Source organism: Neogemmobacter tilapiae (assembly GCF_014652215.1).
GTDB lineage: Bacteria > Pseudomonadota > Alphaproteobacteria > Rhodobacterales > Rhodobacteraceae > Neogemmobacter > Neogemmobacter tilapiae.
On sequence record NZ_BMYJ01000015.1, the window covers coordinates 1 to 56,032 of the forward strand.

At 61.9% G+C, this 56,032-nt stretch carries 56 protein-coding genes and 1 other RNA gene (1 of these 57 cut by a window edge); 12 read left to right on the top strand and 45 right to left on the bottom strand.

Going from position 1 to position 56,032, the window contains the following annotated elements; all coding sequences use genetic code 11:
• Positions 1 to 309 precede the first annotated feature (309 nt).
• Positions 310 to 1,245 carry an alpha/beta fold hydrolase gene (locus IE095_RS17470; protein ID WP_189413444.1) on the bottom strand — a complete coding sequence of 312 codons (936 nt, stop codon included), beginning with the start codon at positions 1,243 to 1,245 and terminating at the stop codon, positions 310 to 312.
• Positions 1,242 to 1,529: an SCP2 sterol-binding domain-containing protein gene (locus IE095_RS17475; protein WP_189413446.1), complete on the bottom strand. Its 288-nt coding sequence runs from the start codon at positions 1,527 to 1,529 to the stop codon at positions 1,242 to 1,244. Before IE095_RS17475 ends, IE095_RS17470 begins: the two co-directional genes overlap by 4 nt.
• 64 nt (positions 1,530 to 1,593) lie before the next feature.
• Here IE095_RS17475 and IE095_RS17480 point away from each other — a divergent pair, with 64 nt between their 5' ends.
• The 5 genes from IE095_RS17480 (at position 1,594) to IE095_RS17500 (ending at position 6,524) form a co-directional block, all read left to right on the top strand.
• Entirely contained in the window at positions 1,594 to 2,151 is a 558-nt protein-coding gene (locus IE095_RS17480; RefSeq protein ID WP_189413448.1) for a tetratricopeptide repeat protein, read from the top strand.
• Between the two features lie 12 nt (positions 2,152 to 2,163).
• A complete protein-coding gene (locus IE095_RS17485; RefSeq protein WP_229804923.1) occupies positions 2,164 to 5,019 on the top strand; it encodes a helicase-related protein in 2,856 nt (951 codons plus the stop codon).
• A gap of 48 nt (positions 5,020 to 5,067) precedes the next feature.
• On the top strand, positions 5,068 to 5,334 hold the full coding sequence (locus IE095_RS17490; RefSeq protein WP_229804908.1) for an RNA-binding S4 domain-containing protein: 267 nt from the start codon (positions 5,068 to 5,070) through the stop codon (positions 5,332 to 5,334).
• A gap of 55 nt (positions 5,335 to 5,389) precedes the next feature.
• Positions 5,390 to 5,728, top strand: a complete 339-nt coding sequence (gene fdxA, locus IE095_RS17495; protein ID WP_189413452.1) for a ferredoxin FdxA — start codon at positions 5,390 to 5,392, stop codon at positions 5,726 to 5,728.
• Positions 5,729 to 6,014: 286 nt separating this feature from the next.
• Positions 6,015 to 6,524, top strand: coding sequence for a CarD family transcriptional regulator (locus IE095_RS17500; protein ID WP_189413453.1), 510 nt, complete (start codon positions 6,015 to 6,017; stop codon positions 6,522 to 6,524).
• A 52-nt stretch (positions 6,525 to 6,576) separates the two neighbouring features.
• Here the strand turns inward: IE095_RS17500 and cobS are convergent, their stop codons facing one another.
• A complete protein-coding gene (gene cobS, locus IE095_RS17505) occupies positions 6,577 to 7,302 on the bottom strand; it encodes an adenosylcobinamide-GDP ribazoletransferase (protein ID WP_189413456.1) in 726 nt (241 codons plus the stop codon).
• A gap of 81 nt (positions 7,303 to 7,383) precedes the next feature.
• Here cobS and cobT point away from each other — a divergent pair, with 81 nt between their 5' ends.
• Complete coding sequence (cobT, locus tag IE095_RS17510) at positions 7,384 to 8,394, top strand: nicotinate-nucleotide--dimethylbenzimidazole phosphoribosyltransferase (RefSeq protein ID WP_189413459.1); 1,011 nt, start codon at positions 7,384 to 7,386, stop codon at positions 8,392 to 8,394.
• Positions 8,395 to 8,557: 163 nt separating this feature from the next.
• Positions 8,558 to 9,301, top strand: coding sequence for a hypothetical protein (locus tag IE095_RS17515; RefSeq protein WP_189413461.1), 744 nt, complete (start codon positions 8,558 to 8,560; stop codon positions 9,299 to 9,301).
• 134 nt (positions 9,302 to 9,435) lie between these two features.
• Here the strand turns inward: IE095_RS17515 and IE095_RS17520 are convergent, their stop codons facing one another.
• The 3 genes from IE095_RS17520 to IE095_RS17530 all read right to left on the bottom strand — a co-directional run bounded on the left by IE095_RS17520 (position 9,436) and on the right by IE095_RS17530 (position 15,061).
• Positions 9,436 to 9,594: a hypothetical protein gene (locus tag IE095_RS17520; protein ID WP_189413464.1), complete on the bottom strand. Its 159-nt coding sequence runs from the start codon at positions 9,592 to 9,594 to the stop codon at positions 9,436 to 9,438.
• 252 nt (positions 9,595 to 9,846) lie between these two features.
• Positions 9,847 to 11,715 carry a cation:proton antiporter domain-containing protein gene (locus tag IE095_RS17525; RefSeq protein ID WP_189413554.1) on the bottom strand — a complete coding sequence of 623 codons (1,869 nt, stop codon included), beginning with the start codon at positions 11,713 to 11,715 and terminating at the stop codon, positions 9,847 to 9,849.
• Between the two features lie 61 nt (positions 11,716 to 11,776).
• Positions 11,777 to 15,061: a hypothetical protein gene (locus tag IE095_RS17530; protein WP_189413466.1), complete on the bottom strand. Its 3,285-nt coding sequence runs from the start codon at positions 15,059 to 15,061 to the stop codon at positions 11,777 to 11,779.
• 176 nt (positions 15,062 to 15,237) lie between these two features.
• Between IE095_RS17530 and IE095_RS17535 the strand changes: the two genes are divergently transcribed.
• Entirely contained in the window at positions 15,238 to 15,927 is a 690-nt protein-coding gene (locus IE095_RS17535; protein WP_189413468.1) for an SIMPL domain-containing protein, read from the top strand.
• Positions 15,928 to 16,030: 103 nt separating this feature from the next.
• Here IE095_RS17535 and IE095_RS17540 read toward each other — a convergent pair whose 3' ends face one another.
• From IE095_RS17540 to IE095_RS17550, 3 genes are all read right to left on the bottom strand, one after another.
• Entirely contained in the window at positions 16,031 to 17,308 is a 1,278-nt protein-coding gene (locus IE095_RS17540; RefSeq protein ID WP_189413470.1) for an O-acetylhomoserine aminocarboxypropyltransferase/cysteine synthase family protein, read from the bottom strand.
• A 74-nt stretch (positions 17,309 to 17,382) separates the two neighbouring features.
• On the bottom strand, positions 17,383 to 18,660 hold the full coding sequence (locus IE095_RS17545; protein WP_189413472.1) for a calcium-binding protein: 1,278 nt from the start codon (positions 18,658 to 18,660) through the stop codon (positions 17,383 to 17,385).
• Positions 18,661 to 18,734: 74 nt separating this feature from the next.
• Positions 18,735 to 19,187 (bottom strand): Lrp/AsnC family transcriptional regulator, encoded by a 453-nt coding sequence (locus IE095_RS17550; RefSeq protein WP_189413473.1) that lies wholly within the window; start codon positions 19,185 to 19,187, stop codon positions 18,735 to 18,737.
• A 73-nt stretch (positions 19,188 to 19,260) separates the two neighbouring features.
• Here IE095_RS17550 and IE095_RS17555 point away from each other — a divergent pair, with 73 nt between their 5' ends.
• Positions 19,261 to 19,854 (top strand): LysE family translocator, encoded by a 594-nt coding sequence (locus IE095_RS17555; RefSeq protein WP_189413475.1) that lies wholly within the window; start codon positions 19,261 to 19,263, stop codon positions 19,852 to 19,854.
• Here the strand turns inward: IE095_RS17555 and IE095_RS17560 are convergent.
• The gene (locus IE095_RS17560) at positions 19,851 to 20,858 is read right to left on the bottom strand and encodes a GT-B fold glycosyltransferase domain-containing protein (protein WP_229804910.1); all 1,008 of its coding nucleotides are present in this window, start codon (positions 20,856 to 20,858) and stop codon (positions 19,851 to 19,853) included. The two genes, IE095_RS17555 and IE095_RS17560, sit on opposite strands and share 4 nt — an antisense overlap.
• A gap of 33 nt (positions 20,859 to 20,891) precedes the next feature.
• Complete coding sequence (locus tag IE095_RS17565) at positions 20,892 to 21,932, bottom strand: hydroxyacid dehydrogenase (protein ID WP_189413479.1); 1,041 nt, start codon at positions 21,930 to 21,932, stop codon at positions 20,892 to 20,894.
• A 108-nt stretch (positions 21,933 to 22,040) separates the two neighbouring features.
• On the opposite strand from IE095_RS17565, the gene IE095_RS17570 reads away from it, so the two are divergent.
• On the top strand, positions 22,041 to 22,703 hold the full coding sequence (locus IE095_RS17570) for a GntR family transcriptional regulator (protein ID WP_189413481.1): 663 nt from the start codon (positions 22,041 to 22,043) through the stop codon (positions 22,701 to 22,703).
• Positions 22,704 to 22,923: 220 nt separating this feature from the next.
• Here IE095_RS17570 and mog read toward each other — a convergent pair whose 3' ends face one another.
• From mog to IE095_RS17655, 17 genes are all read right to left on the bottom strand, one after another.
• Positions 22,924 to 23,448: a molybdopterin adenylyltransferase gene (mog, locus tag IE095_RS17575; RefSeq protein WP_189413484.1), complete on the bottom strand. Its 525-nt coding sequence runs from the start codon at positions 23,446 to 23,448 to the stop codon at positions 22,924 to 22,926.
• Entirely contained in the window at positions 23,445 to 23,948 is a 504-nt protein-coding gene (locus IE095_RS17580; RefSeq protein ID WP_189413486.1) for a DUF2478 domain-containing protein, read from the bottom strand. The genes mog and IE095_RS17580 overlap by 4 nt, the downstream gene beginning before the upstream one ends.
• Positions 23,949 to 23,980: 32 nt before the next feature.
• Complete coding sequence (locus IE095_RS17585) at positions 23,981 to 25,027, bottom strand: ABC transporter ATP-binding protein (RefSeq protein ID WP_189413489.1); 1,047 nt, start codon at positions 25,025 to 25,027, stop codon at positions 23,981 to 23,983.
• Entirely contained in the window at positions 25,027 to 25,818 is a 792-nt protein-coding gene (locus IE095_RS17590; protein WP_229804912.1) for an ABC transporter permease, read from the bottom strand. The genes IE095_RS17585 and IE095_RS17590 overlap by 1 nt, the downstream gene beginning before the upstream one ends.
• On the bottom strand, positions 25,815 to 26,687 hold the full coding sequence (locus tag IE095_RS17595) for an ABC transporter permease (RefSeq protein ID WP_189413491.1): 873 nt from the start codon (positions 26,685 to 26,687) through the stop codon (positions 25,815 to 25,817). Before IE095_RS17595 ends, IE095_RS17590 begins: the two co-directional genes overlap by 4 nt.
• 77 nt (positions 26,688 to 26,764) lie before the next feature.
• On the bottom strand, positions 26,765 to 27,859 hold the full coding sequence (locus IE095_RS17600) for an ABC transporter substrate-binding protein (protein ID WP_189413493.1): 1,095 nt from the start codon (positions 27,857 to 27,859) through the stop codon (positions 26,765 to 26,767).
• Between the two features lie 256 nt (positions 27,860 to 28,115).
• Positions 28,116 to 28,427, bottom strand: a complete 312-nt coding sequence (locus IE095_RS17605) for a type II toxin-antitoxin system RelE/ParE family toxin (RefSeq protein ID WP_189413495.1) — start codon at positions 28,425 to 28,427, stop codon at positions 28,116 to 28,118.
• Positions 28,428 to 28,430: 3 nt separating this feature from the next.
• Positions 28,431 to 28,667, bottom strand: coding sequence for a ribbon-helix-helix domain-containing protein (locus IE095_RS17610; protein WP_189413497.1), 237 nt, complete (start codon positions 28,665 to 28,667; stop codon positions 28,431 to 28,433).
• Between the two features lie 68 nt (positions 28,668 to 28,735).
• Positions 28,736 to 30,130, bottom strand: a complete 1,395-nt coding sequence (locus IE095_RS17615) for an aspartate aminotransferase family protein (RefSeq protein WP_189413499.1) — start codon at positions 30,128 to 30,130, stop codon at positions 28,736 to 28,738.
• A 142-nt stretch (positions 30,131 to 30,272) separates the two neighbouring features.
• Positions 30,273 to 31,346, bottom strand: coding sequence for a molybdenum ABC transporter ATP-binding protein (gene modC, locus IE095_RS17620; protein WP_189413501.1), 1,074 nt, complete (start codon positions 31,344 to 31,346; stop codon positions 30,273 to 30,275).
• Complete coding sequence (gene modB / locus IE095_RS17625; RefSeq protein WP_189413503.1) at positions 31,343 to 32,041, bottom strand: molybdate ABC transporter permease subunit; 699 nt, start codon at positions 32,039 to 32,041, stop codon at positions 31,343 to 31,345. The genes modC and modB overlap by 4 nt, the downstream gene beginning before the upstream one ends.
• A gap of 9 nt (positions 32,042 to 32,050) precedes the next feature.
• Positions 32,051 to 32,779 carry a molybdate ABC transporter substrate-binding protein gene (gene modA / locus IE095_RS17630; protein ID WP_189413505.1) on the bottom strand — a complete coding sequence of 243 codons (729 nt, stop codon included), beginning with the start codon at positions 32,777 to 32,779 and terminating at the stop codon, positions 32,051 to 32,053.
• Positions 32,780 to 32,837: 58 nt separating this feature from the next.
• Positions 32,838 to 33,197, bottom strand: a complete 360-nt coding sequence (locus tag IE095_RS17635) for a winged helix-turn-helix domain-containing protein (RefSeq protein WP_229804914.1) — start codon at positions 33,195 to 33,197, stop codon at positions 32,838 to 32,840.
• A complete protein-coding gene (locus tag IE095_RS17640; protein WP_189413507.1) occupies positions 33,194 to 33,883 on the bottom strand; it encodes a sirohydrochlorin chelatase in 690 nt (229 codons plus the stop codon). The genes IE095_RS17635 and IE095_RS17640 overlap by 4 nt, the downstream gene beginning before the upstream one ends.
• 38 nt (positions 33,884 to 33,921) lie before the next feature.
• Positions 33,922 to 35,949: a capsule polysaccharide biogenesis protein gene (locus IE095_RS17645; RefSeq protein WP_229804916.1), complete on the bottom strand. Its 2,028-nt coding sequence runs from the start codon at positions 35,947 to 35,949 to the stop codon at positions 33,922 to 33,924.
• The gene (locus IE095_RS17650) at positions 35,946 to 37,121 is read right to left on the bottom strand and encodes a polysaccharide biosynthesis/export family protein (RefSeq protein WP_189413509.1); all 1,176 of its coding nucleotides are present in this window, start codon (positions 37,119 to 37,121) and stop codon (positions 35,946 to 35,948) included. Before IE095_RS17650 ends, IE095_RS17645 begins: the two co-directional genes overlap by 4 nt.
• An 11-nt stretch (positions 37,122 to 37,132) precedes the next feature.
• On the bottom strand, positions 37,133 to 38,464 hold the full coding sequence (locus IE095_RS17655) for a capsule polysaccharide biogenesis protein (RefSeq protein WP_189413511.1): 1,332 nt from the start codon (positions 38,462 to 38,464) through the stop codon (positions 37,133 to 37,135).
• 96 nt (positions 38,465 to 38,560) lie between these two features.
• On the opposite strand from IE095_RS17655, the gene IE095_RS17660 reads away from it, so the two are divergent.
• Both IE095_RS17660 and IE095_RS17665 read left to right on the top strand, forming a co-directional pair.
• Complete coding sequence (locus tag IE095_RS17660; protein WP_189413513.1) at positions 38,561 to 39,169, top strand: riboflavin synthase; 609 nt, start codon at positions 38,561 to 38,563, stop codon at positions 39,167 to 39,169.
• Complete coding sequence (locus IE095_RS17665) at positions 39,160 to 39,714, top strand: hypothetical protein (protein ID WP_189413515.1); 555 nt, start codon at positions 39,160 to 39,162, stop codon at positions 39,712 to 39,714. Before IE095_RS17660 ends, IE095_RS17665 begins: the two co-directional genes overlap by 10 nt.
• Here the strand turns inward: IE095_RS17665 and IE095_RS17670 are convergent, their stop codons facing one another.
• The 17 genes from IE095_RS17670 to IE095_RS17750 form a co-directional block, all read right to left on the bottom strand.
• Positions 39,715 to 39,927, bottom strand: a complete 213-nt coding sequence (locus IE095_RS17670) for a ribbon-helix-helix domain-containing protein (RefSeq protein ID WP_189413517.1) — start codon at positions 39,925 to 39,927, stop codon at positions 39,715 to 39,717.
• Positions 39,927 to 42,335, bottom strand: coding sequence for a calcium-binding protein (locus IE095_RS17675; protein ID WP_189413519.1), 2,409 nt, complete (start codon positions 42,333 to 42,335; stop codon positions 39,927 to 39,929). The genes IE095_RS17670 and IE095_RS17675 overlap by 1 nt, the downstream gene beginning before the upstream one ends.
• A gap of 70 nt (positions 42,336 to 42,405) precedes the next feature.
• Entirely contained in the window at positions 42,406 to 44,058 is a 1,653-nt protein-coding gene (locus IE095_RS17680; protein ID WP_189413521.1) for a calcium-binding protein, read from the bottom strand.
• A 78-nt stretch (positions 44,059 to 44,136) separates the two neighbouring features.
• Positions 44,137 to 44,304 (bottom strand): DUF4169 family protein, encoded by a 168-nt coding sequence (locus tag IE095_RS17685; protein WP_189413523.1) that lies wholly within the window; start codon positions 44,302 to 44,304, stop codon positions 44,137 to 44,139.
• Positions 44,305 to 44,313: 9 nt separating this feature from the next.
• Entirely contained in the window at positions 44,314 to 45,708 is a 1,395-nt protein-coding gene (gene fumC, locus IE095_RS17690; protein ID WP_189413525.1) for a class II fumarate hydratase, read from the bottom strand.
• Between the two features lie 79 nt (positions 45,709 to 45,787).
• Positions 45,788 to 46,339 carry a class I SAM-dependent methyltransferase gene (locus IE095_RS17695; protein ID WP_189413527.1) on the bottom strand — a complete coding sequence of 184 codons (552 nt, stop codon included), beginning with the start codon at positions 46,337 to 46,339 and terminating at the stop codon, positions 45,788 to 45,790.
• Positions 46,340 to 46,403: 64 nt separating this feature from the next.
• Positions 46,404 to 46,859, bottom strand: a complete 456-nt coding sequence (locus IE095_RS17700) for an SspB family protein (RefSeq protein WP_189413529.1) — start codon at positions 46,857 to 46,859, stop codon at positions 46,404 to 46,406.
• A 57-nt stretch (positions 46,860 to 46,916) separates the two neighbouring features.
• Positions 46,917 to 48,170: a chromate efflux transporter gene (gene chrA / locus IE095_RS17705; RefSeq protein WP_189413530.1), complete on the bottom strand. Its 1,254-nt coding sequence runs from the start codon at positions 48,168 to 48,170 to the stop codon at positions 46,917 to 46,919.
• Entirely contained in the window at positions 48,167 to 48,970 is an 804-nt protein-coding gene (locus IE095_RS17710; RefSeq protein ID WP_189413531.1) for a chromate resistance protein ChrB domain-containing protein, read from the bottom strand. The genes chrA and IE095_RS17710 overlap by 4 nt, the downstream gene beginning before the upstream one ends.
• Positions 48,971 to 49,087: 117 nt before the next feature.
• The gene (locus tag IE095_RS17715) at positions 49,088 to 49,810 is read right to left on the bottom strand and encodes a phytochelatin synthase family protein (RefSeq protein ID WP_189413532.1); all 723 of its coding nucleotides are present in this window, start codon (positions 49,808 to 49,810) and stop codon (positions 49,088 to 49,090) included.
• Positions 49,811 to 49,896: 86 nt separating this feature from the next.
• A complete protein-coding gene (locus tag IE095_RS17720; protein ID WP_189413533.1) occupies positions 49,897 to 50,547 on the bottom strand; it encodes a DUF1194 domain-containing protein in 651 nt (216 codons plus the stop codon).
• 79 nt (positions 50,548 to 50,626) lie between these two features.
• A complete protein-coding gene (locus IE095_RS17725) occupies positions 50,627 to 51,892 on the bottom strand; it encodes a calcium-binding protein (protein ID WP_189413534.1) in 1,266 nt (421 codons plus the stop codon).
• Between the two features lie 119 nt (positions 51,893 to 52,011).
• Positions 52,012 to 52,368: a transfer-messenger RNA gene (ssrA, locus tag IE095_RS17730) on the bottom strand.
• Between the two features lie 26 nt (positions 52,369 to 52,394).
• Entirely contained in the window at positions 52,395 to 53,693 is a 1,299-nt protein-coding gene (locus IE095_RS17735; protein WP_189413535.1) for a calcium-binding protein, read from the bottom strand.
• A 71-nt stretch (positions 53,694 to 53,764) separates the two neighbouring features.
• Positions 53,765 to 54,550, bottom strand: coding sequence for a hypothetical protein (locus IE095_RS17740; protein WP_189413536.1), 786 nt, complete (start codon positions 54,548 to 54,550; stop codon positions 53,765 to 53,767).
• A 55-nt stretch (positions 54,551 to 54,605) separates the two neighbouring features.
• On the bottom strand, positions 54,606 to 55,304 hold the full coding sequence (locus IE095_RS17745) for a hypothetical protein (RefSeq protein WP_189413538.1): 699 nt from the start codon (positions 55,302 to 55,304) through the stop codon (positions 54,606 to 54,608).
• A gap of 182 nt (positions 55,305 to 55,486) precedes the next feature.
• Positions 55,487 to 56,032, bottom strand: the 3' portion of a protein-coding gene (locus IE095_RS17750; RefSeq protein ID WP_189413539.1) for a hypothetical protein. The gene runs 261 nt beyond the window's last position; only the last 546 of its 807 coding nucleotides appear in the window; the start codon falls outside the window, past its right edge — the gene reads right to left on this strand; its stop codon occupies positions 55,487 to 55,489.

Consider the following 56,032-nt stretch of genomic DNA (forward strand, 5'->3'; position numbering starts at 1 on the left):
ACGGCAGTTCGTCTGCCGTGGGCAGTCCCGTTACCCCCTGAAACGCCGGTTTCCCCACCATTCCGTCCTCCTGAACACGGTCCGCCGACTTGGCCCGGACCGTTCACAATATTTCAAGAATGGCAGACCAAGGGCGGGGGGCGAAACCTTGTTGTGAAAGTGTCAATTTTGGGAATTCACCCAAGATTGGAGCAATATCAGGGAAAATGCACAACCATTGGGCGAGTTGTCGGTAACGATTGTGGGGTTCTGCGCGGTTGTTGGGCAAAAGCTCGGATAGCCGCAGCCGTCCAGCCGGACAGTGCCGAATCAGGAATGGCTGCGCAGAAAATTTATCGCCGAATCGTGAAACAATCCGCACAACACCGCCCTTTCCATCGGCAGTTCATGCCGGGCACCGGCGACCAGCTGCAACTTGCCGCCGGGCCAACGAGCCATAATGCGGTGAATGGGCGCGGTGGCGACAATGGCTTCGTCGGACCCCAACAGAGTCAGCGCGAGCAAGTCCGGCGGCGTAACACGTTGACACCACGCACATTCCAGCAGCGCGGCGCGGAGCCAACCCAAAGTCGGGCCGCCCAAAGCAAGTTCGGGCACGGCGACAAGTTGGTCGCGCAGCCACGTGAACACGCTCTGGTCGCTGGTCAGCAGATTGCCGTTGGGCTGTGCCGTCAGAACATAACTTTCTGCGGCGGTCATCGGGGTCAGCCGATGCGCCTGCCGCCCGATATGTGCCAAGCGCGAAACAATATGGGCGACAGGCCGCAGATGCGGCGGGATGCGCAGCCCCCACATCGGGGCGGAAAACACGGCGGCAGCAAAGCTCCGATTTTCGATCAGCGTGCGCAAGGCGATGGTACCGCCCATCGAATGCGACAGGATATACCAGGGTCGGGGCAGGGCCATTGTCTCGGCCATGGCAATCATCTCGGCCACGTCGCGCTGGTAATGCCGGAAATCCGCGACATGCCCCAGCCGCCGGTCCCGCGCCAGCCGGTCGGAAAGCCCCTGTCCCCGCCAGTCGATGGTCAGTGTGTTCAGCCCCGCCGTCGCCATCGCCGCTGCCGTCGGCCCGTATTTTTCAACATATTCGCCACGGCCCGGAAACAGGAACACTGTGCCGGCCCCCCCCCCGCGCCACAGCCCCAGCCGCAGCCGCACCCCATCGGTCGCCTGCCGCCAAAAGGCCACCCCGCCGTCCGGCCCCCGTGCCATGTCGGCATGAAAGGGTGCTGCGCCACTCATGCCAAGGCCTGCGCCAGTTTCATCGCCAGCCCCATGCTGCCCTCGATCTGCAACTTGCCCGACAGATAGGCCGGCATCGGTTTCAGTGTGCCCTCGAAAAGGGCGCGGAAAACCTCGGCTTCAGCGGTCAGGGTAATGTCTGCCGGATCGTCACCCGCCCGCACCCCCTGCGGATCCAGAACAAAGGCCCCATGCCCCGGCAGCACGAATTTGGCGACGCCATCGGGAAAGACCGTTCCCCTTTCGGTGAGCATGGCCACGGCGGCCTGAATCATATCCGACATCTTGCTATCCTGATCGTGACAGCCTGCCTCTGGCGTTTTCGCCGGGGCTTGCTAGTCTGCGCTTATGAAAGCACGCGCAAGGTTTCACAATCATCTATTCGCAGGCGTCTTGGCCCTGATCCTGTCGGGCCCGGTCTTGGCCGATCCGGTGCGGCTGGACGACTTGTTCGACCAGCTAAAGACTGCGGATGCCGAACAAGCGGAAAAGCTGGAGCGGGATATCCTGCTGGAATGGTCGAAAACCGGATCGCCCGCCTTTGATCTGCTGCTGGAACGTGGCGGCGAGGCGATGGCAGCGGGCGACTTTCCGACCGCCATCGAACATCTGACGGCGCTGATCGACCATGATCCGGAATTCGCCGAAGGCTATAATGCGCGGGCGACGGCCTATTATATGGCGGGGGAGATCGGGCCTTCGATTGCGGATATTCGCAAAACCCTATCGCTGAACCCGCGGCATTTCGGGGCGATGATGGGCTTTGCGATGATTCTGGAAGAGTTGGAGAAACCGGATGAGGCGCTTGAGGTCTATAAGGCGGCGCTTGCTATACATCCCCACCTGTCTGGCGTAAGTGAAGCCATCGAGCGGCTGGAAACGGCCAAAAGCGGGCAGGGTATTTAAGGGCCTTCGGTGATACAGGAACGGGGCAGGGTGACGGCGGTCCTTGGGCCGACGAACACCGGCAAGACGCATTATGCCATCGAAAGAATGCTGGGCCACCGCACCGGGGTCATCGGCCTGCCCTTGCGTCTTTTGGCGCGCGAAGTTTACGACCGTATCGTCAAGGCGCGGGGCCCGTCTGTCGTGGCGCTGGTGACGGGCGAAGAACGGATCGTTCCCGAACGGACGCAATACTGGGTCTGCACGGTTGAGGCGATGCCCTTGGAAATCGGGGCGGATTTCGTGGCGGTGGACGAGATCCAGCTTTGTGGCGATCCTGAGCGGGGCCATGTCTTTACCGACCGGCTTTTGCGGGCAAGGGGCTTGCTGGAAACGATGTTTCTGGGGTCGGATGTGATGCGGGGGGCGATTGCGGCGCTGATCCCCGGCACGACCTTCATCCGGCGCGAGCGTTTTTCGACGCTGACTTGGGCCGGTTCGAAAAAGATAAGCCGGATGCCGCCGCGCAGTGCCATCGTGGGGTTTTCGGTTGAAGAAGTCTATGCCATCGCCGAACTGATCCGCCGGATGAAGGGGGGCTGTGCCGTGGTGATGGGGGCGCTTTCGCCTAGAACCCGCAATGCACAGGTGGCTTTGTATCAGAACGGCGATGTGGATTATCTGGTGGCAACCGATGCCATCGGCATGGGGCTGAACCTCGATATCCAGCATGTCGCCTTTTCCGGCACGCACAAATTTGACGGGCGGCGGATGCGGGAACTTTTCCCGCATGAGATGGGCCAGATCGCCGGGCGGGCGGGGCGGTATAAGGTTGCGGGTACGTTTGGTGTGACGGGCGATGCCAGGCCGCCAGAGGAAGGTGTGATCGAGGCAATTGAAAACCATCGCTTTGCGCCGATCCAACGGCTGAACTGGCGCAATGCCGCGCTGGAGTTTGGCACGATTGACAGGCTGATCGGGGCCTTGGAGGCCCCGACCGAAAACGAATGGCTGACCCGCGCGCGGGAAAGCGATGATTTGCAATCGCTGAAATCCCTCGCCGCGATGCCCGAGGTGCGCGACCGCGTGCGCGATCCCCGCACGGTGCAACTGCTGTGGGATGTGGCCCGCGTGCCCGACTTCCGGGGGCGGACGGGCGGGGATCATGTTGGTCTGCTGGCCCGGATTTTCGATTTCATCCAAGGCGGCAAGATCAGCAGCGACTGGCTGGCCAAATCCATTCAGCGGATCGACCGGACGGATGGCGACATTGATGCTTTGTCCAAAAGACTGGCGTATATCCGCACCTGGACTTATGTTTCGCAACGTTCCGGCTGGGTTGAAGATGAATCCCATTGGCGGGACGAAACCCGCGCGGTAGAAGACCGCCTGTCAGATGCGCTGCACGCGGCTCTGACCCAACGATTTGTCGACCGGCGCACCAGCGTTTTGCTGCGGCGGTTGAAACAGAAGGAGAGCCTGGTGGCTGACGTAAACGATAAAGGCGAAGTGACGGTCGAGGGTGAATTCATCGGTCGTCTGGAAGGCTTCCGCTTCCGCCAGGACAAGACAGGCTCGCCGGACGAGGCGAAAACGCTGCGGCAAGCGGCAGTGCAGGCTTTGCGGCCGGAATTCCATCTGCGGGCCGACAAATTCTACAATGCGCCCGATACGGAAATGGATTTCACCGAACAGGGCGGCCTGATGTGGGGCGGCAGCGCCGTGGGCAAGCTGGTCAAAGGCCCCGAGGCTCTGCGCCCGCAGGTCGAGGCTTTCGTGGATGAGGATGCAGGCGACGAGGTGGCCGACAAGGTCCGCCGCCGGATGCAGCATTTCATCGACCGGAAAGTGGCGGCTTTGTATGAACCCCTGCTGGCCATGGGCCGGGACGAGGCTTTGCAAGGGCTGGCCAAGGGCTTTGCCTTCCGGATGCTGGAAAATCTGGGGGTCGTCGCGCGGGATCAGGTGGCCGAGGATGTGAAGGCGCTGGATCAGGAATCGCGCGGCGCTTTGCGCAAGCATGGCGTGCGGTTCGGGCAATATACCGTATTCTTGCCGGCGTTGCTGAAACCCGCCCCGACCCGTCTGCGTCTGGTGCTTTGGTCGCTGTTCCAAGGGCTGGAGGAATTTCCCGAAAGCCCGCCGCCGGGTCTGGTGACGATCCCGAATATCGCCGAAGTGCCGAAAGCGCATTACACGCTGGCAGGCTATCACCCGGCAGGGGCGCGGGCGATCCGCATCGACATGCTGGAACGTCTGGCCGACATCCTGCGGCAAAAAGACAGCCGTGCGGGATTTGAGGCTGTGCCGGAAATGCTGTCGATCACTGGCATGACGCTGGACCAGTTTGCCGATCTGATGGGCGGTCTGGGCTATAAGGCGGAAAAGGGTGAAAGGGTCAAGGTCAAGGCGGCACCGGCCCCCGCGCCGGTGGCGGATGAAGCGGCCCCCGTGGCCCCGATCACCGAAGAAGAGACAGCCCCCGCGATGGCCGAAGCCTTGGCTGCCGAACAGGCTCCGCCGGAAATGGAAGGGTTCTATACCTTTACCTGGGCGCCGAAGCCGCGCTTTGCCCCCCGTCCGCCGCGTGAAGGTGGTGGCGGTCGTCGGGACAACGCGCCCAAGGTCGAAGGGGCCGAAGGCGGCGACCGTCCGAAGGGCGACTTCAAAGGCAGGCCACGCGGTGAGGGTGGGAAACCCCGCCATGACGGCAAACCGGGTGGCAAACCGCAGGGCGACCGCCCGCGCGGCGACCGCAACGACAAACCGCGCGGCGACAAACGGGACGACCGCCCGAAACAGTTCGAATCGCGTCCGCCACGGGCCGAAAAACCCATCGACCCCGACAACCCCTTCGCCGCGCTGATGGCGCTGAAGGGCAAGGTCTGATCCTTGGCGCGGGGGGCTGGCACGTCTGGTCCACCCCCCAGCGCATCCTTGCGTGCCGACAAATGGCTGGTCTTTGCCCGTTTCGTCAAAACCCGCGCCATTGCCGCTGAAATCATCGAATCCGGTCATCTTCGGGTCAATGGGGCCAAGGTGAAAAAGCCGGGCTATGGGCTTTCGGTGGGCGATGTGCTGACCTTGGCCTATGCCGACAGGGTCCGCCTCATCCGCATTCTGGATCTGGCCGAACGCCGTGGTCCGGCGACCGAGGCGCAGCAGCTTTATCAGGATCTGGATGCGTCACCCCCGCTTGAATGATCCCATGCGATGGTCTAGCTAGACCCCCTGTAGCGAAAGAAGCCCGAGACGCCCGATGACCTATGTCGTGACCGACAACTGCATCGCCTGCAAATACACCGACTGCGTGGAAGTCTGCCCGGTAGACTGTTTCTACGAAGGTGAGAACATGCTGGTGATCCATCCGGATGAATGCATCGATTGCGGCGTCTGCGAACCGGAATGCCCCGCTGATGCGATCCGGCCGGATACCGAGCCGAACTTGGACGACTGGGTCGCCTTCAACCGCAAATATGCGGAAATGTGGCCGGTGATCACGACCAAGAAAGACAAACTGCCCGAGGCCGAAGAGCGGGATGGCGAGACCGGCAAGCGTGAGAAGTACTTCTCGGAAGCGGCGGGCGAGGGCGGTTGACCGATTCGATTCGGCCTGTGCCAAAGCCTTCACAAAGTCCTAAATTGCATCAAATCCGGGCGATTTCGCCCGGAATCAGGCTTTGCTGAAACCTGCCGCCGTTGGAATCAGGCGAAAAATGTGTTATGCATTCGTTACGAAATAATCATGGCCCCCTGACCGACGCCTCAGGAATGCATCCCTGAGACGGGCAATTATGTGACAAAAAGACCTTCGGTGCGGGGCATCTGGCCCGCGTCAAAGGTTTTTTGGTGCCGGGGGCCGGGCTTGCGAGGAAGCGAACCACATGACCAAAGCGAAGAAACCCGAATTCCGTCCGAACGAATTCGTGGTCTATCCGGCGCATGGCGTCGGCAAGATCGTGTCGATCGAAGAACAGGAAATCGCCGGGCTGCGGCTGGAACTGTTTGTCGTGTCCTTTGAAAAGGACAAGATGACGCTGCGGGTGCCGACGCATCGGGCAACGGAAATTGGGATGCGTCCTTTGTCGGCGCCGGATGTGGTCAGCAAGGCCTTGGACACGCTCAAGGGCAAGGCCAAGGTGAAACGGGCGATGTGGTCGCGCCGGGCGCAGGAATATGAGCAAAAGATCAACTCGGGCGATCTGTTGTCGATTGCCGAAGTGGTGCGCGACCTGCACCGCAGCGACGATCAGCGGGAACAAAGCTATTCCGAACGCCAGCTTTATGAGGCGGCGTTGGAACGGCTGACGCGTGAAGTGGCGGCTGTTTCGGGCGTGGACGAGGCCGGGGCGGCGAAACAGGTTGGTTCCGTTTTGACCTCACGCGCGGCCTAAGTCTTTGCTTGCTTGCTAAGATGAAAGGGCGATCCGCAAGGGTCGCCTTTTGTCATGCAGCCAGAAAGATCAGCAGGGCGGCCTCGGCCAATTGTTGGGATGCACCCAAGACATCCCCAGTCTGGCCGCCGATCTTGGTCTGGGCGGTGAAGGCAAGTGCAAGCGTGACGGCGACGGTGATGATCAGGGCCGGAATCAGCCAAAAGCCGAAGGCGGGCAGGGCAAGGATCGAGGCGAGGGCGAGGCCCGCAAGCGCAGTGGAAACAGCAGGCCGCCCGACAGCGCGCGACAGGCCGCCGGGGCGGGCGTTGGGCATCAGGGCCATGAGCAAGGCCATGGGCGCGCGCGACAGGGCGGCCACAGCGATCAGCGCCCAGAAGGCACCGCCCATGGCGATAACACTGGTCAGGGCCGTCCAGCGCAGCAGGGTGACGATCAGCAGGGCCAGCACGCCATAGCTGCCGATGCGGCTGTCCTTCATGATCTCCAGCCGCCTTTCGCGGGAATGCCCGCCCCAGAAACCATCGGCGCAATCGGCAAGGCCATCTTCGTGCAGACCGCCCGTCAGCATGGCTTGCAGGCCAAGGATCAGGGCGGCGGTGATGGTGGGGGGAAGATGGAGGGTAAGGGGCAGGCTGGCGATCAGGGCGACGGCAAGCCCGGCGAGGGGCCAAGCCCAGGCCGAGGCGGCGGCGGTGGGCTGATGCGGGGGCAGGGGCAGGCGGGTCAGCAGGGCAAGGGCAGAAAGAAGATCGTTCCGCAGGTCGGAATTGGCCATGAACATGCCCTTTCGGTGCTGGCAGAAGTGTTGGGGATGGCATAGCCAATGGCCAGCAGACAATCCAGCGAGGAGCGCGCGATGACCCTTTCCTTTGCCAATCTGGCCGAATTCCGTGCGGTCCTTGCAGGGGCCAAGGGGCCGGATCAGGCCGCCGTCGAAGGGGCGCGGGCGCGGAACGGGCAGCTGACGAAGCCGCCGGGGGCCCTGGGGCGGCTGGAGGAACTGGCGATCTGGTATGCGGGCTGGCAGGGGAAGGCGCGGCCCGAATGGAAAGCACCGCAGGTCATCATCTTTGCAGGCAATCACGGGGTCGCGGCGCGGGGGGTTTCGGCTTTTCCGGCGGAAGTGACGGTGCAGATGGTCGCGAACTTCAGGCACGGCGGGGCGGCGATCAATCAGTTGTCGCGGTGTTTTGGCGCGGAAATGCAGGTTCATGCGCTGGAATTGGATCGGCCCACGGCGGATTTCACGCAAGCGGCGGCGATGAGCGAGGATGAGGTTGTCGCGGCCCTAGGCGCGGGCTGGCAGGCGGTGAACCCGGCGGCGGGGGTGCTGGTGCTGGGGGAGATGGGGATCGGGAACACGACGGCGGCGGCGGCCATGGCGCAGGCTTTGGTCGGCGGCGGCGGTTGGGCCGGGCGGGGGACCGGGGTGGATGATGCGGGGCTATCCCGCAAGGAACAGGTGGTGGCCGAGGGGCTGGCCCTGCATGCGGCCGCGCTGGCCGACCCTTTGGAGGTGCTGCGGCGGCTGGGGGGGCGCGAGATTGCGGCGATGACGGGGGCGTTGGCGCGGGCGCGGATGCTGGGTTTGCCGGTCCTTCTGGACGGGTTCATCGCCTGCGCTGCGGCGGCGGTTCTGCATGCGGTGGCCCCCAGCCTGCTGGATCATGCCGTCGCGGGTCATGCCAGCGCCGAGGGGGCGCATCGTCGGTTGCTGGCCCATCTGGGCAAGGAACCCCTGCTGGATCTGGGGCTGCGGCTGGGCGAGGGCTCGGGGGCGGCGCTGGCCTTGGGCATCCTGCAAGCGGCGGTGGCCTGCCATTCGGGCATGTCCACCTTTGCCGAGGCCGGGGTGGCGGGAGGGTGATTTCACGTGTGAAAATCTGTGTAAGGGGTTGATTATAAATGTGAATTATAAAGTTTGAATATGTTTTAGTTGTCATTGGAGTGATTGCACTGTGGCAAAATAGAGCTTGCCAGACTAAACGGTATACGGCACCTCTGCTTCCGACGGATTGAGGAAGCAAATCATGACTACTAAGTTAAAAAAGAAATTTTTAACCAAAAAATATTTTCTAGCAAACGGCTTTACCCGGCTGAAAATGAAAGGTTATGCACTTTTCTGCTCAATTTTCCTCGCGCTTCCTTCTTTTGCACAATCTGTGCAGTTATCTGACGAAGATAAATGCCAATTGAGCCGCAACGTTATCGATGCGATAGGGCCAGATGGGACAGTCTCTGAAATTGATGTTGCTATCTCATCTGCGGAAATTGTAGCGTCTTGCAATAAAATTTTGATTGATAGTGCAAGTGAACAGCGACCTCTTTTCGAACTTGCGCTCGCTTACATTTTGGATCAGCAGTACGACCAAGCAAGGGCAACACTTTCTGAATTGCTGATCCTTGATCCCTTTGATCATACTTCATATTTTCTTAGGGCAGCTATTGCGTATAGTGGAGATGGCGATCCAGTATCCGCATTGTCAGATGTTGAACTTGCGATCAGAGTTGCAAAAGATTTAAATATGAGAAATCCAAATGTGTATCCTAAGCCCATTGGAAATTATTATTTGCTAAAAGCGGCTTTAGAAATGAAAATTATTTTAAATTCTGGACTGAGAAATGCGAGCAAGAAGTGGCAATTGGATCGATTGTCAAATTTCCTTCAGGAATTAAAGAGAAACTCCAAAGAACAAAGTTCTGTGGAGTTCATCGAAGGAATTTCTACTTTGGAAGCAAAGGTTGATTCTGCCATCGCTGCGCTTGATCCATAGAACGTGCTATCCTACTCCCCCCTTTCTACCTCTAGAGTCCCAATCAGCGCGGTTTCTATTGCGGCGTTTAACTGTTTGGCACGGCGACACTTGCGCAAGGCATCGTTGTTCTAAAAACCTCTCTAACCGTATTCCTACAGCCGTTCCCCTCCCGGCCCCGGTGCGCGCCGAAGGCGCAGGGGCCAGCGCCTGCCCGTCCCGGCGGGCTGGCGCTTGGGTGATGTCAGCGCATCGATCTGATCGAGGATGAGTTTGGCACCATAAAGTGCGCCGACGGGCCGTTGCTGCGCCATCCCACGGGCAGGCGCTGGCCCCCGCTTGGGTGGTGTAGAGGGGGGGGCGGGTGGTGGGTTTCATCCATCCTACGGGTGCCCCCCACCCCTGACCCCTCCCCACGGGGGGAGGGGGAGCGCGTCGATCTGATCATGGAGGCTTTGGGCACTATAAAGTGCGCTGACGGGCCGTTGTTGCGCCATCTCACGGGCAGGTGCTGGCCGCGGCTTGTGTGGGGTGGAGAGGGGGGCGGGTGGTGGGTTTCACCCACCCTACGCCTGAGGATTTTTGCCCGCCCGTTCCGCCTCGAGCGTGCCGATCAGCGCGGTTTCCATGTCGGCGTTCAGTTCCTTGGCGCGGGCGACATAGGCGGCGTTGGTCTCAACCGGTTGGCCGGGCACCCAGAGGGCGGCCAGTTCGCGCAGGCCGGCCCTGTCCATCTGGAAATAGGTGCGGGAAAGCTGGGCGGCCTCATAGTCGCTGAAACCGCTGTTTTCCAAAACATAGCGACCGGCGCGGATGGCGGAGTCGAAGGTTTCGCGCACGATGTCATTGGCGCCCGCCTGAAACAGTTCATAGGTGTGAATCCGGTCATGGGCGCGGGCGACGATGTGCAGGTCGGGCCGCGCCTGCCGGGCAAACCGGGTGATGGCGGTGGCCTTGTCCGGTTGATCGACGGCGACCACCAGAATTTGCGCCTGCATCAGCCCGGCCGATTCCAGCAGTTCGGGGCGGGAGGGGTCGCCGAAATAACCCTTGACGCCAAAGCGGCGCATGGTTTCGACCATGGAAAGATCGCTGTCCAGCACGACGGTCGGCACGCCCGACGAGCGCACGAGCCGGTTGACCACCTGTCCAAACCGCCCGATGCCCGCGATCAGCACGGGGGCGCGTTCGTCGATCTGGTCGGGTTCGCGCTGGCTGTCGGCCTCCCGCAAGCGGCGGGAAAGTGCGTCGTGGATCAGGAACAGGGCGGGGGTCAGCAGCATGGAGAGGCTGATGATCAAGAGGACCGTTTGCCCGACATCGGCGGGCAGGATCGACTGGGCCAAGGCGATGCTGACGATCAGAAAGCCAAACTCGCCCGCTTGGGCCAGACCAAAGGTGAAAAGCCAGCGGTCGCGCGGGGGCAGGTGGAAGATGCGGGCGAGAAGCCAAAGGACGCCGGCCTTGAGGGCGATCAGGCCAAGGGTCAGCAGGATCAGGCGCAGGGGTTCGCTGGCGACCAGCCCCATGTCGATGCCGATGCCGACGGTCATGAAGAACAGGCCCAGCAGCAGGCCTTTAAAGGGTTTGATGTCGGCCTCTAGCTGGTGGCGGAATTCCGAGTTGGCGAGGACGACGCCGGCCAGAAAGGTGCCCAAGGCGGGGGAGAGGCCGACCATGATCATGAGGAAGGCGATGCCCAGCACAAGGAAGAGCGAAAAGAAGGTGGACATTTCGGCCAGCCGTGCGCCGTGGATAAAGCGGAAGGCGGGGCGGGAGAGGAAGTGACCGGCCAGAACGATGGCGGCGACGATGGCGAGGGTCAGGAGGCCGCCCGCCCAGCCGGGCAGTTGTTCGACAAGCGTGAGGATGGGTTCGGCGGCACCTTCGTCAGCATGGGCCTCCGCCGCGTGGCGGGCGGAGGGGCTGGCGAGCAGGGGGATGATGGCGAGCATGGGGATGACGGCCAGATCCTGCGCCAAGAGGACGGCAAAGGACGCGCGGCCCCCGGCGCTGCGCATCAGCTTTTTCTCCTCCAGCGTTTGGAGGACGATGGCGGTGGAGGAGAGGGAGAGGATGAAGCCGAGGACGAGGGCCGCCTGCCAGGTCTGGCCCAGGGCGAGGGCGACGGCCAGCACGGCGAGGGCGGTGAGGCCGACCTGTGCGCCGCCGAGCCCGATGAGGCGCTGGCGCATGGCCCAAAGGGCGCGGGGGTCGAGTTCAAGGCCGATGAGGAAGAGCATCATGACGACGCCATATTCGGCGACATGTTGCAGGTCGGTGGTTTCAGCCCCGGCGAGGCCCAGGGCGGGGCCGATGAGCATTCCGGCGGCGAGGTAACCGAGAACTGAGCCAAGGCCCAGACGGACGGAAATGGGGACGATCAGGACGGCGGCGCCGAGATAGAGGCTGGCCAGAAGCAGGAAACTTTCCATCATCACCCGAATGTTGTTCGGGCTATGCTTGGCGCAAGGCGGATGGATTGTCTATGGGCGGTCAGCCCTTGGGCATTTTCAGCGCATACATGCGCCCGCCCTTTTGATAGCGGAGTTCGTCGGCGGTGATGGAGGCGACAGTGCCGCCTTCGACGCGGTCGCCGACCTTGACCTTTTTGAAGCGGCCGTTCGACTGGCGGACCAGCGCGTGGCGGTCAGAAGCGGTGCCATAGACGCCGATGAGGCCGGTTTTCGACAGGTTGTAGGCGTTGGAGAAGGTGGCCTTCTTTTCCACCGTGCCGGTGAGGCGGGCGGTGCGGCGTTCGGGGGCGGCTTCGGGCTCGTCATCGGCCTCGGGCTCCACCCGCTCGGGGCCTTCCTCGGCCTTGGGCTTGCGGACGCGGAGGCCGGATGCGGCGGCTTGTTCCTGAGGCGGGGGTTCGGCGGCGGCGACCTGAATGGGTTGTTCCTGCACGGCGGCGGCGACGGCGGCCTCGACCGCTTTGCTGAAATTGTCGGGCTTCTGGGCGGGACGGGGGGAAAGGGCGACGGCCAAGGGGCTGATCGGGCCATCGGCGACCAAGGCGAGAGAGGCAGCTTGGGAGGCTTCGCGGGCGGCGGCGGCAATTTCGAAGGCCTCTTGCGGGCGGGCGCGGGGGCGGGATCCGGCCAAGCGGGTGTCGCCCGGCGGCTGATCCAGTGCGGCGTCGTCATCGGCGGGTGTTGCGCCTTCGACCGGGGTTTCCGGCGGGGTTGCGGCGGCTGGCGCGGGGGCGAGACCTTCGGGCCGCGCACGGGGCTTGGTCCCGGCCAGCGTCGGATCGGCCTGAAACACGTCAGAGGCGGCAATTTCGGTGGTGGGCAGTGTTACTAGACCAGCGGCGGCGGCGGCATCGGTGGGTTCGGCGGCAACGGTCGAACCGCCGATGGCGGCGGGGCGAGGGGGGGGCAGTTTGACGGGTTTGCCCGCGATAAGGGTGACGCCATCAGGGGTGACGACGCCCTCGGGCGTGGGCTGGATGCGGCCATCGGCCCCAAGTTGGAAGACGGTGCCAAAGGGCGGCGGGGCGACCTGCGCCATGGGCGCGCCATCGGTGGCGGTATCGACCCCTGGCAGACCAAGGGCCGGGGCCGCGGCGGGCGGCGCATCGGCGGTGGCCAGGAAAATCTCGTCCTGGCCATCGGCGAGGCGCACCGGTGCGGCACGTTCCGAGGCGGTGGTTTGATCGCCCGCCGGGGCGGGTTCGGTGGTGACGGGTTCGGTGACGGCAGATTCTGCGGCAGCGGTTTCGACAGGGGCCTCTGCCGTCGCAGTCGGTTCGACCGTGGTGGCGGTTTCGGGCGTTTCGGCAGGTTCGACAGGGGTTGCCGTTTCTGAAGTCGGTTCAAGGGTGGCGGTTTCGACCGGAGTTTCGGTTGCTACCGGTTCGGCAGGGGTTTCTGACGCTGCGGTTTCCGCAGGGGCAGGGGTTGCCGTCATTTCTGCCTCGGGCTGGCCATCGGCCAGCGCTTCGGGGTCCACTTCTGCCTCTGGCGCATCGGCAGGGGCGTCGGCGGTCGAGGCGGTCAGGCTGCCCTCTTCCGATGTGGCGTCGGGCGCAGGTGTTTCCGTCGTGGGCTCGGCCGCCGCCAAGGCCTCGGGCCGGGGTTCGGGTTCAATGGTGGTTTCCGCCGGAACATCGGCCAGGGCCGTCGGATCGTCTGCCGGAGGGGTGGGTTCCTCGATGATCGCCGCAGGCTCGTCCAGCGCTGCCGTTTCCACCGCATCGGCCTCGGTTTCGACCGCTTCGGGTGTCGTCACCGTTTCCTCGGCGCTGACCACGGCGGTATCGGACGGGGTTTCATCGTTCGAGGCAAGGTAGAAGGACGACAGCGCCGCGACCACGGCCAGCAACAACAGCAGCCCGCCGGTCAGCATCAGTCCCAGATAGCGCGGCTTGCCCCGCTGCGCGGCAGGGCGACCGGCCAAGCCCCCCTCGAACCCGCCGGTGCGCTTGACCGCTGCCGCCCCTTTCGGCGTGGCGCGGGGGTCGGCGATAGGGCCGCTGGTGGTGACCTTGGCACGCCGTTCGGGCGAAAGGCCGGGAATGCCGGGCGCGGTCACCCTGGCGTTGCCGCCCAAAGCGGCATTGGCGGCGGCGGCCGGCGAAGATCTCTGGCCGCCCAAGGCCGGAGGTTTGCCAGCCAAGGGCGGCGGTGTCTTGCCAAGGGGCGCCGCCTGCGGGGCGGCGCCGCTTTCTGCAACGGTCCGTCGGCTGCTGAAGGCCGGGACGACGAGGGGCGGCTCTTCGGCCTTGGGCGGCTGCGGAACAGGCTCCGGCTGCGGTTCGGGTTCCAAGGGGGCAGTCAGAGTCAGGGTGCCCTGATCCTCATCCTCGACATCCAGCGCGACGGGTGCTTCCTCGGCCTCGATCTCAGCTGGGGCCAGTGGCTCGGGTTCGGGTTCCACAGCCGGCGGCGTTTCGACAGCCGTCTCTGCAACCATCTCGACAGGGGCCGCTTCGACCGGGTTTTCCAACTCGGCCTCTGCCGCCGGTTCGGCTGCAGGCAGTTCCATGTCCACGACCGCCGCAATCGGCGCATCGGTTTGCGTGGCAGATTCCGAAGGCTCCTCGGCCACCGGCACGGGCGTTTCGAGCATGGCCGTCGCCAGCACGATTTCGGCCGCCGCCTCGACCATGTCGTCCGAAGGGGGCGCGGCCTCCATCGTCGCGGCGGCCAATTCTTCGGCCACTACATCAACCGGCGGTTCCTCGACGGTTTCCGCGATAACCTCTGCCGCAGGCTCGGCGGCCGGCGGGGCGGCTTCGGCCAAGGCCTCTTCCGCCTCGCGTTCCACCGTTTCGCCGGCGGTCAGGCTGACCTCGGCATGGGCCGCCGGGCCAAAGAAGGGTTCGCCTGCGAATTTGGCTTTGTCAGGCCGCGCTTCAAAGCTGACCGGGTTGAATTTGTATTGGACGGCGAATTGTTCGGCCTCGTCCAAAGTCTCGCGGGCGACGACGGCCACCTTGACCATCGGCCCTTCGCCCGACCAGTCAAAGACCAGTTCGTCGACCTCGTAGGGTGTCCGCCCGGCCAAAGCGGCGCGGATCTGGTCCTGTTGCAATTCGCGGCCCGGACCGGGGGCCTCGACCTCATCATACAGAATCTGGCTTTCGGGCAGGATCAGCTTGGTGGCAAAACCGCTGGGCGAAAGCCCAAGGGCCGTGCGCCGCAGTGTGGCCAGTTCTTCGCCCAGGTCAGGGCTGTCCAGCGACGCCACGCCGACCTCGATCCAGCGGCGCCCGTTGCGGTGCAGCAGCTCGATGCGTTCATGCGTCAGATTCAGAGCAAAATTGGGTTTCATTGACAGCGATCTAGCACAGCTTTCGGGGGGGCGGCGAGAGTGCGCGCCTTTGCGCCCCCGGTTTATAGCAGGAATCCGCCAAAGTGAAGAAAAAGGCATAAGTGCCGCCAAGGAAAGGCTTGCAGCGCGCGTTGAACAGGCGAAGAACAACGCACAATCCTGAAGGAGGGTATTTCATGCGCGTCTTTTCATCCCTGATGCTGGCCTCGGCGCTGGCGATGGCCCCGATGTCTGCCGTTCTGGCGCAAGAGGCCAGTGTGGTGGTCAATGGCGAGGGTTTCGTCGATGTGGCCCCGGACATTGCGACGATCAATCTGGGTGTGACCACTACCGCGGACAGTGCGGCGGCGGCGATGGCGGCCAACAGTGAAGCGGTCAATGCGGTGATGGAGCGGCTGGCGGCCTCGGGTGTGGCGGCGTCGGACATCCAGACGGCGAACCTGTCGCTGGGGCCGGATTATTCCAGCTATGACAGCAGCACGGGCGGGGCGCCGTCGCGCTATGTCGCGTCGAACTATGTGAATGTGCAGGTGCGCGATCTGGCGAAACTGGGCGAGATTTTGGATTCGGCGATTGCGGACGGGGCGAATACGCTGAACGGGATCACCTTTGGTCTGGCCGATCCGCGTCCGGCGCAGGACAAGGCACGGGCAGCGGCTGTGGCGGATGCGCAGGCGAAGGCGACGCTTCTGGCTCAGGCGGCAGGCGTGGCCTTGGGTCCGGTGACGGCTGTGGTGGAGGCGGGGGGCTATGTGAACCCGACGCCGATGTTCAAGCGGGAAGCGTCGGATGCGGCGGTGCCGGTGGCGGGCGGTGAGCTGTCGGTGCAGGCGAATGTGACGGTGACGTTCGGGAAGGTGGAGTAAGGGTCGGGGCAGGGCCCCGACCGACGCCTCTGCGGTCCGGCGACCAGCCGGGCCGTGTCTGCTGTGGTAAGATGGGCAGCATTGCCCATCTTACGCCAGTACATCAGGCGCTGGCGTTCAGCGCCTGATCCAGATCGGCGATGATATCCCTTGGGTCTTCGATGCCGATGGACAGCCGCACCATGTTGTCGGCGGCCCCTGCCGAGGCGCGTTGTTCGGGGGAAAGCTGGCGGTGGGTGGTGCTGGCGGGGTGGATGACCAACGAGCGGGTGTCGCCAAGGTTGGCCACATGGCTGAAGAGTTTCAGGCTGTCGACCAGTTTCACACAGCCCTCATAGCCCGATTTCAGCGCGACGGTGAACAGGGCGCCCGGTCCCTTGGGGGTGATCATCTTGGCAAGCTGATGATAGGGCGAGGATTTCAGGCCCGGATAGGTGACGGAAGCGACGCGGGGGTCGGATTCCAGCCATTCGGCGACCATCTGCGCGTTTTCCACATGGCGCTGCATGCGGAGGGCCAGGGTTTCGATGCCCATCAGCGTGTAATGGGCGCCTTGGGGGTTCATCGTCATGCCCAGATCGCGCAGGCCGACGGCGATGGAGTGGAAGGTGAAGGCCATCGCTCCCAGGGCCGCGTGGAAGTTGAGGCCGTGATAGGCGGGTTCGGGCGCGGCGAGAGAGGGGAACTTGCCGCTGGCCGACCAGTCGAATTTGCCCGAATCCACCACAACGCCGCCTGTCACCGTGCCATTGCCGGTCAGGTATTTGGTGGCGGAATGAACGACCAGCGTGGCCCCGTGTTCGATGGGGCGGCAGAGGTAGGGGCTGGCGGTGGTGTTGTCGACGATCAGCGGCAGGCCTGCGTGGTTGGCCACACGGGCGATGGCGTCGAGATCGCTGATCGCCCCGCCGGGGTTGCAGATGGTTTCGCAGAACAGCGCGCGGGTGTTGTCGTCGATGGCGGCGGCGATGGCCTTGGGATCATCGAAATCGACCAGTTTCGCTGACCAGCCGAATTTGCGGATGGTGTTGGTGAATTGCTGGATGGTGCCGCCGTAAAGCCGGGTTGAGGCGACGATGTTTGTGCCGGGCTGCATCAGGGGAAACAGCGCCATGATCTGGGCGGCATGGCCCGAAGAACAGCAGACGGCCCCCGCGCCACCCTCCAGCGCGGCGACACGGGCCGCCAGTGCTGAAACAGTGGGGTTGGTCAGGCGGGAATAGATATAGCCGACCTCAGCCAAGTTAAACAATTTCGCGGCGTGGTCGGCATCGCGGAAGACAAAGGCGGTGGATTGATAGATTGGCACCTGCCGGGCCCCGGTGGCAGGATCGGGGGCCGTTCCGGCGTGGATGCAAAGCGTGTCAAAAGCATGGGTCATGGTGGGCTCCTCCGGTTTGGGGGGAGCCTAGGCGCGGGCGGATAGGCTGTCCAGTCTGCCCGCGCTGAAACGGATCAGGTCAGAACATAAGTGATGTCGTCGCGGGTCAGGGTCGCGTTTTGTTGCAGATCGACGATCAGGACGGCAGCCTGTCCGCCCGCGCCATCGGCATCGAACCACAGCGATTTGTCGGTGGTGCGAAAGATGAAGCGGTCGTCCGCATCCTGGGCCACATTGTCGGCCCGCGCGCGGAACTGGGCAGCGGTGGGGCTGAACCCGGTTTTGCCAGCGAAGTTGAAGGTCAGATACAGAATATCCTCGGCCCCATCAAAATTGGTGATCGTGTCGCCAAAATCAGTAGTGGACTTGAAATAGAAGATATCCGTATCGCTGCCACCGCTGATGGTATCGGCCCCGGCACCGCCGATGAGGTGATTGAAGCCATTGCCGCCGATCAGACGATCATCGCCCGACCCACCCATCAGCGTTTCAGGGCCAGAACTGCCGCGCAGGGTGTCATTGAAAGCCGTGCCTTTGATCTTTTCGATGCTGGTATAGCTGTCACCGGCTGTAATCCCGGTGTTGACGCCTGTGCCGTTCAACGAAACGTTGATACCAACCGTCGATTTCGACAGATCAAGCATGTCATTGCCGCTGCCGCCGTTGAAGGTTTCGGCGCGCTGTCCTGGGCGGAAAACGTCATCGCCGTCCTCGCCATAGATGGTGCCGACAACGCGGCCCTTTCCGCGCGCTTCATACAGGTCGTTGCCTGCGCTAAAGTCGATATCCCCGCGCATCAAGCCGGAATTGATGATGATGTCGCGGGCTGGGATCACAGGCCCGAATGAAGCACCCGCGAAAGACAGACTAACCCCATAGATCGAACCCGTGTTGACCAGACGGCCGATCCCATCGCTGGAACTGCGCATGACGCCGATATTGCCGCTGATCGTGCCAGAATTCGTCAGAATGGCCTGAGGACCTGCATCGACACCGAAAACAACGCCAAAGGCCCCAAGAATGGTGCCCGCGTTCTGAAGCACTTGGCCCGAGCCATAAATCACCGCACCGGCGGCAAAGGATGTCGTGCTGCCACCGACAAAACCGCCGACTTTGACCATCAGGCTGTTGCCCATGTTGCTGGCATCATCACCAAGTTGGACGCCGTTGCCATTGGTGGCGTGGATCGTTCCGGCGACGGTGACGGCATGGCCATTGCCTGCCCCCTCGACCGCGTTGTCGTTTGTTGCGATCAGCGTGACACCTTTGCGGATGATGGCATCGTCGCCATCGACGGGCAGCGTCAGGGCGACATCGGGGGTCAGGATGCTGCCGGGTTTGAAAAGCGTCATGGGAATGGCCTTTGCAGATAGGGTGGGATCAATCCGCGACAATCTGCAACGATTTCACCCGCCGGTAAAGGCTTTCAGGCCCTTTCGTCCTTGGGGCTGCCCAGCACGACGAAGGTGGTGATCGAACCCAGATTGGGCAGGGTGCCCAGAACATCGGTGTGGAAGTGTTTGTAATGCGCCAGATCGCGGGCCTCGGCCCGCAGAAGGTATTCGACAGACCCCGTGATGTTGTGGACTTCGCGCACCTCGGGCGCGCGGGCGATGGCGCGTTCAAAGCCCTCTTGCGCGGCCTTGGTGTGGCGGGCGAGGCCGACGGTGAGATAGGCGAGAAAGCCATTGCCCGTCTTGGCCCGGTCGATCACGGCGCGGTAGCCGCTGATTACGCCCTTTTCCTCCAACGCCTGTGTGCGGCGCAGGCAGGCGCTGGGCGACAGGTTCACGCGGCCTGCCAGTTCCAGATTGCTGATCCGGCCGTCGCGGGACAGGATGCGCAATATATGTTCGTCGATGTCGTCGAGTTTGATCATGGATTGCAGAAATAGCGCAATAGGCCGCATCTTTGCAATAACATGCGGCGGGATTTGCGCCAATCATTGCGCCATGTCACATGAACTCCTTCTTGCCCTTTTGGGTTTCGCCTTTGTCACCTCGATCACGCCGGGGCCGAACAACATTATGCTGATGACCTCGGGGGCCAATTTTGGCTTTCGGCGCAGTCTGCCGCATATGTTGGGGGTCAGTCTGGGCCATTCGCTGTTGGTCTTTCTGACGGGTCTTGGCATTGGGGCGGCCTTTCGGGTTTTCCCGGTGTTAGACGTGGTGCTGAAGGTGGCAGCGGTCGCGTATATGCTGTGGCTGGCGTGGAAGATCCTGCATGCTGCCGCACCGGGCGAGGGGGCCGAAGGGGGCGCACCGCTGACCTTTGTGCAGGCGGCGGCGTTTCAATGGGTGAACCCGAAGGGCTGGGCGATGGCCTTGGGGGCGACGGCGGCCTATGCGCCGGGCGATACGGTCTGGGCCTATGGTTTGGTGGCCTTGGTCTTTTGTTCGGTGAACCTGCCCAGTGTTTCTGTCTGGACGCTGGCGGGGCAGGGGGTGCGGCAATGGCTGACCACCGGGGGGCGGCTGCGGCTGTTCAACGGGGTGATGGCGGTTTTGCTGGTGGCGTCACTGGTGCCGGTGATCTGTCACTAACGCAGCCAAAGCCCGGCGCGTTTGATGGCATTGCGCATGACCCATTCGCGGCGGGGCAGGGCTGTGCGGTCGAACATTGCCCGCACCTCGGCCCCTTTGCCCTGCCAGATCATGCGTTTGAAGGCGTCATGTTCGCGCAGGACTTTCTTGATGCGGTTGGGGGCGGTGACCTGTTCCAGAACCTGCACGACGCGGTCGCTTTCGCGGGCGTAAAGCAGGGGGAGGGTGCGCCAATGGCAGGTGATGTCACCGTCGAGGCCTGACAGTTCCGGGCCGGGCCTGCCGCCGCCAAAGGCATGGACCACAAGCGGGAGGGTGATCTGGTCGAGCCAGGGGTAAAGCTCTTGGCAGACGAGTTCATCGGGCGGGTTGTCGCGGAGGCTTTGGGCATATTCCAGAAGGCGCGCGCCAAAGGCCTGGGGGCTGGCGTGAAAGAACCAACCGGCGTTGAAGTAAAGGTAACGCCGCCAGTATTCGTCGGGCTGGGTCAGATCGAGGCTGCTGACGAAATCGAGGTTGAAGCGGTCATAAAGCGTCTTCCAGAGGCCAGTGTAGCCGGGGCCATAGAGTTCGGGCTGGGGCCAGGTGCCTTCGACGCGGAGGCTGGCGGAGGGTCGGTTGAAATCGAAAGCCACCTGATCCAGCGGGCCGCAGATGAGGGTGTCGGTGTCAAGAAAGAGAAAGGGTTCGTCAGGAAGGGCGGCCAGCGCCTCAATCTTATTGCCTTGGGGGTAGTCTTGGCCGAAGACGCGGCTTTCAAAGGGCAGAAAGACCGCGCCCAGTTCTTGCAACAGATCGCGCGCGGGGCCGTTGGGCACGCGGGGATCGCCTTTCCACAAGGCCCCGGGCTGGGGTTCCGCCAGATAGAGCTTGCCCGCGAAACGGGGGGCCATCGCCCGCAAGGAGGCCGCCAGCAAGACCGCCTCATAGGTCAGGCGACCGGATTGGGCGACGGCAAGGATGTTGAAGGCGGGCATCGGGGGGCTTTCGTTGATTAGGGCCATCCTATCGCGAAAGGCTGTGGCCTTGTCAGCCCCCTAGTTGACGCTGACGGGTTTGGAGCGCATCCGCGCGACGGTTTCGCGTTCGGCGCGTTTGCAAACGCCGGGCGGCAGGCGGCGTTCCAGAAGGCTCAGGTCTTCCCACACCATCTCGCCCATGCGTTTGAAGGCCTGATCCAGCGCCCCGGCGCGGTGGGCAGAATGCAGAAGGCCGGGAATCGCGCGGAGGGCGCTGTTCTGGGGCAGGGGTTCTTCGGGGTAGACATCGGTTGCGGCTTGGATATGGCCGGATTGGATGGCGGCGGCGAAGGCGTCGAAATCGACGACGGCGGCGCGGGACAGCAGCAGGAAGGCAGCACCGGGGCGCATGCGGGCGAAGGCTTTGGCATCCAGAAAGCCCTGATTGTCGCTGGTGACGGCGGCGACGCAAAAGACGGTGTCGCTTTGTTCCAGAACGGTTTCCAGCGTGGCGGGTTCTGCGCCAGCGGCGCGGATGAGGGAAGGGGCGACCCAAGGGTCGTGGATGCGGATTTTGGCGCGAAAGCCCGACAGAACGCGCAGCAAAGCGCGCCCCAGATCGCCAAAGCCGATGATGCCGATTTCGGAACCTGACAGCAGGCGGGCAGTGGTGTTGCCCTCACCCCCCCATTTCTCGCGCCCGGCGCGGAAATCGGCGTCGGCGCCGTGGATGTTGCGGGCAAGGGACAGCGCCAGCCCCAGACCGATTTCGGCGACAGGTTCGGCAAAGACCGCGCCGGTGGTGACGACATGGATGCCCCGCTGAAAGAGGATCTCATAGGGCATGTTGTTCAAGAGGTTCGATTCGACGTTGAAAATGCAGCGCAGATTGGGCATCGCGGCCAAGGTTTCCGCCGAAAGCGGTGGCTGGCCGATAATATAGCGCACTTGGGCGAGTGCTGTGGGGTCTAGTGCTGCAACCTCGGTTTCGGGGCATTCCAGCAGGCGAAAGCGGGCGCGGAGTTCGGCCAGCCGTTCGGGGGTAAAGATCAGGTCCAGCGAACGGGGTTCGGGGGCGCAGAGGATCAGGGGTTTGTCGGCGGGCTTTTCGGCGGGCATCGCTTGCTCCATTTTGTCACAGGCTGGGCGGGACGGGGCGGAAAGGCAAGTGGCCTTCTTGTCAGGCGCAGGCCATGCGCTAAGGTGCGGGGAAAGAGTGGGGGCGGGATGCAGGACGAAGACGGGCGCAAGATACCGACGCATGAGCGGACCTATGCCCGCCTGCGCGACATGGTGCTGTTCGGCCATCTGGAGCCGGGCCAGCCGGTGACGATTCAGGGGCTGGTCGAGGCGCTGGAGGCGGGTATGACCCCGGTGCGCGAGGCGATCCGGCGGCTGACGGCGGAAGGGGCGCTGATGTTGCAGGGCAACCGGCGGGTGGTGGTGCCACGGCTGACGCGGTCGGGGCTGGAACAGATGGCCTTTGTGCGGCTGGCGGTGGAGCCGCATCTGGCGGAACTGGCACTGGCAGGGCTGACGCCTGCGCTGATCGAAAAGCTGGAAGCGGTGGATCAAGGGATCAACGCGGCCATCGCAGCGGGGGATGTGCCCGGCTATCTGGAAGGCAACCACCGCTTTCACTTTGCGCTCTATGACGTGTCGGATGCGCCGGTGCTGGAAGACATTGCGCGTTCGCTGTGGCTTCGCTTTGGTCCGTCGCTGCGGGTGGTGGCGGGGCGCTATGGCACCGGCAGCCTGCCCGACCGGCATGGTGAGGCTTTGGCCGCGATGCGGGCGGGGGATGCGGCGGCACTGGCGCGGGCCATCCGCGAGGATATCCAGCAGGGGGTGGATCAGGTGGCGCAGGCGCTGGCGGCGGGGGAAATCTGATCCGGCGGCATGGCCTTTGGCCATAAGCCTATGCGTGGCCTCCGCTTCGCTGCGGCGGGGGGGCATCCGCCCCCCGTCCTTCGGACTCCCCCCGCGGTATTTATGGCAAGATGAATGGGCTTTCACATTGCCCATAAATACCTTGGGGGTGTGAGCGTCAGCGAACAGGGGGCAAAGCCCCCTTGAATGTCTAGGCTTGCGGCAAAGCCGCGCCGTTGCTTCACCCCGGACGGAAGGCTTTGCAGCGGGCGGGGTCGGTGTCGATACGCCCTGCCCCCATCAGATCCAGGCAATAGGGCACGGCGGGAAACACCGCGTTCAGGCAGGTGGCGATGGCACTGGGTTTGCCCGGCAGGGTGATGATCAGGCATTTGCCGCGCGTGCCTGCGCCTTGGCGCGACAGGATTGCCGTGGGCACTTCGCGCAAGCTGACGGCGCGCATCAGTTCGCCAAAGCCGGGAAAGTCGCGTTCGACCACATCGGCCATCGCCTCGGGCGTCTGGTCGCGGGGGGCGGGGCCGGTGCCACCTGAGGCGAGGATCAAGTCACAGCCCTGAACATCAGCCAGATCGCGGAGGGCTTGGGCTACCTCGGCCCGGCCATCGGGCGTGATCTGGCGCAGAATTTCGATGGGGGAAGTTATCGCCCAGCGCAGCCATTCCTCCATCGCGGGGCCGGATTTGTCGGCATATTCCCCCCGCGCCGCGCGATCAGAAATGGTCAGGACGGCGATCTTGGCGGTCATGGGATCATCCTTTCGGCCAGCCAATCGGTCAGCACCACGGGGTCGGCGGGCAGTTCGGCGGCCATCTCGCCCGCGAACTCCTGAAAGGCCACCGCGTTCCGGGCATTGACCCCCAGCAGCACCGGCAGCCCATCGGCCAAGGCCTGCCCGATCAGCGTGCGGAAACCCCGCCCCTCGGCCTCATGCTTGCCGAATTTGTTCAGGATCAGGGCCCGTGCCCCTGCCATCCGCTGGGACACCTGTTCCACCGCCTGTTCCAAGGCCCCGGCATCGAGCTTGCAGCCTTTGGATTCTGGCCCCAGATTTTGGCTGATGCGGATCACGGGGCCGTCGGGCAGGATCGCCAGATCCATGTCGCAGCCGGGGGCTGTCTCGCAATCCTGATTGCTTTGCACGGCGGCCACCACGGCCCGCCCCTCGGCCAGAAGGCGATGGGCCAGAGCCGTCAGCAGAAGATCGGTTTCGCCCCGTTCAGGCGTCATCACATAGGCCAGCATCATGGCGCGACCCTAGGGGCAAGCACCGCGCAAGGTCAATCCGCCAGAACGATCAGATCCCGCGCAGCAAAGGTCACCTGCGTTTCATCCCCTGCCTTTGGCGGTGGGGCGTCGGGCCGGTTGAAGGTGTCAAGCGAGAATTTGGTGCCCATCGCCGTCAGGTCCACCCGAATGACCGACCCCATGAACTCCACGCCCGTCACCGTCGCGGGAAGCACCACATCGCGGCCATGGCCCAGATGCAGCCCTTCGGGCCGCAGGGCCAAGGTCAGTTTGCCGCCGGGGGCCTGATTGTGGCCTTCGGGCAAAAGCACCGTCGCATCGCCGATTTTCGCGGTGCCTGTGGGGCCCGCCACCGCCTCGATCAGGTTCAGGGTGCCGACAAAGCCCGCGACAAAGCGGGTGGTCGGGCGGTTGTAGATTTCAAAGGGCGTTCCCACCTGATCGGCGATGCCGCCGTTCATCACGACGATGCGGTCACTGATCGACAGGGCCTCTTCCTGATCATGGGTCACGAAGACGGTGGTAATGCCCAGTTCTCGCTGAATCTCGCGGATTTCGGCCCGCAGCGAGACGCGGATTTTCGCATCCAGCGCCGAAAGCGGCTCGTCCAGCAGCAGAACGCGGGGGCGGGGGGCCAAGGCGCGGGCCAAGGCGACCCTTTGTTGCTGACCGCCAGAAAGCTGGAACGGGTAGGACGGCCCCTTGTCGGGCAGGCCGATGAGGCGCAGCATTTCGGTGACGCGCTTGTCGATTTCCGCCCGTGCCACACCGGCGACTTTCAGACCAAAGCCGACGTTCTGGGCGACGGTCAGGTTGGGGAACAGGGCATAGGCCTGAAACACCATGCCGATGTTGCGCTGGTTGGGGCGCAGGTTGGTCACATCCTGCCCGTCGATCAGGATTTTCCCGGCGGTTGGGGTTTCAAAGCCTGCGACCATCCGCAGAACGGTGGTCTTGCCGCAGCCCGAAGGACCAAGGAAGGAAACGAATTCGCCCTTTTCCACGGGCAGCGAGAAATCCTTGACGACGCGGTTGTTGCCAAAGGATTTCTCCAGATGGGAAAGATCAAGAAAAGCCATCAGGATGCTGCTTTCGTATGTTTGGAAAAACGGGTGACAAGTTGGATCAGGCCCATGCAGGCCCATGTGATGCCGAAGGCGATCACTGACAGGGCGAAAGGCTCATAGGGTTTGTTCGCACCGATGCGCTGGAGATAGGGGCCAAAGGCCGGACGGTCCAAGAGCGCCGCAAGTGTGAATTCGCCGATGACGATGGCAAAGGTCAGGAAAGCGCCGGACAGAACAGCGACCAGCACATTCGGCAGGATGATCTTGCCCAGAATGGTGAACCAGCCGGCCCCTAGGGATTGGGCGGCTTCGGTCAGGGTGCCCACGTCGATGGTGCGCAGGCCGGTGTCGACGGCGCGATACATATAGGGCAGGGCCAGCACGGTATAGCCCATGGCCAGCAGGATGTTGGTGCCCAAGATCGTGCCGGTCAGCGGCAGAAAGCTGGAGGTGTTGTAAAGGCGGATATAGCCGAAGACGATGACGATAGCGGGAATGACCAAGGGCAGGAGGGTGATGAATTCGACGTAAGGCCGCGCCCAAGGCATTTTCAGGCGGACCCAAAAGGCCGTCGGCACGACGATCAGCACGCCGATGATGATGGTGACCAAGGCCATCATCACGGAATAGGCAAAGGTCGCCTGAAATTCGGGGTCGCCGATGACCTTGGCATAGGCGTCCAGCGAATAGACGCCGCGCCGTGCTTTCAGCGAAAATTCGAACAGGCCCAGCAGGGGCAGAAGAAAATAACCCAGACCGAACAGCAGAACCATCCAGCCGGTGATGCGGGTCCAAAGGCTCATTTCAACCACCGTTCGGCGCGGATGCGCAGCCAGATATACAGGACGTTGGCGACCGCCGTGACCATGATCATGCCAAAGGCCATGGCATAGCCCAAGTTCGGGTTGCCCAGCACGTCACCGCGGATTTGCGCGAAGAGTTGGATCGGCACGATGTTCAGGGCCGAACCCGTCAGCGCCATCGCGGTGGCAACCGCGCCGAAGGCATTGGCGAAGAGCAGGGCAAAAGTGCCAAGGATCGAGGGGAACAGGATGGGCAGGGCAATCATGCGCCAGTACTGCGCGCCCGTGGCGCCCAGCACCATCGCCGCCTCACGCCATTCGCGTTTTAACCCCTCTAGCGCGGGGGTGATGATCAGGATCATCAGCGGGATCTGAAAGAACAGATAAGTGACGGTCAGGCCCCAGAAAGACAGGATGTTGAACCCCAGATCGCGCGACAGAACGATTCCGAAATTGTTGCGCAGGAACAGGGTGACCAGACCCACGGGGCCAAAGGTCGCCAGAAAGGCAAAGGCGAGCGGCACGCCCGCAAAGTTTGAGGCGACGCCGGAAAAGGTCATCAGCGGTGCCTTGATCCAGCGCGGCACCGCGCCAAAGATCACCGCCGCGGCCATACCAAAACCCACCAGACAGCCCAGTGCGGCCGAGGCGGCGCTGATCTTGACCGAAATCCAATAGGAGGAAGGGATCGTGCCGGTGTTCAGATCACGCAGGTTTTGCAGGGTGAAAGCCCCCGTCCGGTCCTGAAAGGCCCCGATGACGATATGGGCCGTCGGCAGGATCAGAAACAGGGTGACAAAGATGATAAAGGGCAAAAGCCCGACCCATGTCAGCGGCAGCCGCCTTCTGGCGGGGGGCGCATTGCTCATCCTTTGGTTCCCTGTCGTTTTTTATGGTTTGGCCCGGTCCCGAAAGTCGGGGCCGGGCCTTTGAGTTTTAGCCCGGATTATTGGACGTTGGCGCCCACAACGGCATCCCAGCCACCGGTCACCGCCGCCTTGTTAGCTTCCACTTCTTCCAGCGTCGGGAAGTAAGCCGCCTCATAGGCCGCAGCCGGAGGAAGCGCGTCGATCAACTCTTGCGGAACTTTGCCAGCTGCAACCATCGCGTTGAACCGCACCGGGTGGCAGTAGCCTTTCAGCCAAAGGTTCTGACCTTCGTCCGAATACAGATATTCCATCCAGAGTTTCGCTGCGTTCGGGTGCGGTGCATAGGCGCTGATGCCCTGCACATAGACGCCGGCCAGAACGCCGGATTTCGGGACGACGATTTCGACGGGCGGGTTGCCAGCAAGATCTTTCTGCCATTGCAGCGCATTGTAGTCCCAAGTCACGAGGATCGGGGTCGAGCCTTGAGCAACAGTTCCGGCCTTGCCGATAACTGGCACAAAGTTGCCGACTTTATTCAGTTCTGCAAAGAACTCCAGACCAGCTTTGCCAGCCTCTTCACCAGATTTTGCGCCTTTGGAAAGACCGGCTGCCAGAACGGAGGTGATGGCTTGGTTCGATGAGCGCGGATCACCAGCAAGTGCCACTTGGCCCGCATATTCTGGTTTCAGCAGATCAGCCCAGTCGGCAGGATTGTTAGCAACCAGATCCTTGTTGATCATGAAGGACATGACGCCATAATAGTCGCCATACCAGTATCCGTCCGCATCTTTGAGGTCTGCCGGGATTTCGTCCCAAGTCGAAACCTTGTAGGGTTGCAGCAGACCTTCGGCCTTCATCGACGGACCAAAGGACAGCCCCACATCGACAACGTCCGGTGCCTGCGGGCCCTTGTTGTCCTTGTTCGCCTTGATTGCTTCGACTTCATCGGCCGAGCCCGCGTCGGGATTCAGTTCGTTGACTTGGATTTCCGGGTATTTCGCCTTGAACCCGTCGATCACCGCGCCATAGCCGCACCAGCTGTGCGGTAGGGCAATCGTCGTCAGCATCCCTTCGGCTTTCGCTGCCGCTTCGATTTCTTCCAGCGACTGCGCGAAAACCGGCGTCGTAAAGGCCAGCAGCGTAACCGCTGCCGTCATTGTCTTGAAAGTCATGTTCATCTCCCCATGGGCTTATCGACGGTCTTCTCTAGACCGCCTTTGTGACAGTTTGGTGTAACCGCCCTGAGGTGATGTAAGCGCGAAAATTCCTTTGTCGCAACCGAGTCGTTACATAGCTGTTACGTTTTCTTCACAAAGCGCACCGCAGAACGAAAATTTTCGGCATCGAAACGAAAAAGCAGCGCGATTGCGCCGCTTCGTTTGCGATTTGCGACAGGGGCCTTTGGGGCTCAAGAAAGCGCCCATCGGCTTACGCCCCAAAATCTTCACGCAATCGACCCATCTGGTGCATTCGTGCATGAAGAATGGTCACAACACCAATGCTACCGCCAGACAACCGCCGCCAATAAACAAAGTGCTGTTCATATCGAAAGAAAAAGCCATCGATCCCATATTCGGCAGGAACCGGGCGTGACAGGATGGCGTGACTTTCGATCTGATCGAAAGAATCAAACAAACCTGTCACAAAGCGTACCGCCTGCGCCTCACCCCACTGATCGCGCGTGTAGAGATAGATTTCATCCAACCGCCGCCCAGCCGCCTCAAGGATCAGGACTGCCAAAACTCAGCCCCGATTGCGCGCGATGACTTCGGCGGCGGTCAGCGGTTTGTAAGCGGATTCAGGGGCAGAAAACGCCATCTGCAATTCAGCTTTCAGCCGTTCGAAGGCGACTTGTTCCGCCCGCTCTTTGTCGCGCCGGATCAGGTCGCGCACATATTCGCTGATGTTTTCAAACGCACCATCGGGACCGACATTGCTGGCCACGAATTCGCTCAGGGCTCCGCTGACGCGGACAGTCATAGTCGTGCTGGACACTGGAAACCTCGCGCTGTCTTCATTCTGCACAATAATGAAGACAGCGCGAAAAATCAAGCCGACACAAACAGCCCATCCGCCTTCAACCCGGCATAGCATTCATCCAACGACTTCCAGGCCCGTTCCATCAGCACGTCAATCTCGGCCGGAGTAATCACCAAGGGCGGGGCGATGATCATCCGGTCGCCGACATGCCGCATGATCAGGTCATTGGCAAAGCAACGTTCGCGGCAGCGGAAGCCCACCTTGCCCTCTTCGCCGGCAAACTTGGCCCGCGTCGCCTTATCTGGCGTCAGGGCGATGGAGCCCATCAGGCCGACCAGTTTCGCCTCACCCACCATCGGGTGATCGGTCAGGGCATTCCAGCGTTCGGCCAGATAGGGATGCGCCACGTCGCGCACATGGTCGATGATCTTTTCTTCCTCAAGAATGCGCAGGTTTTCCAAGGCCACCGCCGCCGCCACCGGATGGCCGGAATAGGTATAGCCGTGGTTGAAATCGCCTGCCTCGCCCACCGTTTTCGCAATCTCGTCGCAGACGATGCTGCCGCCGATGGGCGCATAGCCCGAGGACAGGCCCTTGGCGATGGTCATGATATGCGGCTTGATGCCGAAGGTTTGCGAGCCGAACCAGTTGCCGGTCCGCCCAAAACCCGTGATCACCTCATCCGCGATCAGCAGGATGCCGTATTTGTCCACGATCCGCTGGATTTCCGGCCAATAGGTGCTGGGCGGCACGATCACCCCCCCGGCCCCCTGAATCGGTTCGCCGATAAAGGCCGCGACGTTTTCGACGCCCAGTTCCAGAATCTTCGCCTCAAGCTCTTGTGCCCGCATCAGACCGAAAGCCTCGGGCGTCATTTCGCCGCCTTCGGCCCACCAATGCGGCTGGCCGATGTGTTCGATGCCGTCGATCTTGCCGCCATGGGCGTGGATATAGGTCATGCCCCCCAAGGAACCGCCGCCCATGGTCGAGCCGTGATAGCCGTTCTTGCGGGCGATGATGATCCGTTTCTGCGGCTGTTCCTTGATCTGCCAATAGCGCCGCACCAGGCGGATGTTCGTGTCATTCGCTTCCGATCCCGAGCCTGCAAAGAACACATGGTTCAGATCACCCGGCGCCAGTTCCGCCAGCTTGGCCGCAAGGGCAATGGCCGGCACATGCGTCGTCTGGAAAAAGGTGTTGTAATAGGCCAGCTCTTCCATCTGCCGCGCGGCCACCACGCCCAGCTCTGAACGGCCATAGCCGATGTTCACGCACCAAAGCCCCGCCATGCCGTCGATGATCTTGTGGCCTTCGCTGTCGGTCAGCCAGACGCCCTTGCCCTGCGTCATCACGCGCGCGCCCTTTTTCGCCAGCGCCGCCCCCGCGGTGAACGGATGCATATGGTGCGCCGCATCCAGCGCCTGAAGTTCCGCCGTTGGCAAATGGTTGGTGATCTTGTTCATTGCAAACACTCCTTGGCGCGCACCGCCGCTTTGGCCCAGCATATCCGGTGGTGGCGTGCCTTGCAAGAATTTGATCAAATTATTCGAGCCCTTTGTCATGCTGACATCCGGGACAGCAAACCCATGCCATGATGCCCCAGCCCTAGGCGCTGACGGACAAGGATTTCAGAATGGCAAAGCAGGGCATGCCTGGCTCTAGCGTCAAGGCCGCGGCGGACCTTGCTGTCAAACGGCACAAGATCAGGCTTTCGCCGAGTTGCAGTTGGACCATGCCCCCCGGCCCGTCGCCGCGCCGAAGGCGGGTGACGGTGGTGGGCAGGATGTTCAGGGCGGACAGCCCCTCGGGTCGGTCGCGGGACAGGATGACATCTTGGGCGGCGATACGCAGACGCACCGATGCGCCTATGGGGGCTGCAAGGCGTGGCAGAAGGATGGGGCCTGCGCCGGGCAGCAGCGCCTCGGTCAACCCGTCGGCATGATGGGCGGTGATGCGGGCGGTGACGACAGCGCCCGCTTGCCGTAAGCCAAGGGCGGGGGCCAGGTCGGGGTCGGCCAGCAGGGTTTCCAAGGGGCCAGCGGCGCGGATCTGGCCTTGATCGACAAGGATGAGGGTGTTGGCGAGACGGGCCACCTCGTCCAGGGCATGGCTGATGTAGAGCATGGGCAGATGGGATTCGTCGCGGAGGCGTTCGAGATAGGGCAGGATGTCGTGCTTGCGGGCCTGATCGAGGGCGGAAAGCGGTTCATCGAGGATCAGCATCTGGGGGCCGGACAGCAGGGCGCGGCCGATGGCGACCCTTTGGCGTTCGCCGCCCGAAAGGCCGGCGGGGCGGCGGGCCAGCAGGGGGGTGATGTCGAGCAATCGGGCGATGGCGTCAAGGCCGGGGCGGGGGGCGCTGCCTTGGGCAAAGCGTTGGCCGTAGGTGAGGTTCTGCGCGACCGTCAGATGGGGGAACAAGCGTCCGTCCTGAAAGACAAGGCCCAGACGGCGCTGATGGGGGGGCAGGTTCAGATGGGCCTTGGTGTCGGTCAGGAGGCGGCCCGAAAGGGTAATGCGGGCCTGATCGGGGTGAAACAGGCCTGCGATGGCATGGGCAAGGGTGGTCTTGCCGCTGCCGGAACGGCCAAAAAGCGCGGTGACGCCTTGGGGGGCCTCAAACGCCATGTCGAGATTGAGGCCGGGAAAGTGGTGTTGAAGATGGACAGACAGGGTCATCGGCCAGCAATCCTGCGGGCGACGGCGCGGGAGGCCCATTCTGACAGCAGGAGGGCGGTCATGGCGACGGCGATGGCGATGAGGACAAGGCGCAAAGCCTGAGGTTCGCCACCGGGCACTTGCAGAAAGGTGTAGATGGCCGAGGGGAGGGTTTGGGTCTGGCCGGGGATGTTGGAGACAAAGGTGATGGTCGCGCCAAATTCGCCCATCGCCTTGGCAAAAGCGAGGATGGCCCCGGCCAGAATGCCGGGCAGGATGAGCGGCAGGGTGACGGTGGCAAAGACCTGCAAGGGTGGTGCGCCCAAGGTTCCGGCGGCCTGTTCCAGCCTTGGATCGACCGCCTCAACCGCGAGCCGGATGGCGCGGACCATAAGGGGGAAGGCCATGACGGCGGCGGCAAGGGCGGCCCCCGTCCAGTGGAAGGCAAAGGTGATGCCGAACCATTGGTCGAGAAATTGACCCACAGCGCCGCGCTTGCCAAAGGTCAAAAGCAAAAGATAGCCGGTGACGACGGGGGGCAGGATGAGGGGCAGGTGGACCAGCCCGTTCAACAGCTGTTTGCCGCGAAAATCCCAACGGGCCAGCGCATAGGCGACAAAGATACCCAAGGGCAGGCTGGCCAGCACCGCCCAAAGCGACACGCGCAGGGAAAGGGCCAAGGCGCGTCCTTCTTCGGGGGAAAGCCAGTCGGGCATTGCGGCCTTTCAGTTCAGGTCATGAAAGCCCTGCGTGGTAAATATGGCATCGGCCTTGTCGGAAGACAACGCTTTGTAAAAGGCCTGATCGGCGGCATCCGTGGCACCAGTCAGCAGGGCGGCCGGATAGGTGATGGCGGGGTGGGCGCTTTCCGGAAAGGTGGCGACGACGGTGACATTGTCATCGGCATGGGCGTCGGTGGCATAGACGATGCCGAAAGGGGCCTCTCCGGTGGAGACCAGCGCAAGGGCGGCGCGGACATTGTCGGATTGGGCGACGGATGGGGCGACAGTTTCCCAAAGGCCAAGGGATTCCAAGGCGGCCTTGCCATATTGGCCTGCGGGCACCGAATCGACGAGGGCCATGGCGAGTTTTTCATCGCCCAAGCTTGCGGCAAGATCGGTCAGGGCGAGGGGGGGGACATCTTTGCCATGGGCGATGAGGACAAGGGAATTGCCCCAAAGATCGGCGCGGGTGGTCACAAGGCCCGCCTTTTCCACCTCGTCCATCCAGTTGACGGCGGCGGAAAGGAAAATATCGGCGGGGGCCCCTTGGATGATCTGCTGGGCGAGTTGATTGGAGCCAGCATAGCTGATCGTGACGGTGTGGCTGGTTTCGGCCTGAAAATCCGCCGCCACGGCATCGAGCGCGGTTTTCAGCGAGGCGGCGGCGAAGACGACCACTTCTTCGGCTTGGGCGGGGGTGGCCAGGAGAAGGGTGAGCAGAAGGGCGCGCATGTTACCTCTCGATATGTTTTGCAAAGTATATCGGCGGGCGGCGTGCGGCTGGCAAGCGTTATTTTTTGTGGCGTATATCGAGACTGGTTTGCAGCAGCGCCTTGAGTGCTGCAATTTCGGGGGCGGCGGCTTGCAGGGCTTTGTCTTCGACGCTGCGGTAGAGGCGCAGCACCTCGGCCCCGGTTTCGGTGAGTTGCGCGCCGCCGCCCTTGGTGCCGCCCCGCGCGCTGAGAACAAGGGGGGCTGCAAAGGCGTGGTTCATTTCCTCGACCAAGGCCCAGGCGCGGCTGTAGCTCATGCCCATCTGGCGGCCTGCGGCCGAGATGGAGCCGGTGTCGCGGATATGGCCCAGCAGTTCGGCCTTGCCGGGGCCGAGCATGGCCCCATCGAACAGCAGGCGCAGTTTGAGCGTGGTCATGGCTGGCCCCCGGTTTGAAGGGCGCGGGCGATGAGGGCGGGCACATCGGGATGCGCGCCGATGGGGGGCAAGAGCGGGCCGGGGAAGGCGGCCTGTTCCAAGGCCTCGGGGATGTCGTCGATGACATGCCCGGCGCTGGTGGCAAAGCAGGGCAGGCAGAGGGCGGGGCCGACGACGCGGGCGGTGTGGTGGAGGAAGGGTTCTTCTTCGACATAGCCCGTCAGCACAGCGGCGAAACCGGCGGATTGCCGCAGTTTGGCGGCGATGGATTCAGTGATGGTGGCTGAGGCGCGGGAAACTTGGCTGCCATGGGCGGCAAGGATCAGGGTGGTTTCGGCGGGGTTTGTCACAGCCGCTTGGGCGGCCTTGGTCAGCAGGGCGGGCAGGGCGGGATCATGGCCAAAGGCGGGAAGCTGGATGAGGTCGGTCCGGCCCGCGGCAGCAAGGCGTTTGGGCAGGGTGGTGCGGGTGAACCAGCCTTCGGCCATGAAGAAGGGATAGATCAGCGGGTTGGCCATATCGGCCAGCGCCGTTTCCAAGGCACCGGGGGTGGCTAGGGTGGTGCCCTTGACCGTCCAGCCGGGCAGCAGGGCCGCGACCTTGGCGGCCAAGGCCTGAAGGGCGGCCTCTTGCGGGGCGGGATCGGCGGGGGAGCCGTGGGCGATGATCAGGGCTTGGTGTGTCATGCGGCAAGGATAGCGTTCCGGGCCGGAAAGGGCAGGGGTCAGCGGAACATTTTCCGCAGGGCATAAAGCCCACGCCGGATGCGCCCCGGCTGGGGCAGGGGGCCGTGGGTCAGGCGGTCGATGATCACCTCGGCCGGGCAGGGCAGGCCTGTCACCGGATCGCGGTAGCGTGGCGCGCGGATCATCGCGGCATGGACCAGCGCGGCGAGATCGGGCCGGGGTTGCGGGCTGCCATCCGGGCGCTGGCGGCGGATCAGCGGCACGGGGCCAAGGTCGGTCGTCAGGCCCCAGCCGGCATAGAAGGGCGCGCCCAGACAGGTGACGGGCTTGCCGCGGATCAAAGCCTCGAACCCCAGAAGCGAGGTGAGGGTCCAGACCTCATCCACCGCCATAATCAGCGCCAGCGGGTCGGCGTTTGCGGCCACCACATCGGCCAACCCCGCCAGATCGGCGGGGGCGATGCCGCCTTGGCGCAGGCCCGCCTCGACATCGGGATGGGGTTTCCAGATCAGACAGGCGTCGGGCCGTTCGGCCCGCGCGCGGCGCAGCAGGTCGAGGTTGGTTTGCGGCTGGCCATCGGCAAAGCCGTAAAGGAGGCCCGCATCATCGGCCACCTGACCCACGACCAGAACCTTGTGCCCAGCGGGCAGGGCGGGCAGGTCGCCGCCCAGATTGTATTTGTTCACATGGCCCTGCCGCAGCAGGCGCATCAGGTTTTCCGCCCGCCGCCGTGCGGTGGGGTTCAGGGTTTCGGAAAGCAGGGTCTTTTCGATCAGGCTGGGCTGTTGGGCGTTGAAATAGGGGCCTTCCGGGTCGGTCATCAGGGAAAGCGCGGGCAAAAGCTCGGCCCCCAAGCCGCGCGAGCGGAGGAAACCATCCTCCACCCGCAGGCGGGGCCTGTCTTCCAGACCGGGGGGCACGGGCGTTATGCCCCACAAGAGCAAGGGTTTTTCGGGATAGGTCAGGGCCTTTTCCACATTCGGGGGAAAAAGCACCGATTTTTCCCCCCCAAAGAATTGCCGTGTCCAGCCGTTTTTCCAGCGGCGAAAGCCGATCACCAGATGGCCGTGGCGATCTTCGCGGAAAGCCCGCACTTCGGCCTCAAGCTGGTCGAGCGCCTGTTCAAAGCTGCAAGGGCGGTTCAGGCAGGGATCGTGCCAGGATGGGGCAAGGATCATGGCCCCTGCGAAAAGCTGCACCTTGGAGAGGTTTCGGCCCCGGCGGGTGGGGGGATGTTCATCGGCGGTCAGCCCCCAACCGGCATAGAAGGGCTGGCCAAAGACGCGAGGGCGGTGGCCGGCCAAGATCGCCTCGAACCCCATCAGCGAGGACAGGGTGTAGACGGCGATGGCCCCGTCGAGCAGCGCATGGGGCGAGACGGGTTCGGTTAAAAGGCTGATGCGCCCCTTGATCAGATCGCCGCCGAAATGGCCCTTGCGCAGGCCAAGGGCGGTTTCGGGATGGGCCTTGATGAGGATGCGGGCGTTGGGATGTTCGTCCATCGCGGCGAAGAGCATCTGCCCGAAACGCGCGGCATCGGCCCCGCCATGGATGATCGAGGCATCGCCCGCCGTCTGGTCGATGATCAGGACATAACCGGGGGGCGGTGGCGGGTGATGGGGGTCGTGCAGGTTGTATTTCGACAAATCCATCGCGCGCAGGCGGGCTATTCCATCGCGGGCGCGTTGTAAAAGGACAGCATCGTCCAGCGGGTCGCGCTTGAGGATCTGTTCCAGCATCGAGGGGGCAGAACTGTCGTAATGCACCCCCAGCGGATCAATCAGCAGGCCGAGCGGTGCGCGCTTGGTCTGACGACCGGGGCGGATGCCGCGCAGAAACGCCTCTTCCACGCGGATCAGGGGGGCGGCATGGCGCTTGGCCATCGCCTCACCCCGATGGGCATAGGGGCCACGGCCCCAGACGACGACACCATCGTCCGGCCCCGGTCGCCCGAGATGCAGGGAGTGACCCGCCCCGCGCAGGATGTCGCGCAGGCCGGGATCGCGCCAGAAGCCAAGGGAATAGGCAAACAGCCGCCCCGGTATCGCGGGCGGCTGTTGGATCAATTGGTTCCGTTCGCGGCGTCGGCCAAAGTGTTGACCGAATTGGCCGTGCCAGTGATCGCGTTGATGGTTTTCTGCCACTGCACGAAGGGCGCTTCGGTGACATAGACCGTGTCGCCATCCCGGATCTGGAATTCCCGCGCCTCAAAAATGCCGACGGGTTGGGTCAGGTCGAGGATATAGATCATCCGCTGATCGCCATACAGATCGGTCCGTCCCAGAACCTGACGCGCGACACCTTCCTTTTCGTTGCGGAAGATGAAGATGCCCTTGGGATCCGCCAAAGCCGAGGACAAGCCGCCAACGGTGGCCAGCGCCTCAATCGCAGTGAGCGTGGGGGTTTCGAACTGGACGAATTGTTGCGCACCGGTGGCCCCGAGCGCGGTGTAGGAACGCCGGTCCCGTTCGACGACGATCACGTCGCCGCTGCGCAGTGGGATATCCAGATCGGGGTTGTCGTAAAGATCTTGCATCCAGACCGAACCCTGCTTGGCCCCGCGCGTGACCCGAACAATCGCCGTTGCCGGTTCAATGGCCACGCCGCCGGCTTTGGCCAGCATCGCGGCCAGCGTCCGTGTCGGCAATTCGATCGGGAAGACGCCCTGGCCGCCGACAGCGCCTGAAACGGTGACGGTGGCCCCATCGCCCGCCTTGCGCGCAACGTTCACCTGCGGATCGGGGGTTTGGGTTTCCAGTTTGCGGGTGATCAACTGGCGCAGGCCTTCCGGGGTCTGCCCGGCAGCTTTGATGCGGCCAGCATAGGGCACGAAGATATAGCCCTGACCATCGACGATCAGCTGCTGCAACTGGGAAACGCGCTGACCGGTGTTGCCCAAAAGTGGGTCGTCCCGCACGTTTTCATAGATTGTCAGCCCCAGCACATCGCCGGGCGAAATCATGTCTGATCCGACGAGGCCCGCATTGCGGAAATCCGAGCTGAAACCCTGAAGACTGTCGGTATTGGCAATTCGTGTGACACGCGAATCGACCGGAACGATGAGGGCGTCACCCTCTTTCAGGACGGAGCCGGAAATAATCTCGCTGCGATTCGGCCCAGAGCGGGGCAGACCGCAGGCGGTAACAGACAGCACCAGCGAAGAAAGGGCCAGAAACTGGATGGCCCTGCGCGTCGAACGTGTCACTCTGCGGTTCCTCTTGCCGGGATTACCTGTCATTGGCGGAAAGGTTAGCTGGAAGCCAACCGTTTTGCCAGCTTTCCGCTAGCATCGCCTGATACGAGTCGCAACTGTTGCTGGGCTGCCGCGCCACTTTCTGCAAGCAAGGGCGCGTAGGGATCGCCCTCGGACAGCATTGCATCGGGCAGGCGTCGGATCAGTGTGTTGCGTCCGCCAGCTGAATAATAGCCGCCCGGGAACTGGCTGGAATGCAGCAAAAAGCGGCGAAAGGCGCGGGCGGCGACGGGGTCGGGGCGTTGGGGGGCCGCAAAGAAACCGACCAGTGCCTGATCCGAGACCAGGCCCGGCTTGGAATAGACTGCCGTTCCCATTGCCTTGAGCGGAAGCCCACGCCAAAGAACCTGCTGGCCTGCGGTCGAATTGATCGTCACCGCCGATTCGGCGCCGTCGAGCAAGCGGGCGAGTTTGCCCCCTCGCACGAAATGGACGCGACGCGCTATGCCGGACGCTTTGGCCAAACGGCGGATGTCGCGGGCCAGGGCGGTGCGTCCATCCTCCAGCGGATGGGCCTTGAAAACCAGATGATGATGCTTTGGCGCGCCTTGCGCAAAGCCGAGAAGGACCTGATCCAGAAATTCGGTCATGCTGGCATAAGGGGAATGGTTGCGGAAACTGGCGTCATGTTCCAATTGCAGCAGGGCCAGATGATAGGGAAATCCGCCCCTGCGGATGACGCTGGTTGCGAGGATTCGTTCCCAGCGGTGAAAGGGCAAAAGCAAAAGTCGCTTGGCGTAAAGGGCGAATTCCTGGGTCACACTTTGGTCGCGATGAGAGCGAAAGGCGGGAAAGCGCCAGCGGCCCAACCAAACCAGAAAGTGATAAACAGCGCCCCAGAACATGTGCTGTCGCAGATCGCCCCAATGGGTGGGCGCCTCGGGCTGGTCGGCCAGCGGGCCTTGGGCGGCTTGGACAATCTGATCCATTGAAAGTGTCATCAGGCGCGAATGGCCGTTGGACCCGTCGCGTTCATAGGTCGCCCAATAGGGCCGCATGTAACCTTCCTCGAACACATGAACCCGAAGGCCGCGTGCCTTGGCGGCCCGAATCGCATGGGCATGGATAGGGCGCGTATCGCCATAAAGCACGATATCGGTGATCTGCCTTTCGTCCAGCAGCGGCCCGATACTGTCGGCCCATTGGTCGGGCGTATTATGGCAGGGGATAAAGCTGGCGCGGTCCGGCCAGAAAGCCCGGTCGCCCAGATTGAAGCCCACGCGCCAGACCTGCGCGCCCGTCGCCCTCAGCGCCTTGGCCAGACGATGAAAGAACGGGCCGTGCGGGCCTTGCAGGAACAGAAAGCGGCAATCGGAACCAGAACGCATGGCCCCTTATAGCTTGCTTTCGCCGCTTTCGCGCGGGGAATCTTGCGGCTGGGGCCGTGGCGCGTTAGCCCTTGGGGCAACACAAAGGAATGTCCCATGTTCACCGGAATTGTCACCGACATCGGCCAGATCATCAGCACGGCGCAAGAGGGCGACCTGCGCGCCCGGATTGCCACCGCTTATCATGTCGAAACCATCGACATTGGCGCGTCGATCGCCTGTGAGGGGGTTTGCCTGACGGTGATCGACAAGGGCCGCAACGGCGAAGGGCAGGGCTGGTTCGACGTGCAGATTTCGGCGGAAACGGTGAATGTTACCAACATCGGGCGCAATGGCTGGCACGCGGGTCGGCGGATCAATCTGGAACGCGCGCTGAAGGTGGGCGACGAATTGGGCGGGCATATCGTGTCAGGGCATGTGGACGGATTGGCCGAGGTGGTGGGACTGCGCCACGAGGGCGACAGTCTGCGGCTGACGTTCCGGGCACCGGAGGATCTGGCCCGGTTCATTGCGCAAAAGGGCTCGATCACGCTGAACGGCACCTCGCTGACGGTGAACGAGGTTGCGGGGGTGGAGTTCGGTGTGAACCTGATTCCGCATACCCGTCAGGTGACAACCTGGGGGCAGGTGGCCCTCGGCGATCTGGTGAACCTAGAGGTGGATACGATGGCGCGCTATGTGGCGCGGTTGCAGGAATGGGCGTGAGCATCGGGCATAACGGCGGGCCGTCTATGGACGAGGGCCTGTCCTGGCGGCGGCATTGCTGGAGCAAGGCGCGCGCCGATCTTTTGCCGGTGCTGCCGATCGAGGTGGTGCGTCTGCGGGTGAAACGCGCGGCGGAACTGGGGCTGGACTATCGGACCTATGCTGGGGTGCGGGCGCAGACGGGGCATGATCTGGTGGGATTTCTGTTTTCGTCGAACGCTTTGGGCCTGTTGCGGGCGGGCGATACCGTGCCGGTGGCGCGGATGGAGAAATTGGCGGGGCTGGTGGCGGAAAGGGTCGGGCTTTCGCGTCCAGGGCTTTCACCGGGGGCGATGTTGCAGGCCTGTCCGCCATTGACCGGGGCCGCGCCGGGGCCTGCGCCTTTGGCCGCTTGGGCACAGGCGCGGGACGCGCTGCGCAGCGCGTTGCGGGGTGTGCCGGGCGACCGGATGCTGCTGGTGGGCGATGCGCCGTGGGAGGCGGATTGGGCCGCGATAGGGCGGCTGGCGGGCCATCTGCCGGCAGCGCGGTTCTTTGCCGCCTGATCAGCGGGCGCGATAGTGTTTCAGGACGAACAGCCGGATGGCCGAGGCGAGGCCCTGATCCGGGCCGCGCGCCGCATCAATCTGGGCGGCCAGCGCGTTGAGCGGCTGGCTGGTTTCAAGGGCGATGTCGCGGAAGGCCTGCCAGAATTCATCCTCCAGCGAAACGCTGGTGCGATGGCCGTTGAGGGTGAGGGAATGTTTGGCCGGGGGCATCAGATGAGAAAGTGGCTCTGCGTGAGGTTATCGATATCGGTATTCTCCAGAATCAGACGATCCTTTCCCGCAACGACCACGACGTCATCACCAATTTGGCGAAGATGGTTTTTCTGAAGGTCGGCAAAATTCTTGATGGACTTGATGTCGCGAACATCCACGCGGTCATGGGCGCGCCCGGTTGCCTTGAAATCCTTGACCCGATCCTGTCCATAACCGGTATCCAGCACGAAGAAATCGATCCCATTGCCGCCAATCAAAGTGTCTGACCCGCCGTTTCCGTAAAGCCCATCCACACCGCCACCGCCCCGGATAACATTGCGCGCATCATTGCCGTAAAGGGCATTGCCACCATTGTTTCCGGTCAAGTTCAACTTTCGGGTTCCAAACAAGGCTGCATGAAACACATCAAAATTATCGGAGTTTAGATCAATCGAAATATTGTCCGAGGCCATGATGTTGTCGCCGTCGCCGCCCCGCACTGTATCGGATCGGCTGTCAACATAAATCACGTCGTTGCCAGCCCCTCCGAACAAGGCATCCGCTCCGGCCCCTCCAACAATTGTATCCGCCCCGTCACCGCCGAAAATTTGGTCAGAGCCATTGTTGCCATAAAGAGAATTGGCGCCCGAATTTCCCCAAAGACTATTGTCTGCGTCATCGCCCGCAAGCACAAGGTCAAGAAAACCTGAAAGCCGAGCGTCCTCTATACCGGTCCATTGCCATAGGGCGATGGACAAAACATCGCTGCGCAACTGGTCGCGGCCGCCGCTGTCAAAGAGGGTGTCATTTTCATGGTCTATGACATAAACATCATCGCCATCGCCACCTTGGAGTGTATCAATCCCGGTGCCACCATCCAAAATGTCGTTGCCGATTCCGCCCGTCAAAAGATCATTGCCCGCAAAGCCAAGGATGGTGTCGTGCCCTGCCTCGCCGTCAATCAACTCGGCAGCGCTGGTGCCTTCCAAGTAATTATCGCCCTCAATGCCAACATTCGACGGACGTCCCAGCAGCAGCTTTACGCCATCCGCGGTTTGGAAAAAGATGTCATCGTTGCCATCGCCATTGGTATCACCAGCCCCTGAGAGCAGTCCCAGAAAGGGCTTGTTGGGTTTGAACTGAACCGAGAAACCCTCGTTCGGGTTCAGGGTTGCCAAGTCCAAATAATCTGGAAGAATGCGCGTGGTTCCATATAGAACCGTCACAGGGGTAGGCATATCGGGATTCATCCGGCTTTCAAAGGCGATATCATCCAGACCGTCACCATTGAAATCGCCGACCGACAAAGCTTTGCCGACATCATAATACGGCACAATTTGAAAACCTTCCCAAGTGTCCAGCTCACTGAGATCGATGTCTGATCGCGACGGATCATTTGTGCCAAAAACAACAAAAACATCGCGGGATGATTCGTTGTAGCCGTCGCTATCATTGCCGCGGCTTGCATAACCAGCCGTTATGATGAGATCCCCGATCCCATCGCCATTAAAGTCACCTGCTGACCTGGTCGAGACGTTGATCAGGGCGCCGTTGGAAGGCAATTGGATTGTAAAGCCGTTTGTACCATTCAAATTGGCGGCGTTCGTTTCCGGTGTTTCCCCCTGCGATACGCCGAAGAAAATTGAAACTGACCGCATACCTACGTCTCTGATCGATGGCGAAGATACCGCGATATCGGCGCGCCCATCGCCGTTCACATCGCCGACAAAATTGGCTTCGAAATTGCCGTGCCTTTTTTTGGGAACAATGAACTCATACGATTGATCACCAAGATTCACGAAAGCCCGTTTTTCGGGTTCAAAAATTCCGAGCCGATAGCTGCTAGAGACTGTATCAATGTTTGAGTCGCCGTTGAAATCTGCACCGCCTGAGGTGTGGCCGCCGAAAGAATAGCCAGAGCCATACTCGGCATATTCTTCGGGCAGATTGTTGAAGTCCATCAAGTTGGGAATTTCGTCGCCGCCGTAGAAAATGACAATCTTATTCCCCAAGTATGAATTTCCGTTGCCAAACGGATCATTCCCGTAGATCGAGGTTGAAAACATGAAGTCGTCGAAACCGTCCTCGTTATAATCGCCGATCGACCTGATAGACAGGCCGATTGTTGAAGCCGGATTCGAAATCGTGATGGTGAACCCTTCACTTTCATCAATATTGTTCAGATCAACGTCCGACGGTACCCCGTCTTGCGTGCCGAATATGACATGAAGTTTGCTATATGTTTCGTCTTGCCCCTGCTGCCGAGATCGGCTGGAAAAAGCGAAATCGAGGAAGCCATCGCCATTCACGTCGCCGAGTGTCACAGCGTTCATTGCTGTCGAAAAGTAACTGGAGTCATTGATGGAGCGGATGTCAGTGCCTTCAGTCAGCTGCGACAGCGTAAAAATTTTATTGTAGACGGTCATGACATCCTCGGGTAACGGCACTTTTTTAGCCAACGTCGTGTTTGCAGTAGGGGGCTTGCCCCATACCAATTCAGAAAAGGAAGTGATCGGCGGTCAGGTCGGACAGGCGGGTGTCTTCCAGCGTCAGGGTTTCGCCAGAGCCAGAGTTGATGACAACATCCTGCCCCTTCTGTCGCATGTGATTTGCCTTGAGATCGGCGTAGTTTCTGATTTCGGGCAAGTCGAAAATCAAGACAAAGTCATGGTTTTGACCCTTTGCTACAAAATCGACGACACGATCAGAATCAATGTTCTTGTAGAGACCAAAAGAATCTCGGCCCCTGCCGCCGGTCAAAAAGTCATCGCCGCCATTTCCGTAAAGCGTATCGTTCCCTGATTTACCGACGATCTTGTTGCCTAGGTCATTGCCACCCAAAACGTTGTGGCCAGCATTCCCGGTCAATTTCGTGGCGGTGCTGTCTGTGTCGAGATAGCCGTATTCGACATTCTCGGGCAAGACCATATCCAGCCAGCTTAGCACCGTATCGGCATTGTTGGCGCGCGCTTCGACAATGACGTCGTCGGCATCCAGGCGATAATACCAATCATTGCCATCACCACCGATCATCGTATCGCGCCCGGAACCGCCATAAATTCGATCCCCTGTGGCTCCGCCAAAGAGTTTGTCGTTTCCGCCATTGCCGTAGAGCGTGTCTGTGCTGCCACCACCATAGATAAAGTTTGCCACGTCGTTGCCACCCAGAACGTTTCCTGAGGAACTTCCCGTCAATCTTGTGGCCGTACCACCCGTGTCCAGATATCCATTCTCAATATTGTTTTTGAGCGTATAGTTGTTCAGGCTAACGACAGTGTCGGTCCCCTGTCGCGCTTTTTCAACAACCACATCGCTATCACTGTCGATGAAATACAGATCGTCGCCCTCGTTGCCGATCAATGTATCAATGCCGGACCCACCATAAAAAGTGTCCGCACGCATGTCGCCGAAAGCATAGTCATTGCCGTCGCCGCCAAAAAATACGTCAGCATCGCCATTCTGGAGGCCTGAGTCGTCTTCTAGTCCAAAGAGGGTGTCATTGCCTAGGCCGCCGTAAATGCTGTCTGAGCCACCGCCCCCGCGAATGAGATCGTCGCCCGCGTTGCCATAAATTGTGTCTTTCCCAGCCAAGCCCCGAATTGTATTGGAAAGGTTGTTTCCACCCAAAAGGTTATCAAGGCCGTTGCCGTTCATTTGGGCGGGCAAAGTGCCGTCAATGTCAAGGTAACCGACCTCAACATTATCGGGTAGGGTCAAGCCGCCGGAGCTAACAATGGTGTCCTGACCGCCGTTCTCCTGCTCTTCCACCTCCCAATAGCCGTTATCGGTATAGTACCAATCGTCGCCTGCTCCGCCGCTCAGAGTGTTGGACGACATGGAGCCGCCTTGGTCGAGTCCGCCATAGATGGTATCATTGCCTATGCCACCATAGATGCGATCAAAGCCTGCGCCGCCATACAGGCGGTCATCCCCATCACCACCCCAAATCGTGTCCTGGGCATCGTCGCCGTAAATCGTGTCGTTGCCGGCATCGCCGTTGAGGCTGTCACGTCCCTCACCGCCATCCACCGAGTCATTGCCCTCAAGACCATTGATCAGGTCGTCGCCGGCCAATCCGTTCAGGGTATCGTTGTCGGCTGTGCCATTCAGTGTGTCATTGTCCAAGGTGCCATCGGCCAGCACCAGCATTTCATCCTGAACAGCGTCAACCATTACAATCCCCTAAAAGTTGTTGGGGCAAGGCATGGCACGCCGAAAGTTGTTTGTCTATCGCTTGTTGCCATCCAGATCGCGCGCCGCCTTTTCGGCTTGCGCGCGGTCTAGATCTTTCTGGGCTTTTGTCCGCCCGAACTTGGCCGCATTGGCATCGGCCTGGGCCTTTTCGTCGGCCTTGACCTTGGCTTTACGGGCCTTGTTCAGGTTGACGACGGTCATTTCCGGCGGTTACCCCTTGGGTCCGATCATGTCTTCGGGGCGGACCACGCGGTCAAAGGTTTCGCCATCGACAAAGCCTAGCGCAATCGCCTCTTCGCGCAGCGTCGTGCCGTTTTTATGCGCGGTTTTGGCGACTTTGGTGGCGTTGTCATAGCCGATGGTGGGGGCTAGGGCCGTCACCAGCATCAGGCTTTCCTTCATCAGCTTGTCGATCCGCGCGACGTTGGCCTCGGTCCCCACCACCATGTTGTCGGTGAAAGATTTCGCGGCATCGCCCAAAAGCTGCATGGATTGCAGGACGTTGTAGGACATCATCGGGTTGTAGACGTTCAGTTCGAAATGCCCTTGGCTGCCGGCAAAACCGACCGCGGCGTCATTGCCCATGACATGGGCGCAGACCATGGTCAGCGCCTCGGCCTGGGTCGGGTTGACCTTGCCCGGCATGATCGAGGAACCCGGTTCGTTTTCCGGCAGGATCAATTCACCCAGACCCGAGCGCGGGCCGGAACCCAGAAGACGCATGTCGTTGGCGATTTTGAACAGGCTGACGGCGACGGTTTTCAAAGCGCCCGAAAACATCACCATGGCGTCATGGGCGGCCAGTGCCTCAAACTTGTTCGGGGCGGTGACAAAGGGCAGGTGGGTGATTTCGGCAATCTGGGCCGCCACGCGGGTATCCCAGCCGACGCGGGTGTTGAGGCCGGTGCCGACAGCGGTGCCGCCTTGGGCCAGATCATAGATTTCCGGCAGGATTTTCTTGATGCGGGTGATGCCCATCGCCACCTGATGCGCATAGCCGCCGAATTCCTGCCCCAGGGTCAGGGGGGTGGCGTCCTGTGTATGGGTGCGGCCGATCTTGATGATGTCTTTGAAATCCTTGGCCTTGCGGGCCAAGGCATGGTGCAGATGTTCCAGCCCCGGCAGCAACACGTCGCGCGCGACCATGCCGATGGCGACGTGCATCGCGGTGGGGAAAGTGTCGTTCGACGACTGGCCCATGTTGACATGGTCATTCGGATGGACGGGCTTTTTCGACCCCATCACGCCCCCCAGCATTTCGATGGCGCGGTTGGAGATAACCTCGTTCGCGTTCATGTTCGACTGGGTGCCAGACCCCGTTTGCCAGACGACCAGCGGGAAATTGTCGTCGAATTTGCCGTCAATCACCTCTTGCGCGGCGGTGGCGATGGCGTTGCCCAGTTCGGGGGGGATGTCGCCTTGGGCGATGTTGACCAGCGCGCAGGCTTTCTTGATCACGCCCAAGGCGCGGACGATGGCAACGGGCTGCTTTTCCCAACCGATGGGAAAGTTGATGATCGAGCGTTGGGTCTGCGCGCCCCAGTATTTGTCGGCGGGCACTTCCAACGGGCCAAAGCTGTCGGTCTCGGTGCGGGTGGCGGTCATCGGAATCTCCCCTTGCGCTGGCTGGGGGTGTGATAGGCCGATGGCGGGGAAAGATCAATCGGTATGCGATTGTATGCCGTTAGGCGCGGCTGAAATGATAAACCCGCGCCGGGGGGAGGTTGAACAGGACATGCGGGCCTTTGCGGGCGGTGAGGCCAAGGCTTTGCATGACGGAATGCGGCACCGGTGGTTTGGGGCCATAGGTGAATTGGATGTACAGCCCGCCGGGTTTCAGCAGGGCAAAGGCGGCGCCCACGATGGCCTGCACCACGGGGGCGGGCATCGAGAGCAGGGGCAGGCCGGATATGACGGCATCGACACCGGGTTCGACAAATTCAGCAGCGCGGTCGGCCCCGGCGTGGTGGAAAGTGACGCCCGGAAAATCGGTGCGAAGTTTGCCTATGAAGTTGGGGTCGAGTTCAAAACCCGTGAGGTTTTCCGGTTTGATCCCGCGGCCCAGAATGCCGCGCGTCAGGCTGCCCGTGCCGGGGCCGAATTCCACGACGCGGTCTGTGGGCGACAGCGTTCGGGCCATGGCGCGGGCGAGAAAGGGCGAGGAGGGCGCAATGGCCGAAACCTGTTTCGGGTTGCGGATCAGCTGGCGCAGAAACAGGGCGGTGTCCGATGCCATGAGAGGCTCCTTCGCATGAATGGGAAGGGCCTAACACGCCCCGGTCACAACAGGATAACAGGGATCAGTGCTTGCGGAACTTGTCCAGGCTGACAACTTCGGCCGGGGTATGGGGCGGATCGTCTTCGGGATCGTCGTCCTCATCCTCGTCTTCGTCGTCTTCATCCTCATGCATTTCGAACCGCAGGCCGAATTCGACGGAAGGATCGACGAAGGTTTTCATGGCGTCAAAGGGGATGACCAAGGGTTCGGGATTGTCACCGAAGTTGAGGGTGATCGACATGCCTTCCTCGGTCACTTCCAGATCGCGGAACCAGCTTTGGATGACAATGGTCATTTCACCGGGATAGCGCTGGCGCAGCCAGTCGGCGATATGGACGCCTGGCTGGGTCGTGTCGAAGGTGATGAAGAAGTGGTGGGCTCCGGGCAGGCCGTCGCGGGCGACATCCTCCAGCACCTTGCGGATCAGGCCACGCATGGCCTGATGCATGAGATTGCCGTAGTCGATGGATTTCGCCATGAACCGCCCCCTTCGCGTCGGGGTCAGCATAGGGGATTCACGGGCGAAGGGAAGGGGTTACGCGAGGCCCGCGAGGTGGGATGCCACCCCTAGGGCCCCGCAAAGGGCAAGGGTGAGGGCCAGGCCTTTGTGCAAACGCAGCAAAAGCAGGGCGGCAAGGGCCGTAAGGGCCAGTGAGACAGGGTTCAGGCTGGACCAGTCGGGGGCCAGCAGGTGCAGCGGGCCAAAGCTGGTTTCGGTGACGCGGCCAAAGGCGACATGGGCGGCGAACCAGATCGACAGATTGGCGATGACGCCGACGACGGCGGCGGTGATGGCGGCCAAGGCGGCAGAAAGCCGGGGCATGGCAGCCAGACGATGGATATGGGGTGCCCCGGCAAAGACCCAAAGGAAACAGGGGATAAAGGTCATCCAAAGCGCGACCAAGGCGCCAGCAATGCCGTAAAGCATGCCGCCTTGGCGGAAAGCGGCCATATAGCCAACGAATTCGGTGACAAGGATCAGCGGGCCGGGGGTGGTTTCAGCCAGACCGAGGGCGTCGATCATCTGGGGTGTTTCCAGCCAGCCGTGGGTTTGGACGACGGTTTGGGTCATGGCGGCCAGAACGGCATAGGCCCCGCCAAAGGTGACGATGGCGAGGTTGGAAAAGAACAAAGCCATGTCCCAGAGAAGGCCGCCTTCAAACAGGCCAAGGGTCGCCAAAGGGATGGCCCAAAGCAAGGCGAAACCGGCGACGGCGGGCAGGGTCGAGGGGGTTTTGCGCTGCGGCGCGGCAGGGGTTTCGCTGCCCTGCGCGGTCAGGAAACCGGCGAGGGCGGCGACAAGGATGACGGCCCAGAAGGGCAGGTGGAACAGGAACAGCGCCGCAAAGGCGAGGCCTGCGATCAGCCAATGGACGGGGCGTTTCAGGGCGCGTTTGGCGACGCGCAGCAAAGCCTCGACCACGATGATGACGACCGCCGCCTGAATGCCCATAAACAGGGCTTGGATCAGGGGAATATTGCCCCAATGACCATAAGCCATCGCCAGCGACAGAATGATCGCCGCACCGGGCAGGACGAAAAGCCCGCCCGCGATGATACCGCCCAAGATGCCCCTTTGCCGCCAACCGGCATAGGTGGCCAATTGCATCGCCTCGGGCCCCGGCAAGAGCATGCAAAAGGAGAGGGCGCGCAGATATTCGCCCTCGTCCACCCATTTCAGCCGGTCCACCAATTCCCGGTGCATCAGCGCGATCTGGGCGGCAGGCCCGCCAAAGGACAGGATGCCAATGCGTCCGAAAACGCGGAACAATTCGCGGTAAGAGGTCATGCCTGCCCCCGCGATGCGGGCCAGTCGTGGCCTTCGTCAAACCCGTCCCGCGCCCAGCGGTAAAGCGCATCGTAAACTGCCATGCCAGCCTCCAACTGGGCCAGATCGTCGCGGTATTGCCGCGACAGGCCCACCGATATGGCCAAAAGCCCCGTCGCTTGGGGCGCCAAGTCATGCCGGTCTGTATCGGCGGCGCGGATGACAAGGGCAAGACGATCCAGCGCCGGATCATGCAGGTTGAAATCGTCGATGAGGGCGTCAAAGCTGCAATTTTCGCCGCGATGGGTGAAATGCACGCCTTCGATATCAAAGGGCGTGGCGTCAAATTTTTCAGCCACATTGGCCACTTCGCTGGCGGCCACGAAGAGGAAGCGGGCCATTGGGTCGATAAAGCGACGGATGAGCCAGGGGCAGGCGATCCTGTCGATCTTGGGCCGTTGACGGGTGACCCAAAGGCCACTGGTGGGGATCATCTTGGCGGGTATGGCGGGCAAGCCTGCGGCGCGCCAGCCGACAAAGCCGCCCTCCAGCACTTCGGCGGCAATGCCATGCAGGCGCAGGATGGCGGCGGCGCCTTCGGACAGCTTTTTGCCGCGCTGGCAGACGACCACGGCCCGCTGCACCCCCAGCGTCGGGGCAAGACGGTCTATGTCACCATGCGCTATGCGCTGACTTGCAGGGATCAGAAAGCTGTCTGTGGCAAAGTCTTCGTCGATTCGCACGTCGATGATCATCGGTGCATCCGGCAGGCCGATAAGGCGCGAAAGTTGCGCAGGGGTGATCTGGAAAGGTCCGGGCATGGCGGCATCCTTTGGCTAAGGGTCAAGGGATGCAAACTTGGGCCAAAGCCTCACGGGGCGTTTGCGAGCCCCATGGTTCGATTTTTCACAGCCCGCGCTGACCGTCAAGTCACCACCTTAGGGATGGATATGCACCAGCCCGCCCGTTTCGCCCTGCAAGACGCCATGTTCGGCCGAGGTGGGTTTCAGCATTGCCGCGAGCAGAACGGGAACAGGTGTCCAATAGGGGACATACCATTCCTGATCCACTTCCAGCACCAGAACCCGATCTTGTTCGGCGTCATAGGCCCCGATCAGGCTGACGTGGGGCCCGTCCCAGTCGCCTGTGACGACGCCTTGGTTGAAATAGAGCAAGAGGGCATCTTGGGCACTGACCTCATTCGCAGTCAAAAGGGCGCGCAAGGCGGCAAGGTCGGTCTCGCCCGTCGGTTTGAAGGGGGTGACCTTTTGACCCATGCCCCGCGCGGCCAGGGCCAGCGATGTGAAATCCACCAGTTGCTGGAACTTGACCCCGGCCCCGCCCTCGGCAGAAAGCGCCGCCCATTCACGGCTGGCTGCCCGCTCTAGCATCGCGGGCTGTGTCATCACCGCATCTGCTGAAAGCGCCGGCAGTCCGGCAAGCCCGTTCAACGCCGCTGTGACGCTGGCGACGGAACAGGCCGATGTGGTGAATTGCGGTTTCACGAAAGGCGAAAACGCCCAGTAATCAGGGGCGGGGGATTGGCGCAGGAAAGCATTGTCTGCCGTAATGGGCACCGCATCAGGCCCAAGTTTGGGCACGGGCGTTTCGGCCAGCGCGGCAAAGGGAAGCAAGAAAATAAGGGCAAGGGCAGCTTTCATCGGCGGCTCCGGTTCTTGGGGTTCTTGGGTATCAAACACCCGCATTGTCATCGCGTCAAAGGAAACCCGAAGGCCGCCCCGTTGCGTCAAGAGGCCGGTTTTTCCAGTTCGCGCAGCAGCTTTTCCCGCAGGGCGCGGGGGTAATCCTCTAATCCCCTTGCGGTGATGACAAAGCCTGCGGGGGTGATCACCCATTTGCGGTAGAAATTGGTGATGGCCACCTGCGCGCCGGCATCCTCGATGGCAATGGCGTTGATCGTCACTTTGGCGGCCATCGCCTCTTGCCGGGCGGGTGTCACGGTATGGCCGATGTTTTCCGGGCCGTCGCCCGAGATGTCGATAACCCGCCGCTGGCAATCGCTAACCGGATCAAACTGCGCTGTGGAAAAGCGGATCGCCTGTCCGACCGCGGTTTGCGAGCCGTCAAAGGCGCGGGGCAGGGCCTGCACCTGCGCGATCAGGGTGGCGATGTCTTGCGGGTTTTCCATGCGGGACCAGTCTTGCACCAGGGTCTGCTGGTCGAAGCCCGACCATTGGACGACGGCGAGTGCCACTTGCCCCTTAAGCAGCGCCTCTTGCACCTGCCCGTCTTGCAGGGCCTGCGCCAAACCTTCGACCTGCAAATGATACTCGCCGGTGTCGATGGAACCCGACACGTCGATGGCCAGCAGAAGGGCCGTTTCACAGGCCATAGCGGGCAGGGGGCACAGGGCCAGAAGGGCGGCAAGGGCGCGCATGGCCCAGATTGGGGCGGGAGGGGTTTCCGATCAAGTGGGTTGAAGGGGCCGGGCATGGCGCGCGCGGCCCCGACGATGGTTAAGCGATGAAGATGTTGTTCGCCGCAAAGAAGTCGGCATCGACGAATTTGGCGATCATGACGGGGGCAAACTTGCCCTTGTTGCCATCCTTGTCGAACCACAAGGTGTCATCCGTGGTGCGAAAGATGAAGCGGTCATTGGCATCTTGCGCGGCATTGGTGGCCCCTTTGTGGAGGCGTTCAGCGGCGAGCCATCCTTGCGCCAGTCCGCCGCCAAACCCCTCGCGGTCGAACTGGACGACATCATTTTCCTGGAAGAACGAGACCCTGTCACCGCCCTCAGCGGCGCTGTTGAACACGATGTAATCAACGGCCCCGTCCAGCGTGCCGGCCTCGATCACATCGCGTCCCATCCCGCCGATCAGCGTATCATTGCCGCCGCCGCCGTAAAGCGAATCCTGGCCGCCCCGCCCCTCGAGCCGTTCGTTCGATTCGACGTTGTAGTTGCCATAGATCTTGTCGTCGCCCTTGGCAGAACCGATCACCCGTTCGATTCTGTAAAGCAAATCCCCAGCGGCAGCCTTGCGGCCCGTTGTGTCTCCATCCAGATTGACAAAGACGGCCCCACCGCGACTGTAGTCGACGGTGTCAAAATCATCGCCGCCGTGCAGATATTCCGCGCCGCGACCGGGCCGGAAGGTGTCATTGCCTTCGTCGCCATAAATTCCGCCGGTCTGAAAGCCGCCTTGCCCATCATAGAGATCGTTGCCGCCGCGAAGCGAGATGTAGCCATAGATTTCGCCCCGATTGACGACAACATCGCGAAGCTCGCCGCCGTCAATGACCGTGTTGTCGATCATGTAGATCGTGCCGGTGTTTTGCACCCTCAGGGCCAGGTTCTGCGAGACATAGATGGAGTTGTCGGTGAAATGGATCGTGCCGGAATTGATGACCTTGGCCGTGCCGTTGCTGTCCTCGTCCCAGTTGAATGCAACCCCTTCGTCGGCGATCAGCCGCCCCTTGTTGGTCAGGACGGCGTTCTTTCCATCGAAGGAAACGGCGGTGGCGTTGCGGCCGATCAGGGTGCCGGTCTCTTCGATGGTCAGGCTGTTGGTGCCCTGACCGCCGGTTTGCAGCGAAATGCCGGAATCATAGCCGATGACGGTGCCGGCGATGGTGATCTTATGCGCGCCGCTGGTGGAGCGGATGGCGTCGTCCTGAAAGGATTCGACTTTGACGCCTTTGCCGACGATCAGATCCTGCCCGGAGGTCAGAACATATTGCGAAGCATCGCCGCTGCGGGTTTTGGCTTTGATAAGGGGCATTGCAAGTCCTCTGCTTGGAAATTGCAATTCCGATAGGCCGGTCTGCGCCACGGGTAAACCGGGGCAGGGCCATGACCTTGCGTCAGGCAGGGCATGACCTGGCGTCAACTTGGTGGGAAAGTGCAGGATTCTGTTGCCAGGCTCCTGCGGGCCCCGCCTTACGCGGCTAAGCGCAAGGACTTAGTTTCGGCGACTTAAGCTGCTTACGCAGCCAGAGCCATTGCCGGAGCACGGTTGTCATTGGCAACTGTACGTTTGCACCGATAACGGTGGTGGCTCACCGAGCGAAAGCTGGCCCCTTTAGACGTTCGTCGATCCTATTTCGGCCCCCTCCGCCCCCAATGAGGGAGTGTTGGTGGAGCCGCCGGGTACCGCCCCCGGGTCCGATCCGTTTATTACGGGTGCGTTTATCGCCATAGTCCGGGTTGCCCCGGACAGGAGTAGATATAGGGCGACTGGTCTTGGCGCGCAAGCGGGGCGCGGTGTTTCCGAGGGCGGTGTTTCAGAGGATGGTGATGTTGTAGGCAAAGAAATCGGTGCCATCGTCCAGATCGGCGATCATGACCGGCTTGAAAGTGTCTTTCGCGCCATCGCGGTCGAACCAGACGGTGGCATCTGTGGTGCGAAAGATGATCCGGTCGCCATTGTCTGCCGCCTTGTTGGTCGCGCCGGAATGAAAGCGCGGATTGTCAAAGGACCAGGCTTCGGCCACAAGGCCGCCGCCAAAGGCACTGGCTTTCAGCACGATTTCGTCGGATTGCACAAAACCCCTGATCCGGTCGCCGCAATCCTCCAGGCGGTCATATTGCACCGAGGCCCAGCCTGCGGGGCTGTTGCGCAGATCAATCTGATCAGCCCCGAGGCCGCCGATCACAAGATCGAGACCCTCGCCGGACTTGAGATAGTCGCTGCCCGCGCCACCCAGCAAAGTGTCATTGGCAGCGCCGCCGAAAAGCCGGTCATTGCCGCCGTTGCCGATCAACCGCTCGGCCTGATCCATGCCGTAGATCGTGTCGTTGCCCTTGGCAGAGCCGATCACAATTTCAACGCCTTCAAGCACATCGCCGCGCGCACCGCCGCCCGCGATCTGTGTATTGTCCAGATGGATTTTCACGGCGGGACCGGCGCGGTAGTCGGCCGTATCCATCCCAGTGCCGCCATCCATCACCTCACTGCCGCGACCGGGGCGGAAGATATCCTTGCCATCCCCGCCGGAAATATTGCCAAACAACCAGCCCTTCCGCCCATCGTAGAGGTCGTTGCCGCCCGAGAAATAGACCTCACCCACGGCCCGGCCTTGGTTGATAAAGACATTCCGACCGTCGTCACAATCATAGATATAAGCATCCGGGGCCAGCACCGTGCCTGTGTTGCGGAAGACGGAGTCGCGATCATCGCTGATGTCGATGGCGGAATAAGAGGCGACAATCCGACCGCTGTTGACCACGCTGATGCGATCACCGGAACCATAGAGTTGAATCGCCGTTTCGGCGATGATCTCGCCCCGGTTCACGAGGTTGATTTTGGCCGCCTCGACATTGACCGCGTAGGATTCGGTGACCAGTGAGGCGGTGGCACCCAGGATCAAATCGAACCTGTTCAGAGAGGCATCGGAATAGATGATTTCCTCATCGGCATAAAGTTTTCCGGCAATGGTCAGTTTGTGGGCCGTGCCCGAAAGAAGAATGGCTTCTTCCTCGAGCGATTGCAGGGTGATGTTTTTGCCAACGTTCAGATCCTGTTGGCCGTTCAAGGCATAGCAAATGCCGTTTGTCAGCGTATTTTTGGCTTGGATCGCCATGGAATGTTCCTTTGATGAAATTGCTTGAATGCGGCTTTGTAACATGCCGCAGCTTTTCAAGCAAAGTGGGACTAGTTCAGCCCCAAGGCCTTTTCCAGCCGCCGGATGTCTTTGCCCTGCGCTTTGCGGCGGGTGACGACATTGCCCTGCGGGTCGGTCAGGACATAGCGGCCGTCCAGCACATATTCCGTCCAGCCTGCAATATCGGTGCTTTGCAGCGCCTTTTGATCGGCGTTGACAAGGACGGCCGCCTCTAGCCCCAGTTTGCGGCCTTGGCTGGAGCCAAGCGCTTTGCGCAGGGCTTCAAGGCGTTTGCGGTCGGCGGATTTGACGGTGCGGCTTTCCAGCTTGCGGCCCTTGGCATCGAGCCTTTCATATCGGTTGCCAAGGATGCGTTCGCTGCTGCCATCCTGAAAGCCGATGCGGATCAGATCTTGGCGGAAAAGGGTTGTGCTGTCCGGGCCGGAGGCGGCGCTGCCCGAGGAGCCGCCTTGACCTTTTGTCGCGCCGCCGGAGCCTGATCCGCTGCCAGAGCCTGATCCGGGCCTGCCGCTGTTGTTGTCATCGTCTTTGTCATCATCCTTGTCCCCGCCACCGGGGCCGGAATGGTCGTCATCATCGTCGCCCCCGCCATGACCGGAGTTGTCGTCGTCATCATCATCCCGGTCGTCGTCGCGGTCATCGTCCCGATCATCATCCCTGTCGTCGTCACGATCATCATCGTCATCACCGCCGCCACCCTTGCCGCCTTTGGCATGGGCTGTGTCGCAATCCTGCCAGCCTGCCCCTGCCAAAAGGCCGGGGGCTGTCAGGAACAGCCCGGCCATCATCAGCATCAGCAAGGAACGTCGCAGCATCTTTTCTTCCGTTTGTTCCCTCGGGGTTTTCCCCCGAGGGTCTTGTCTGGGCCTGTCAGCGCAAGGCCATCCATTTGTCGACATCGGCCTGGGTCGCCGGGCGTTCCACCACCGTCCGGCCGGTCGAGTCTTTGTATTCGTAGCGGTTGTTTTCGATTTCAACCTTGCTGCCATCCGAAAGGGTGACTTCTAGGCTGTTATTGCCCACCTCAAATTTCACAATTCGCAGCGGATCACTGCCCCCGCCGTTGCCGCCACCGTTGCCGGTCTGCCCCTGATCGTCGTCGTTGTCGTCCTCATCATCGCTGCCGTGGCCGCCATGATCGTCGTTGCCTTCGTCGTCATCACCGCTGCCGTGGCCACCGTGATCGTCGTCGCCTTCGTCGTCATCATCGCTGCCATGGCCGCCGTGATCGTCGTCGCTGTCGTCGTTATCGTCACTGCCGTGGCCGCCATGATCATCATCCCGATCATCATCATCGCCTTCATCACCACCATGGTCGTCGTCGCCTTCATCGTCGTCGCTGCCGCCACGATCATCGTCGCGATCATCGTCATCGCCGCCCCGGCCGCCAAGCCCGCCGCCGCTGTCGCCCTTGCCGTCACCACCCTTGGCCATCGCCATCGCGGATTTCACCACGATTTTGCCGCTGCTTTGGTCCAGATCAACGGTCAACGGCGCGACCGACAGCAACGCTGTTGAGCAAGCCAAAACGGCCAGCATCATCGGCTTCTTCATTCGCAGTTCCAACATGGCTTTGACTCCCTTGGATCACCCGCTGCTTGCGGGCCTGTCCCAAGGTTTGTCATGCCCTTCTGGACGAACCGATTCCCTTCCGACCTCCTTCGCATGCCGCCCGGACCCTTGCCGTCCCACTATGCGCCCAAAGCCCGATCCAGACATCAGACCAAGGTCTGACATTCCCGCAAGGGCCGTCAATCGGGGGGCGCGAGCAATCTTTGGCGCAGGTCGCCCAGTGGGTCAGACAAAAGGCGCACGCCGGCCATGCCACGGATTTTGGCCAGATCATCGAGGTAAGCGCGGGTCAGACGTCGCCGGGTTTTGGGGTCAAAAGGTTCATAGCTGTCGCCCAGCCCCGCAAGCGGCTTTTGGCCCCGCTCGGTCAGGATACGATCCATTTCGCTGCGGTCGGGGCGCGGGTTGTGAACGCGTGTCCGTGCCAAGGCCCCTGCAACCTCTTCCCAGCGCGTGGCCTGTCGCAACTGTTGACGCGGGCGATCCACGGCCCAATTGAATTCCCGCACCACGATTTCGGCATTGGGCAGAATGGCGCGAACATCGCTGACCACATCCGTCCAATGCCGGTCGGACCGCGCGATGGCCTGAATCTGGTCTGCTTCGGGCAGGGCCATGCCCCGGGTTAGGGAAAAGGCAATGGCCGAGGGCCACCAGTCGGCAGGATTGCGCACGGAAAGCATCACCCTTTGGCAGTGGCCAAGAAGGTTGTCCAAGGCGCGCAG

Coding starts and splice junctions, on each gene's coding strand:
- IE095_RS17470 (WP_189413444.1), bottom strand. CDS start 1,245: ATGAGTGGCGCAGCACCCTTTCATGCCGACATGGCACGGGGGCCGGAC.
- IE095_RS17475 (WP_189413446.1), bottom strand. CDS start 1,529: ATGTCGGATATGATTCAGGCCGCCGTGGCCATGCTCACCGAAAGGGGA.
- IE095_RS17480 (WP_189413448.1), top strand. CDS start 1,594: ATGAAAGCACGCGCAAGGTTTCACAATCATCTATTCGCAGGCGTCTTG.
- fdxA (WP_189413452.1), top strand. CDS start 5,390: ATGACCTATGTCGTGACCGACAACTGCATCGCCTGCAAATACACCGAC.
- IE095_RS17500 (WP_189413453.1), top strand. CDS start 6,015: ATGACCAAAGCGAAGAAACCCGAATTCCGTCCGAACGAATTCGTGGTC.
- cobS (WP_189413456.1), bottom strand. CDS start 7,302: ATGGCCAATTCCGACCTGCGGAACGATCTTCTTTCTGCCCTTGCCCTG.
- cobT (WP_189413459.1), top strand. CDS start 7,384: ATGACCCTTTCCTTTGCCAATCTGGCCGAATTCCGTGCGGTCCTTGCA.
- IE095_RS17515 (WP_189413461.1), top strand. CDS start 8,558: ATGACTACTAAGTTAAAAAAGAAATTTTTAACCAAAAAATATTTTCTA.
- IE095_RS17520 (WP_189413464.1), bottom strand. CDS start 9,594: ATGGCGCAGCAACGGCCCGTCGGCGCACTTTATGGTGCCAAACTCATC.
- IE095_RS17525 (WP_189413554.1), bottom strand. CDS start 11,715: ATGGAAAGTTTCCTGCTTCTGGCCAGCCTCTATCTCGGCGCCGCCGTC.
- IE095_RS17530 (WP_189413466.1), bottom strand. CDS start 15,061: ATGAAACCCAATTTTGCTCTGAATCTGACGCATGAACGCATCGAGCTG.
- IE095_RS17535 (WP_189413468.1), top strand. CDS start 15,238: ATGCGCGTCTTTTCATCCCTGATGCTGGCCTCGGCGCTGGCGATGGCC.
- IE095_RS17540 (WP_189413470.1), bottom strand. CDS start 17,308: ATGACCCATGCTTTTGACACGCTTTGCATCCACGCCGGAACGGCCCCC.
- IE095_RS17545 (WP_189413472.1), bottom strand. CDS start 18,660: ATGACGCTTTTCAAACCCGGCAGCATCCTGACCCCCGATGTCGCCCTG.
- IE095_RS17550 (WP_189413473.1), bottom strand. CDS start 19,187: ATGATCAAACTCGACGACATCGACGAACATATATTGCGCATCCTGTCC.
- IE095_RS17555 (WP_189413475.1), top strand. CDS start 19,261: ATGTCACATGAACTCCTTCTTGCCCTTTTGGGTTTCGCCTTTGTCACC.
- IE095_RS17560 (WP_229804910.1), bottom strand. CDS start 20,858: ATGGCCCTAATCAACGAAAGCCCCCCGATGCCCGCCTTCAACATCCTT.
- IE095_RS17565 (WP_189413479.1), bottom strand. CDS start 21,932: ATGCCCGCCGAAAAGCCCGCCGACAAACCCCTGATCCTCTGCGCCCCC.
- IE095_RS17570 (WP_189413481.1), top strand. CDS start 22,041: ATGCAGGACGAAGACGGGCGCAAGATACCGACGCATGAGCGGACCTAT.
- mog (WP_189413484.1), bottom strand. CDS start 23,448: ATGACCGCCAAGATCGCCGTCCTGACCATTTCTGATCGCGCGGCGCGG.
- IE095_RS17580 (WP_189413486.1), bottom strand. CDS start 23,948: ATGATGCTGGCCTATGTGATGACGCCTGAACGGGGCGAAACCGATCTT.
- IE095_RS17585 (WP_189413489.1), bottom strand. CDS start 25,027: ATGGCTTTTCTTGATCTTTCCCATCTGGAGAAATCCTTTGGCAACAAC.
- IE095_RS17590 (WP_229804912.1), bottom strand. CDS start 25,818: ATGAGCCTTTGGACCCGCATCACCGGCTGGATGGTTCTGCTGTTCGGT.
- IE095_RS17595 (WP_189413491.1), bottom strand. CDS start 26,687: ATGAGCAATGCGCCCCCCGCCAGAAGGCGGCTGCCGCTGACATGGGTC.
- IE095_RS17600 (WP_189413493.1), bottom strand. CDS start 27,859: ATGACTTTCAAGACAATGACGGCAGCGGTTACGCTGCTGGCCTTTACG.
- IE095_RS17610 (WP_189413497.1), bottom strand. CDS start 28,667: ATGACTGTCCGCGTCAGCGGAGCCCTGAGCGAATTCGTGGCCAGCAAT.
- IE095_RS17615 (WP_189413499.1), bottom strand. CDS start 30,130: ATGAACAAGATCACCAACCATTTGCCAACGGCGGAACTTCAGGCGCTG.
- modC (WP_189413501.1), bottom strand. CDS start 31,346: ATGACCCTGTCTGTCCATCTTCAACACCACTTTCCCGGCCTCAATCTC.
- modB (WP_189413503.1), bottom strand. CDS start 32,041: ATGCCCGACTGGCTTTCCCCCGAAGAAGGACGCGCCTTGGCCCTTTCC.
- modA (WP_189413505.1), bottom strand. CDS start 32,779: ATGCGCGCCCTTCTGCTCACCCTTCTCCTGGCCACCCCCGCCCAAGCC.
- IE095_RS17635 (WP_229804914.1), bottom strand. CDS start 33,197: ATGACCACGCTCAAACTGCGCCTGCTGTTCGATGGGGCCATGCTCGGC.
- IE095_RS17640 (WP_189413507.1), bottom strand. CDS start 33,883: ATGACACACCAAGCCCTGATCATCGCCCACGGCTCCCCCGCCGATCCC.
- IE095_RS17650 (WP_189413509.1), bottom strand. CDS start 37,121: ATGACAGGTAATCCCGGCAAGAGGAACCGCAGAGTGACACGTTCGACG.
- IE095_RS17655 (WP_189413511.1), bottom strand. CDS start 38,464: ATGCGTTCTGGTTCCGATTGCCGCTTTCTGTTCCTGCAAGGCCCGCAC.
- IE095_RS17660 (WP_189413513.1), top strand. CDS start 38,561: ATGTTCACCGGAATTGTCACCGACATCGGCCAGATCATCAGCACGGCG.
- IE095_RS17665 (WP_189413515.1), top strand. CDS start 39,160: ATGGGCGTGAGCATCGGGCATAACGGCGGGCCGTCTATGGACGAGGGC.
- IE095_RS17670 (WP_189413517.1), bottom strand. CDS start 39,927: ATGCCCCCGGCCAAACATTCCCTCACCCTCAACGGCCATCGCACCAGC.
- IE095_RS17675 (WP_189413519.1), bottom strand. CDS start 42,335: ATGACCGTCTACAATAAAATTTTTACGCTGTCGCAGCTGACTGAAGGC.
- IE095_RS17680 (WP_189413521.1), bottom strand. CDS start 44,058: ATGCTGGTGCTGGCCGATGGCACCTTGGACAATGACACACTGAATGGC.
- IE095_RS17685 (WP_189413523.1), bottom strand. CDS start 44,304: ATGACCGTCGTCAACCTGAACAAGGCCCGTAAAGCCAAGGTCAAGGCC.
- fumC (WP_189413525.1), bottom strand. CDS start 45,708: ATGACCGCCACCCGCACCGAGACCGACAGCTTTGGCCCGTTGGAAGTG.
- IE095_RS17695 (WP_189413527.1), bottom strand. CDS start 46,339: ATGGCATCGGACACCGCCCTGTTTCTGCGCCAGCTGATCCGCAACCCG.
- IE095_RS17700 (WP_189413529.1), bottom strand. CDS start 46,859: ATGGCGAAATCCATCGACTACGGCAATCTCATGCATCAGGCCATGCGT.
- chrA (WP_189413530.1), bottom strand. CDS start 48,170: ATGACCTCTTACCGCGAATTGTTCCGCGTTTTCGGACGCATTGGCATC.
- IE095_RS17710 (WP_189413531.1), bottom strand. CDS start 48,970: ATGCCCGGACCTTTCCAGATCACCCCTGCGCAACTTTCGCGCCTTATC.
- IE095_RS17715 (WP_189413532.1), bottom strand. CDS start 49,810: ATGAAAGCTGCCCTTGCCCTTATTTTCTTGCTTCCCTTTGCCGCGCTG.
- IE095_RS17720 (WP_189413533.1), bottom strand. CDS start 50,547: ATGCGCGCCCTTGCCGCCCTTCTGGCCCTGTGCCCCCTGCCCGCTATG.
- IE095_RS17725 (WP_189413534.1), bottom strand. CDS start 51,892: ATGCCCCTTATCAAAGCCAAAACCCGCAGCGGCGATGCTTCGCAATAT.
- IE095_RS17735 (WP_189413535.1), bottom strand. CDS start 53,693: ATGGCGATCCAAGCCAAAAATACGCTGACAAACGGCATTTGCTATGCC.
- IE095_RS17740 (WP_189413536.1), bottom strand. CDS start 54,550: ATGCTGCGACGTTCCTTGCTGATGCTGATGATGGCCGGGCTGTTCCTG.
- IE095_RS17745 (WP_189413538.1), bottom strand. CDS start 55,304: ATGTTGGAACTGCGAATGAAGAAGCCGATGATGCTGGCCGTTTTGGCT.